54 protein-coding genes, 1 tRNA gene and 1 pseudogene (1 of these 56 running past the window's edge) are annotated in these 55,448 nt (G+C 66.3%); 28 read left to right on the top strand and 28 right to left on the bottom strand.

Annotation, left to right across the window (positions count from 1 at the left end; translation table 11 throughout):
• Positions 1-1,565, top strand: partial view of an FGGY-family carbohydrate kinase gene (locus tag ACU0DV_RS01310; protein WP_446242116.1) — the 3' portion only. It extends 4 nt beyond the left edge of the window; the window shows 1,565 of its 1,569 coding nt (coding positions 5-1,569); its start codon lies off the left edge, out of view; its stop codon occupies positions 1,563-1,565.
• Positions 1,566-1,615: 50 nt separating this feature from the next.
• Here the strand turns inward: ACU0DV_RS01310 and ACU0DV_RS01305 are convergent, their stop codons facing one another.
• From ACU0DV_RS01305 to ACU0DV_RS01280, 6 genes are all read right to left on the bottom strand, one after another.
• Entirely contained in the window at positions 1,616-2,473 is an 858-nt protein-coding gene (locus tag ACU0DV_RS01305) for a fumarylacetoacetate hydrolase family protein (protein WP_446242117.1), read from the bottom strand.
• 73 nt (positions 2,474-2,546) lie between these two features.
• On the bottom strand, positions 2,547-4,049 hold the full coding sequence (locus ACU0DV_RS01300) for a sugar ABC transporter ATP-binding protein (RefSeq protein WP_283982619.1): 1,503 nt from the start codon (positions 4,047-4,049) through the stop codon (positions 2,547-2,549).
• Positions 4,046-5,047: an ABC transporter permease gene (locus ACU0DV_RS01295; protein WP_100927427.1), complete on the bottom strand. Its 1,002-nt coding sequence runs from the start codon at positions 5,045-5,047 to the stop codon at positions 4,046-4,048. The genes ACU0DV_RS01300 and ACU0DV_RS01295 overlap by 4 nt, the downstream gene beginning before the upstream one ends.
• A gap of 13 nt (positions 5,048-5,060) precedes the next feature.
• A complete protein-coding gene (locus ACU0DV_RS01290; RefSeq protein ID WP_283982617.1) occupies positions 5,061-6,035 on the bottom strand; it encodes an ABC transporter permease in 975 nt (324 codons plus the stop codon).
• Positions 6,036-6,096: 61 nt separating this feature from the next.
• The gene (locus ACU0DV_RS01285) at positions 6,097-6,903 is read right to left on the bottom strand and encodes an SDR family oxidoreductase (protein WP_446242118.1); all 807 of its coding nucleotides are present in this window, start codon (positions 6,901-6,903) and stop codon (positions 6,097-6,099) included.
• A gap of 91 nt (positions 6,904-6,994) precedes the next feature.
• Positions 6,995-7,957 (bottom strand): sugar ABC transporter substrate-binding protein, encoded by a 963-nt coding sequence (locus tag ACU0DV_RS01280; RefSeq protein WP_100927430.1) that lies wholly within the window; start codon positions 7,955-7,957, stop codon positions 6,995-6,997.
• Between the two features lie 261 nt (positions 7,958-8,218).
• Between ACU0DV_RS01280 and ACU0DV_RS01275 the strand changes: the two genes are divergently transcribed.
• The 7 genes and pseudogenes from ACU0DV_RS01275 to ACU0DV_RS01245 all read left to right on the top strand — a co-directional run.
• Positions 8,219-10,024 (top strand): ABC transporter substrate-binding protein, encoded by a 1,806-nt coding sequence (locus ACU0DV_RS01275; RefSeq protein ID WP_446242142.1) that lies wholly within the window; start codon positions 8,219-8,221, stop codon positions 10,022-10,024.
• Between the two features lie 18 nt (positions 10,025-10,042).
• A complete protein-coding gene (locus ACU0DV_RS01270; RefSeq protein WP_100927432.1) occupies positions 10,043-10,852 on the top strand; it encodes an SDR family NAD(P)-dependent oxidoreductase in 810 nt (269 codons plus the stop codon).
• Between the two features lie 67 nt (positions 10,853-10,919).
• Positions 10,920-12,218, top strand: coding sequence for a M24 family metallopeptidase (locus ACU0DV_RS01265; protein ID WP_283982614.1), 1,299 nt, complete (start codon positions 10,920-10,922; stop codon positions 12,216-12,218).
• A 3-nt stretch (positions 12,219-12,221) separates the two neighbouring features.
• Entirely contained in the window at positions 12,222-12,986 is a 765-nt protein-coding gene (locus tag ACU0DV_RS01260; protein WP_446242119.1) for a glucose 1-dehydrogenase, read from the top strand.
• 11 nt (positions 12,987-12,997) lie between these two features.
• Complete coding sequence (locus tag ACU0DV_RS01255) at positions 12,998-13,741, top strand: SDR family oxidoreductase (RefSeq protein WP_446242120.1); 744 nt, start codon at positions 12,998-13,000, stop codon at positions 13,739-13,741.
• Positions 13,741-14,883: an alpha-hydroxy acid oxidase gene (locus ACU0DV_RS01250; RefSeq protein ID WP_446242121.1), complete on the top strand. Its 1,143-nt coding sequence runs from the start codon at positions 13,741-13,743 to the stop codon at positions 14,881-14,883. The genes ACU0DV_RS01255 and ACU0DV_RS01250 overlap by 1 nt, the downstream gene beginning before the upstream one ends.
• Before the next feature lie 13 nt (positions 14,884-14,896).
• Positions 14,897-15,465, top strand: a pseudogene (locus ACU0DV_RS01245) (IS481 family transposase); the annotation flags it as partial.
• A 151-nt stretch (positions 15,466-15,616) separates the two neighbouring features.
• Here ACU0DV_RS01245 and ACU0DV_RS01240 read toward each other — a convergent pair.
• The 6 genes from ACU0DV_RS01240 to ACU0DV_RS01215 form a co-directional block, all read right to left on the bottom strand.
• Positions 15,617-16,708 (bottom strand): TonB family protein, encoded by a 1,092-nt coding sequence (locus tag ACU0DV_RS01240; protein WP_446242122.1) that lies wholly within the window; start codon positions 16,706-16,708, stop codon positions 15,617-15,619.
• Positions 16,705-17,091 carry an ExbD/TolR family protein gene (locus ACU0DV_RS01235; protein ID WP_446242123.1) on the bottom strand — a complete coding sequence of 129 codons (387 nt, stop codon included), beginning with the start codon at positions 17,089-17,091 and terminating at the stop codon, positions 16,705-16,707. The genes ACU0DV_RS01240 and ACU0DV_RS01235 overlap by 4 nt, the downstream gene beginning before the upstream one ends.
• Positions 17,091-17,435 carry a biopolymer transporter ExbD gene (locus ACU0DV_RS01230; RefSeq protein WP_446242124.1) on the bottom strand — a complete coding sequence of 115 codons (345 nt, stop codon included), beginning with the start codon at positions 17,433-17,435 and terminating at the stop codon, positions 17,091-17,093. The genes ACU0DV_RS01235 and ACU0DV_RS01230 overlap by 1 nt, the downstream gene beginning before the upstream one ends.
• Before the next feature lie 25 nt (positions 17,436-17,460).
• Positions 17,461-18,138, bottom strand: coding sequence for a MotA/TolQ/ExbB proton channel family protein (locus ACU0DV_RS01225; RefSeq protein WP_446242125.1), 678 nt, complete (start codon positions 18,136-18,138; stop codon positions 17,461-17,463).
• A complete protein-coding gene (locus tag ACU0DV_RS01220) occupies positions 18,138-18,578 on the bottom strand; it encodes a hypothetical protein (protein ID WP_100927440.1) in 441 nt (146 codons plus the stop codon). The genes ACU0DV_RS01225 and ACU0DV_RS01220 overlap by 1 nt, the downstream gene beginning before the upstream one ends.
• Positions 18,579-18,752: 174 nt before the next feature.
• Complete coding sequence (locus tag ACU0DV_RS01215; protein ID WP_446242126.1) at positions 18,753-20,801, bottom strand: TonB-dependent receptor plug domain-containing protein; 2,049 nt, start codon at positions 20,799-20,801, stop codon at positions 18,753-18,755.
• 199 nt (positions 20,802-21,000) lie between these two features.
• Here ACU0DV_RS01215 and ACU0DV_RS01210 point away from each other — a divergent pair, with 199 nt between their 5' ends.
• From ACU0DV_RS01210 to ACU0DV_RS01185, 6 genes are all read left to right on the top strand, one after another.
• Positions 21,001-22,059, top strand: coding sequence for a hemin-degrading factor (locus ACU0DV_RS01210; protein WP_446242127.1), 1,059 nt, complete (start codon positions 21,001-21,003; stop codon positions 22,057-22,059).
• A 210-nt stretch (positions 22,060-22,269) separates the two neighbouring features.
• Positions 22,270-23,124: a heme/hemin ABC transporter substrate-binding protein gene (locus ACU0DV_RS01205; RefSeq protein WP_446242128.1), complete on the top strand. Its 855-nt coding sequence runs from the start codon at positions 22,270-22,272 to the stop codon at positions 23,122-23,124.
• A gap of 3 nt (positions 23,125-23,127) precedes the next feature.
• Complete coding sequence (locus tag ACU0DV_RS01200; protein ID WP_446242129.1) at positions 23,128-24,195, top strand: FecCD family ABC transporter permease; 1,068 nt, start codon at positions 23,128-23,130, stop codon at positions 24,193-24,195.
• Positions 24,192-24,974 carry a heme ABC transporter ATP-binding protein gene (locus ACU0DV_RS01195; RefSeq protein WP_446242130.1) on the top strand — a complete coding sequence of 261 codons (783 nt, stop codon included), beginning with the start codon at positions 24,192-24,194 and terminating at the stop codon, positions 24,972-24,974. The genes ACU0DV_RS01200 and ACU0DV_RS01195 overlap by 4 nt, the downstream gene beginning before the upstream one ends.
• A gap of 9 nt (positions 24,975-24,983) precedes the next feature.
• Positions 24,984-25,748, top strand: a complete 765-nt coding sequence (locus ACU0DV_RS01190) for a ChaN family lipoprotein (protein ID WP_446242131.1) — start codon at positions 24,984-24,986, stop codon at positions 25,746-25,748.
• Positions 25,749-25,758: 10 nt separating this feature from the next.
• Complete coding sequence (locus ACU0DV_RS01185; protein WP_446242132.1) at positions 25,759-26,085, top strand: antibiotic biosynthesis monooxygenase family protein; 327 nt, start codon at positions 25,759-25,761, stop codon at positions 26,083-26,085.
• A gap of 556 nt (positions 26,086-26,641) precedes the next feature.
• On the opposite strand, the gene ACU0DV_RS01180 is transcribed toward ACU0DV_RS01185, so the two are convergent.
• Together ACU0DV_RS01180 and ACU0DV_RS01175 are read right to left on the bottom strand one after the other, a co-directional pair.
• Positions 26,642-26,717, bottom strand: a tRNA-Thr gene (locus ACU0DV_RS01180).
• A gap of 343 nt (positions 26,718-27,060) precedes the next feature.
• Positions 27,061-28,707 carry an ABC transporter permease gene (locus tag ACU0DV_RS01175; RefSeq protein ID WP_446242133.1) on the bottom strand — a complete coding sequence of 549 codons (1,647 nt, stop codon included), beginning with the start codon at positions 28,705-28,707 and terminating at the stop codon, positions 27,061-27,063.
• An 80-nt stretch (positions 28,708-28,787) separates the two neighbouring features.
• Here ACU0DV_RS01175 and ACU0DV_RS01170 point away from each other — a divergent pair, with 80 nt between their 5' ends.
• Positions 28,788-29,669, top strand: coding sequence for a hypothetical protein (locus ACU0DV_RS01170; RefSeq protein WP_446242134.1), 882 nt, complete (start codon positions 28,788-28,790; stop codon positions 29,667-29,669).
• Between the two features lie 282 nt (positions 29,670-29,951).
• On the opposite strand, the gene ACU0DV_RS01165 is transcribed toward ACU0DV_RS01170, so the two are convergent.
• A complete protein-coding gene (locus tag ACU0DV_RS01165) occupies positions 29,952-30,395 on the bottom strand; it encodes an acyl-CoA thioesterase (protein WP_283982596.1) in 444 nt (147 codons plus the stop codon).
• 150 nt (positions 30,396-30,545) lie between these two features.
• Here ACU0DV_RS01165 and ACU0DV_RS01160 point away from each other — a divergent pair, with 150 nt between their 5' ends.
• Both ACU0DV_RS01160 and ACU0DV_RS01155 read left to right on the top strand, forming a co-directional pair.
• Positions 30,546-31,712, top strand: coding sequence for a winged helix-turn-helix domain-containing protein (locus ACU0DV_RS01160; protein WP_446242135.1), 1,167 nt, complete (start codon positions 30,546-30,548; stop codon positions 31,710-31,712).
• A 92-nt stretch (positions 31,713-31,804) separates the two neighbouring features.
• On the top strand, positions 31,805-32,701 hold the full coding sequence (locus ACU0DV_RS01155) for a cation diffusion facilitator family transporter (RefSeq protein WP_283982594.1): 897 nt from the start codon (positions 31,805-31,807) through the stop codon (positions 32,699-32,701).
• A gap of 10 nt (positions 32,702-32,711) precedes the next feature.
• Here ACU0DV_RS01155 and ACU0DV_RS01150 read toward each other — a convergent pair whose 3' ends face one another.
• The 5 genes from ACU0DV_RS01150 to ACU0DV_RS01130 all read right to left on the bottom strand — a co-directional run bounded on the left by ACU0DV_RS01150 (position 32,712) and on the right by ACU0DV_RS01130 (position 37,486).
• Positions 32,712-33,476: a proteasome-type protease gene (locus ACU0DV_RS01150; RefSeq protein WP_283982593.1), complete on the bottom strand. Its 765-nt coding sequence runs from the start codon at positions 33,474-33,476 to the stop codon at positions 32,712-32,714.
• Positions 33,477-33,838: 362 nt separating this feature from the next.
• Positions 33,839-34,636, bottom strand: a complete 798-nt coding sequence (locus ACU0DV_RS01145; RefSeq protein ID WP_100927502.1) for a transglutaminase family protein — start codon at positions 34,634-34,636, stop codon at positions 33,839-33,841.
• A 4-nt stretch (positions 34,637-34,640) separates the two neighbouring features.
• Positions 34,641-35,582, bottom strand: coding sequence for an alpha-E domain-containing protein (locus ACU0DV_RS01140; protein WP_100927503.1), 942 nt, complete (start codon positions 35,580-35,582; stop codon positions 34,641-34,643).
• Positions 35,582-37,006, bottom strand: a complete 1,425-nt coding sequence (locus tag ACU0DV_RS01135; protein WP_100927504.1) for a circularly permuted type 2 ATP-grasp protein — start codon at positions 37,004-37,006, stop codon at positions 35,582-35,584. The genes ACU0DV_RS01140 and ACU0DV_RS01135 overlap by 1 nt, the downstream gene beginning before the upstream one ends.
• Positions 37,007-37,228: 222 nt before the next feature.
• A complete protein-coding gene (locus tag ACU0DV_RS01130) occupies positions 37,229-37,486 on the bottom strand; it encodes a DUF2312 domain-containing protein (protein WP_370311986.1) in 258 nt (85 codons plus the stop codon).
• A 179-nt stretch (positions 37,487-37,665) separates the two neighbouring features.
• On the opposite strand from ACU0DV_RS01130, the gene ACU0DV_RS01125 reads away from it, so the two are divergent.
• On the top strand, positions 37,666-37,881 hold the full coding sequence (locus tag ACU0DV_RS01125; RefSeq protein ID WP_100927506.1) for a hypothetical protein: 216 nt from the start codon (positions 37,666-37,668) through the stop codon (positions 37,879-37,881).
• An 83-nt stretch (positions 37,882-37,964) separates the two neighbouring features.
• Here the strand turns inward: ACU0DV_RS01125 and ACU0DV_RS01120 are convergent, their stop codons facing one another.
• The 3 genes from ACU0DV_RS01120 to ACU0DV_RS01110 form a co-directional block, all read right to left on the bottom strand.
• Positions 37,965-39,941 (bottom strand): enoyl-CoA hydratase-related protein, encoded by a 1,977-nt coding sequence (locus ACU0DV_RS01120; protein WP_446242136.1) that lies wholly within the window; start codon positions 39,939-39,941, stop codon positions 37,965-37,967.
• Between the two features lie 246 nt (positions 39,942-40,187).
• Positions 40,188-40,400 carry a hypothetical protein gene (locus ACU0DV_RS01115; RefSeq protein ID WP_100927508.1) on the bottom strand — a complete coding sequence of 71 codons (213 nt, stop codon included), beginning with the start codon at positions 40,398-40,400 and terminating at the stop codon, positions 40,188-40,190.
• A 47-nt stretch (positions 40,401-40,447) separates the two neighbouring features.
• Entirely contained in the window at positions 40,448-40,765 is a 318-nt protein-coding gene (locus ACU0DV_RS01110) for a TraR/DksA family transcriptional regulator (RefSeq protein WP_283982588.1), read from the bottom strand.
• A 151-nt stretch (positions 40,766-40,916) separates the two neighbouring features.
• On the opposite strand from ACU0DV_RS01110, the gene ACU0DV_RS01105 reads away from it, so the two are divergent.
• From ACU0DV_RS01105 to ACU0DV_RS01090, 4 genes are all read left to right on the top strand, one after another.
• Positions 40,917-41,780, top strand: a complete 864-nt coding sequence (locus ACU0DV_RS01105; protein WP_100927510.1) for an MBL fold metallo-hydrolase — start codon at positions 40,917-40,919, stop codon at positions 41,778-41,780.
• A 122-nt stretch (positions 41,781-41,902) separates the two neighbouring features.
• Positions 41,903-42,328, top strand: a complete 426-nt coding sequence (locus ACU0DV_RS01100) for a YeeE/YedE family protein (protein WP_100927511.1) — start codon at positions 41,903-41,905, stop codon at positions 42,326-42,328.
• A gap of 1 nt (position 42,329) precedes the next feature.
• On the top strand, positions 42,330-42,767 hold the full coding sequence (locus ACU0DV_RS01095) for a DUF6691 family protein (RefSeq protein ID WP_100927512.1): 438 nt from the start codon (positions 42,330-42,332) through the stop codon (positions 42,765-42,767).
• A 9-nt stretch (positions 42,768-42,776) separates the two neighbouring features.
• Complete coding sequence (locus ACU0DV_RS01090) at positions 42,777-43,202, top strand: TIGR01244 family sulfur transferase (RefSeq protein WP_100927513.1); 426 nt, start codon at positions 42,777-42,779, stop codon at positions 43,200-43,202.
• 64 nt (positions 43,203-43,266) lie between these two features.
• Here ACU0DV_RS01090 and ACU0DV_RS01085 read toward each other — a convergent pair whose 3' ends face one another.
• The 5 genes from ACU0DV_RS01085 to ACU0DV_RS01065 all read right to left on the bottom strand — a co-directional run bounded on the left by ACU0DV_RS01085 (position 43,267) and on the right by ACU0DV_RS01065 (position 49,423).
• On the bottom strand, positions 43,267-44,436 hold the full coding sequence (locus tag ACU0DV_RS01085) for a FliM/FliN family flagellar motor switch protein (protein ID WP_100927514.1): 1,170 nt from the start codon (positions 44,434-44,436) through the stop codon (positions 43,267-43,269).
• 119 nt (positions 44,437-44,555) lie between these two features.
• Positions 44,556-47,237, bottom strand: coding sequence for an ATP-binding protein (locus tag ACU0DV_RS01080; RefSeq protein ID WP_446242137.1), 2,682 nt, complete (start codon positions 47,235-47,237; stop codon positions 44,556-44,558).
• Entirely contained in the window at positions 47,234-47,611 is a 378-nt protein-coding gene (locus ACU0DV_RS01075) for a hypothetical protein (protein WP_254698321.1), read from the bottom strand. Before ACU0DV_RS01075 ends, ACU0DV_RS01080 begins: the two co-directional genes overlap by 4 nt.
• Positions 47,608-47,976 (bottom strand): response regulator transcription factor, encoded by a 369-nt coding sequence (locus ACU0DV_RS01070; protein ID WP_100927516.1) that lies wholly within the window; start codon positions 47,974-47,976, stop codon positions 47,608-47,610. Before ACU0DV_RS01070 ends, ACU0DV_RS01075 begins: the two co-directional genes overlap by 4 nt.
• Positions 47,977-48,124: 148 nt before the next feature.
• Positions 48,125-49,423 carry a helix-turn-helix domain-containing protein gene (locus ACU0DV_RS01065; RefSeq protein WP_100927517.1) on the bottom strand — a complete coding sequence of 433 codons (1,299 nt, stop codon included), beginning with the start codon at positions 49,421-49,423 and terminating at the stop codon, positions 48,125-48,127.
• A gap of 218 nt (positions 49,424-49,641) precedes the next feature.
• Between ACU0DV_RS01065 and ACU0DV_RS01060 the strand changes: the two genes are divergently transcribed.
• The 6 genes from ACU0DV_RS01060 to ACU0DV_RS01035 all read left to right on the top strand — a co-directional run.
• On the top strand, positions 49,642-50,988 hold the full coding sequence (locus ACU0DV_RS01060; protein ID WP_100927518.1) for a substrate-binding protein: 1,347 nt from the start codon (positions 49,642-49,644) through the stop codon (positions 50,986-50,988).
• A gap of 148 nt (positions 50,989-51,136) precedes the next feature.
• Positions 51,137-52,144: a branched-chain amino acid ABC transporter permease gene (locus ACU0DV_RS01055; protein WP_100927519.1), complete on the top strand. Its 1,008-nt coding sequence runs from the start codon at positions 51,137-51,139 to the stop codon at positions 52,142-52,144.
• Between the two features lie 4 nt (positions 52,145-52,148).
• Positions 52,149-53,345, top strand: coding sequence for a branched-chain amino acid ABC transporter permease (locus tag ACU0DV_RS01050; RefSeq protein ID WP_446242138.1), 1,197 nt, complete (start codon positions 52,149-52,151; stop codon positions 53,343-53,345).
• A gap of 12 nt (positions 53,346-53,357) precedes the next feature.
• Positions 53,358-54,116: an ABC transporter ATP-binding protein gene (locus ACU0DV_RS01045; RefSeq protein WP_100927521.1), complete on the top strand. Its 759-nt coding sequence runs from the start codon at positions 53,358-53,360 to the stop codon at positions 54,114-54,116.
• Between the two features lie 101 nt (positions 54,117-54,217).
• Positions 54,218-54,973 carry an ABC transporter ATP-binding protein gene (locus ACU0DV_RS01040; protein ID WP_100927522.1) on the top strand — a complete coding sequence of 252 codons (756 nt, stop codon included), beginning with the start codon at positions 54,218-54,220 and terminating at the stop codon, positions 54,971-54,973.
• A 112-nt stretch (positions 54,974-55,085) separates the two neighbouring features.
• On the top strand, positions 55,086-55,448 hold a 363-nt coding region (locus ACU0DV_RS01035), incomplete at its 3' end, for an acetyl-coenzyme A synthetase N-terminal domain-containing protein (protein ID WP_446269804.1).

Raw genomic sequence — 55,448 nt, 5'->3', positions numbered from 1 at the left:
AACACCTGATCGGTATCGACGTGGGCACAGGATCGGCGCGGGCCGGGGTCTTTGAAGAGACGGGCGTCCTGAAAGGGTCCGCCATGCAGGACATCGCGATCTGGAAAGGCGACGGCAACCGGGTCGAACAATCCTCCGACGACATCTGGTCCGCCGTCTGCCAGGCCGTTCGCGGCGCGATCGCCGCCTCCGCCGTGGACCCGGCCAGCGTGGCGGGCATCGGCTTCGATGCCACCTGTTCGCTGGTGATCCTCGGCCAAGGCGGCGTGCCGCTGCCGGTCGGCGAAGATCGCAACATCATCGTCTGGATGGATCACCGCGCCACCGGACAGGCGGAGCGGATCAACGCGCTTGGCCATCCGGTGCTGGACTACGTGGGCGGCGTGATCTCGCCCGAGATGGAGACGCCCAAGCTCCTATGGCTGAAGGAGAACGCGCCCGACATCTACGACGCTGCTTGGCAGTTCATGGATCTCACCGACTTCCTGACGTGGAAGGCGTCGGGCGATCTGGCCCGGTCTGTCTGCACCGTTACCTGCAAATGGACCTACCTCGCCCACGAGAACCGCTGGGACGCGAGTTATTTCGAGAAGGTCGGGCTGGGCGATCTGAGCCGCGACGACTTCTTCCGGATCGGCAGCCGGGTGGTGCCCGCCGGGACAGCGCTTGGCCATGGTTTGACCGCCGAGGCCGCCGAAAGCATGGGCCTGCCGGAGGGCACACCGGTCAGCGCCGGGCTGATCGACGCGCATGCCGGGGGTCTGGGAACGGTCGGAACGGCGGGCGATCCGACGCGCGACCTTGGCTACGTCTTCGGCACGTCTTCCTGCACGATGACGACAACCGCAGAGCCTGCCTTCGTGCCGGGGGTCTGGGGGCCTTACCATTCGGCGATGGTCCCGGGCATGTGGCTGAACGAAGGCGGCCAATCGGCGGCGGGTGCTGCGGTGGACCAGCTGATCGACCATCACCCTTTCGCGCCGGAGGCCCACCGGCAGGCCAAGGCGGCAGGACAGTCCCTGCCCGCGTGGCTTGCGGATCGTGTGGGGGGCCGGGATGTGACCCAACTGGTCGCCGGTCTCCATGTTGTCCCCGAGGTGCTGGGCAACCGCGCGCCCCATGCCGACCCGCACCGGCGCGCCACCGTCATGGGGCTTGGCATGGATCGCGGGCCGGAGAGCCTGCTGGCGCTATACCTCGCCACGCTGTGCGGACTGGGCTACGGGTTGCGCCAGATCATCGCCGCGCAGGAAGCCGCCGGTGCCGGGGTGGACCGGATCGCGGTGAGTGGCGGCGCGGGACGGCATCCGCTGGTCAGACAGATCCTCGCCGATACGACGGGCAAACCCGTGGTGGCGCCCGAGACCGACGAACCCGTGCTGCTGGGGGCCGCGATGCTGGGGGCGCTGGCGTCTGGTCTGCGGACGGACGCGGGCGACGCGATGCGCACCATGTCGCGCGCCGGTGTCATCAACCATCCCGATGCGGAAGCAGTCCGGCGCCACGAAGGCAGATATGCCATCTTCGAGGCGCTTCAGGATGTGGCCGCACGGGCGAAGGCCTAGACACCTTGCGCCGGGGCGGCCGACAAACAGCCGCCCCCAAGCGCGTCGGGTCAGTTTGCGTGCAGGACCCTGCTTCTCTGCTCCCCCAGCCCCGCGATGCCGAGCGACACGGTCTCTCCGCCCTTCAGGTAGCGCGGCGGGGTCTTGCCCATGCCGACGCCCGGGGGCGTGCCGGTGGAGATCACGTCGCCGGGCTGGAGGCTCATGAAGCGGCTGCAATAGGCGACCAGATGGGGAACCTTGAAGATCAGCGTGGCAGTGCTGCCCGACTGCATCCGTTCGCCGTCGACGTCGAGCCACATGTCGAGCGCATCGACATCGCCCACCTCGTCGGGCGTGACGAGCCATGGGCCGGTCGGTCCGAAGGTGTCACAGCCCTTGCCCTTGTCCCAAGACCCCGCGCGATGCAGCTGGAAGTCACGCTCTGACACGTCGTTGATGACGCAGAACCCGGCGACATGATCCATCGCGTCGGCCTCCTCGATGTAGACGCCGGGCGCGCCGATCACCACGCCAAGCTCGACCTCCCAGTCGGTCTTTTCCGAGCCGCGCGGAACCTGGATCGGGTCGTTCGGCCCGCAGATGGCAGAGGTCCACTTGTTGAAGATGATCGGCTCTTCCGGGATGGGCATGCCGGATTCGGCAGCGTGATCGGCGTAGTTGAGGCCGATGCAGATGAACTTGCCGATGCCCCCGACACAAGGACCGAGGCGCAGGTCGTCCTGCGGCGTGCCCTCGACCCGCGGCAGACTGGACAGATCGAGATTGCGCAGCGCGGCAAGGCCTTCGGGGCGCAGCACGTCGCCGGAGATGTCCGCCACCACGCCGGAGAGGTCGCGCACATGGCCCTCACTGTCCAGAAGGCCGGGTTTCTCGGCCCCGGGCGGGCCGTAGCGCAGAAATTTCATGTCTGGTCCTTTCCTTGATGTCCGGCGAGGGCGCAGCCCGGGTTGCGGGCCTGCCGAGGCCGGAGCGTGCGGTTCACGCCACCTCCTGGCCAATGCCCGAAATTGCCTGGATCAGGCTATCCTCGGTCACTTCCTCGGAAGTGAAGGTGCGCATGATGCGGCCCGAGTACATGGCGACGATCCGGTCCGAGACGTGCAAGACCTCCGGCATTTCCGAACTGATGACCATGACGGCATAGCCCTGCGCCGCCAGTTCGCGCAGCAGCTTGTGGATCTCCGACTTGGAGCCGACGTCGATGCCGCGCGTGGGCTCGTCCACGATCAGCACCTCCGGGTGCATCGAGAGCCACTTGCCGATCACGATCTTCTGCTGGTTGCCGCCCGACAGGTTGCCGACCTTCTGTTTCCAGCCCGGCGTGCGGATGTCGAGCCGGTCGCGGTACTGGTCGAAAATCGCCACCTCGGCCCCTTCGGCCATGAACGGCCCGGTCCTCAGATCGTCGACCTGCGGCAGGGTCATGTTGTCCCGGCAGTTCATACCAAGCACCAGCCCCTGCCCCTTGCGGTCCTCGGGGACGAGGGAGATGCCCTTTGCGATGGCGTCCGTCGGGCTGTGGATGCTGACCTCCTTGCCCGCGAGCCGGATCTGCCCGGCAGAGGGGGTGCGCAGGCCGAAGAGCGTTTCCGCGATCTCGGTCCGCCCGGCGCCGACCAGGCCGTAGAAGCCCACGACCTCACCGCGCCGGATCTCGAACGACACATCCTTGTAGAGCTTGCCGCAGGACAGGCCCCGCACCTCCAGCGCGACCTCGCCCAGTTCGTGGTGCGCAGCGTTGCGGCTGAGGTCGAGCTTGCGTCCGATCATCATCTGCGTCACCGCCTCCTCCGTGGTCTCGGCGGTGTTGACCGTGCCCTGGTACTGGCCGTCGCGCAGGATAGAGATGCGGTCGGTGATGCGGAATATCTCTTCCATGCGGTGGGAGATGTAGATGACCCCCACCCCGTCGCGCTTCAGGTCGGCGATCACATCGAACAGGACGACCTTCTCCGCGTCGGTCAGAGAGGCGGTGGGCTCGTCGAAGATCACCGCCTTGGCGTCCACGGTCAGGGCGCGGGCGATCTCCACCATCTGCTGGTTGGCGATCGACAGGTCGCCAACCCGGGTGCGCGCGTCGAAGCCCACGTTCAGCTTGCCGAGGATCGCGTCGGTCTTCTTCGTGAGCGTCGCCCAGTCGACCCGGCCGAAGCTCTTTCGCGGCAGTTCTCCGAGGTAGATGTTCTCGGCCACGCTCAGTTCCTCGGCGAGGCTGAGCTCCTGGTGGATGAAGACGATGCCCTTGGCCTTCGCCTCAAGCGGGCCGGCCATGACGACCTTTTGGTCGCCCATGTAGATCGCGCCTTCGGTGGGCTGGTGGATGCCGCCCAGCACTTTCATCAGGGTCGACTTGCCGGCGCCGTTCTCGCCCATGAGGGCGTGGACCTCGCCGGGCATGACTGAGAGCGACACCCCGTCCAGCGCCCGGACGCCGGGGAAGGTCTTGACGATGTCTTCGAGACGCAGAACCGGTTGTGTCATACCCTCAGCTCCTCCTTGCCCTTGATGTTCAACTGCCGGTCGAGGAACAGAACCGCGATCAGGATCAGACCGATCACAAGGTTTACCGTTGAAGTATCTGCCCCGATGTGGCCCAGCCCCTTGCGCAGAAGCTGGATCGCGATGACCCCGCCGAAGGTGCCGATGACGTTGCCTGCCCCGCCGGTGATCTTGGTGCCGCCCAGCACGACCGCTGTGATGACCCAGAGCTCGTAGAGCTGCCCGTCGTTGGGGTTCACCGACCCGCTTTCCGAGTAGAAGACCACCGCCGACAGTGCGGCGAGGAAGCCGATGATGGCGAAGTTGATCATCATGTGCGGGCCGACGCGGATGCCCGCATTCACCGCCGCCTCGCGGTTGTCGCCGATGGCATATGCGTTGCGGCCATGCACCGTGCGGGCCATGAGGAACCACATCACGAGCGTGACGCCCAGCAGGAACCACGTCGCGGTCGCCAGCCCGAGGAACTCTGCCTCGGCGAAGTCCACCAGCGTCCAGTTGAGGTGGCTCGTCGGGTTCTCGCCGTTGAACATGAAGACGATGCCGCGGTAGCCCAGCATGGATCCCAGCGTGACGATGAAGGCATCGACGCCGGTCTTCCAGACGATCAGCCCGTTCAGCGCGCCAAGCAGGGTACCGACCGTCAGGGCCAGCAGCCACGCCACCGGGATCACCCAGTCGCCGAGGCCCGCGAAGATCGGCCAGGTCATGGAGTCGAGCAGGATGATCGCCGCGATGGCGAAGGTGGCGCCGACCGACAGGTCGATGTTGCCGTTCACCATGACAATGGTCATGCCCATGGCGATGATGCCGATGGGCGCCGACTGCTTGAACAGCAGCAGCATGTTCTCGAGGTCCATGAAGGCCTTGTCGGAGACCGAGAGGTATTCGCCCGCGATGCTGAAGAACAGCAGTTCCAGCAGGATGAAGCCCCAGATCGCGCCGCCCTTGAGCGCTGCGGAGAAATTGACCTTTTGCATTGCCGTGCCTCCCTTACGCGATCATGGACCAGAGCTTGCCGCGCTTGGCCGCAATATCCAGCCAGACCGCGAGAATGATGATGATCCAGGTGACGACGAACTGGACGTAGAACTGCAAGCCCACGAGCAGCAGCCCGTTCTGGATGAAGCCGAGGATCAGCACCCCGATCACGGTCTTGAAGATCGTTCCCGACCCGCCCAGCAACGACGCCCCGCCAAGGATCACCGCGGCCAGCACCTCGAGTTCCAGCCCCTGCCCCACGGTGTTCTGCGACCCGAGCGAGCGGCTGGCCTGGATCAGGCCGGCGGTCGCAACACAGCCCGCCGAGATCAGGTAGCAGGTGAAGACGGTGCGCGCCCTGCGGATGCCCGAGAAGGTCGCCGCCGTGCCGTTGCCGCCCACCGCGTAGACCTTGCGCCCGAAGGGCGTCCTCGCCAGCGCCAGCCCGAGGAACGCGGCCAACGCCACAAAGATCAGGATCGGGACGGGAATGCCAAGCGCCGTGCCCTGCCCGAAGACGGAGAACCATGTGCCCTCCTTGTCGGCGATGTCCATGTTCTGGCCGCCGGAATAGGTCAGCGTCAGACCGTGGATCGCGGACAGCATCCCCAGCGTCACGATCAGCGAGTTGAGCCTGAGATAGCCGACCAGGAACCCGATGAAGGCGCCCAAGCATAGAGTCATGGCGAACATCAGCGGAATGGCCAGCGCGGGGCCGACCTTGTCGTGCAGGTCGAGCACCACGATGGTCGAGAAGGACATCATCGATCCGACCGACAGGTCGAGGTTGCCGCTGATGACGACAAACGTCACGCCAAGCGCCATCACGCCCAGGATCGCGGACGACCGCACGACGCTGAAGACGTTGTCGACGGAAATGAACTTCGGATTGGCGATGGTGAAGGCGATCATGAACAGCGCGAAGGCGATCAGGATACCCTGTTTCGCCAGAACGCTGCCGATCTCCCTTTTGTCGAAAACTGCCATGATCCCCTCCCTGAAATCGCAGGCCTGCGTATGGTATCGAACGTGTGGTCGGTGGGCGATGTCAGACCAGCGTCATCCCCCCGTCGATCATCACGATCTGCCCGGTCATGTAGTCGCTCTCTCGCGACGCGAGGAAGGTGGTCGTTCCCGTGATGTCGGGCGGCGTCGCGACACGGCCCTTGAGGATCGAGGAGGAGAACTCCTCCATCGCCTGCCCCGGGCGGGCAGAAGCGCCGATCTCCATCAGGTCGCGGTCGACCTGTTCCCACATCTCGGTCTTCACGACACCGGGCGCGAAGCCGGTCACCGTGATCCCGTGCCTGGCAAGGTCGCGTGCGCCGGATTGCGTCAGCGACACCACAGCGAACTTCGACGCGCAGTAGGGGGCCACATTGTCGAAACCCTGACGGCTCGCGACAGAGGCGGTGTTGACGATCTTGCCCGCCATGCCATCCGGTCCCCGGCCCTGCGCCATCATCTGGCGGGCCGCCTCCTGCATGCCGATCATGCAGCCCAGACCGTTCACACCCATGATGAAATTCCAGTTGGCCTCGTCCACGTCCATGAAGTTCATCGGCTTGTTGACGCCCGCGTTGTTGAACTTCACGTCGAGCCGTCCGAAGGTCTCGACGGTGTGGTCGATCATCGCGCGGACGGCGGCGCGGTCCGTCACGTCCACCCGGGCCGAGGTCACGTTCTGCGCGTCGAAGCGTGCGCTGTTCTGTTCGGCGACCGCGGCGACACCGTCACCGTCGATGTCGGCAAAACAGACCTTCGCGCCCTCTTCCAGCAGCGCCTCGCCGATTGCGCGGCCGATGCCGCGCGCCGCGCCCGTCACGATGCAGGCGCGCCCCGTCACACGTCCCATGGCGTGTTTCCTCACATGTCTTGGGTTTGGTCCAACCGACAATGCGGGGCACGCAGGTATTTGCGCGCGCCCCGCACCGCGGGAGGATCGATCAGAACACCGGCTTGGAGAACTCTTCCATGTTGTCCTGGGTGATCTTCGGCGTGTCGAAGTAGTTCAGGAACGGCACCTCTTCACCGCTCAGCACGTCGACCGCTGTCTGCAGCGCAGCCTTCGCATCGTCGACCGGAGACTGGTAGATCGAACCCCAGTAGTCGCCCGCTGCCATGGCCTCGTAGCCCACCGCGAAGTTGGTCGCGCCGACAAAGATGATGCCGTCGCGGCCCGCGGCCTTGGCGGCGTTCAGCGCGCCCACGCCCATGTTGTCATCTCCGGCATAGACGCCGTCGATGTCATCGTACTTCACGAGGAAGGCTTCCATGACCTGCTGCGACTTCTCGCGGTTCCAGTCGCCCGGCTGGGTGTCGACGACGGTCACGTTCGGGCAGACCTCCGGCAGGCGGTCCTCGAAGCCCTTGGCGCGTTCGATAGCGGTGGTGTAGCCCGGCTGGCCGGTGATGTGGACGACCTGCGCCTCGTCCTCGATGCCCATTTCCTTGAACTTGTCGCACATGATCTCGGCCGAGCGGGCGCCCTGCGTGATGTTGTCCGGACCGGAGAAGGACTTCACGAAATCGAAGCCCTGCTCGGCGATGTTCGAATTGGTCACGATGACCGGGATACCGGCCTGGTGCGCCTTGCGAACCGCGGGGATCACCGCTTCGCCGTTGGTCGGCCAGATGATGATGGCGTCCACGTCCTGCTGGATGAGGTCCTCCATCTGCGCGATCTGGCGGGCCACGTCGCCGCCCGCGTCGAGCACGATGGTCTCGACCATGTCGTTGGCCTCTGCCGCCTCGATGAAGGCCTTCTCGTAGGTGGTCTGGTAGCTGTCGACGCCCACGTTGTTCTGCGTGATGCCGATCTTCATCGCGCCGCCGTGGCTTTCGGCAAAGGCGGCCCCGCCGAACGTGACCGCTGCGGTGGTGACCGCAAGAATCGTCCTGATCTTCATGTTATTCCTCCCATGGAATTGACTGAGCGGGTGCCGCACCTCTTGCGACCATCCCCGGGGCTCCTCCCGGGCCCCCTGAACCATCCGGCCTGGCCGAATGAACGTGACTCAGCGTGCCCGGTTTTGACGCAGAGGCATCCATCAAAAATATCCGAAATGAGATATGATTTATCCAGATTGGACAGATTCTCGATACGCACCGGGGATCACATTGGACATCCTGCAAGGAGACCCGCGGTGACACAACGCGATTCATCCAAGATGGATGCGGCGAATGGGCCGCACAGCCACCCGAACATCAAGAAGAAGACGCAGGCCATGAACGACATGGGAGGACATGACCGACAAAGCCCCGCCGCACCGCTGGCGAAGCCGGAGGCCGTGGAGATCCTGTCCTTCCTCGAAGCCTTCAGCGACGAGCTTGAGGGCGCGCTCGACCTCGTGGCCCCAAACGCGCACCTGCGCATGATGATGCACCTGCTGCAGGGACATCTGGACGGCAAGACGGTCACGCCCACCTCGCTGATCGGCGCCAGCCGCGTGCCCTATGCCACGGCGAACCGACGACTGAAGGAGATGGTCGATGCCGGCCTGATCGAACAGCGCCCGCGCACCGCTACCGGCAAGAGCTTCTCGATGCACCCCAGCGAGGCGATGATCGAGACGTGGATGCAGCTGTCGGGCCGCCTGCGCCGCTTGGGCGAGACCACCTTCGGCGGACCGGGCCGTGGGCAGGACACCCGCGACTATTACTTCGGCGGCAGCTACATCGCCGCGCAGTCCATCCCGCCGCTGCGGGTGCTGCACGAACCGCTAAAAGTCTCGGGCGGGCTGCGGGTGCTGGTGCATGGCGATCCGACCTTCATGGTCATGGACACGCTCAAGCGCCAGTTCGAACAGGTGATCGGCACGGAGATCAGCCAGCGCGCCTTTTCCATCGACCGCCTGCGCGAAGAGGCCCTGCGCAACGCCGCCCGCGACGCCAGCCGCTACGACATAATCGCGGTGGACCTTCCGTGGATCGGCGAGTTCGCCAGCAAGAACGTCCTCATGCCGCTGGACGATGCCATGGACCTTTCCCGGCTCGACCCGGCGGACTTTCACACCGCGGGCTGGCAAGGCGCGCATTGGGGCGGACGGGCCTACGGCGTACCGGCGCAGACCACGCCGGAACTCCTGTTCTACCGCCATGACTTGTTCGCCAAGGCCGGGCTTGAGCCGCCCTCCACCACCGAAACGCTGCTGGATGCGGCGCGTGCGCTGCATGACCCGCAGCGCGGCAAGTACGGCATCGCCTGGAACGCCGCGCGCGGGACTGCGCTGGGTCACACGGTGCTGATGACCTTTGCCGACTTCGGCCAGCCGATCCTCGACCTGCCGGAACAGGCGGGCGGTTTCGGGACCGAACACCTCGCCCGGGGCCATTACCGCGCGACGATCGACACCGATGCCGGTCTGGCCGCGGCCGAGTTCCTGCTGGAGCTGCTCAAGTATTCGCCCCCCGACATCCTGTCGATGTCCTGGTACGAGCGGGTCCGCCCCTATGCCGCCGGGAAGGTGGCCATGGCCTACGGCTATACGCTGCTGGCCCCCTACTTCGAACTGGACGAGACCTCGCCCGCCTGCGGCCAGACTACCTACCTGCCACATCCGCCGGCACCGGGCATGCGGCCCGTCGCCCCGGTCGGCGGCTACGTCATGGGCATCCCCGCCAACCTCGCGCCAGAACGGGTGCCCGCGGCGGTCGAAGCGCTGCGGGTCTTCACCTCGCCGGAGGCGCAGAAGCTGTACGTGCAGAACGGCAGCCGCACCAACCCGCGCTACTCGGTCGGGGCGGATCCGGACGTGCGCCGCCTCTCGACCATCTTCGAGGCGGTCGACGCGATGTCATGGCGCGACGAACTGCAATTCTGGCCGCGCCCGCCGGTGCCGGAGATCGGCGACATCTTCAAGATCTGCGGCGAGGAATTCCACGACATGCTCCGCGGGATTGTCTCCCCGCGCGAGGCTTTGCGCCGCGCACAGGACCGCGCCGACGCATTGATCGGACAAAACGGGACACCGTGATAGGAGGAGGAAATCACCATGGACCCCAATCGCTTGAAGGGAAAGAACATCCTGATCACCGGTGCCGCGCGCGGCATGGGTGCGGCCAGCGCCGAAAGCTTTGCCGCGCAGGGGGCGAACGTCTGCCTCGGCGACCTGGACGAGGCCGAGGCGCAGAAGGTCGCTGACCGGATCAACGCCGCCGGGAACGGCCGCGCCATCGCGGTGAAGATGGACGTGACCAAACGGGAGGATAACGCGGCCGCCGTCGCGGCCGTGGTGGACGCCTTCGGATCGATCAACGTCGCCCTGTTCAACGCGGGCCTGAACAAGCCCCGGTTCTTCATGGATATCGATGAGGACAACTGGGACATGATCATGAACGTCAACACCAAGGCCATGTGGCTTGGCATGCAGGAGACGGCGAAGCAGATGATCGCGCAGGGCCCGATGGAGGATCATCCCTACAAGCTGATCAACGTGGGCAGCATCGCCTCCCGCAAGCCGCTGGTAGACGTGACCGTCTATTGTACGTCGAAATACGGCTGTCTGGCGCTGACCGAATGCGGCGCGCTCGGACTGGCCGAACACAACATCACCGTCAACGGCTATGCGCCCGGCGTGGTCGTCACCCCGCTGTGGGAGCAGCTCGACAAGGACCTGGTCGAGATCGGCTTCAAGGAACGCGAGGGGCAGGCCTACGACGACATCGTCGCCAACAACCTCGTCATCAAGCGCGTCTCCTACCCCAAGGACATCACCGGGACCGCATCCTTCCTGGCGTCCGACGACAGCGACTACATGACCGGCCAGATGATCTCCATCGACGGCGGCTGGGTCACGAAGTAACCCACTGACTTTCCGAACAATTTCAACCCACGCAACGGGCCGCCCGCGCGACCCGGAGGAGCTTTCCATGTCCCGCGCACTGATGCCGAACCTGCTGACCCCGCAAGACCTCGAACCGAACTGGGAATGGCGCGAACGCCTTCCTGCATGGGGCCACACCTCGGTCGACTTCGAACGCCGCATCGACCATGACCGCCTGCGCCGCTACCGGCTGGCCCGGACGCGGCAGGCGCTGCAGAACTCGCCCGCAGGCACGCTCTTGCTGTTCGACGTGAACAACATCCGCTACGTCTCGGCCACCAAGATCGGCGAATGGGAGCGGGACAAGATGTGCCGCTTCTGCCTGCTGACCGGCGACGACAGCCCCTACGTCTGGGATTTCGGATCGGCCGCCGAGCACCACAAGCGCTACTCCGACTGGCTGGAACCGAGCCATTGCCTTGCCGGTGTGGTGGGGATGCGCGGGACGATCCCGCCGGAATTCGGCCTGATGAAGAAATACGCCAAGCAGATCGCCGGGCTGATCCGCGACGCAGGGATGGCCGACATGCCGGTGGGTGTCGATTATGCCGAGACGGCGATGTTCCACGCGCTGCAAGAGGAGGGGCTGCACGTCGTCGACGGCCAGCAGATCATGCTCGCCGCGCGCGAGATCAAGAACTGGGACGAGATCCAGCTTCTGACGCAGGCGGCCAGCATGGTCGATGGCGTCTACCACATGATCTACGAAGAGCTGAAACCCGGCATCCGCGAGAACGACATCGTCGCGCTGTCGAACAAGATGCTCTACGAGATGGGCTCGGACGACGTGGAAGCGATCAACGCCATTTCCGGCGAGCGCTGCAACCCGCACCCGCACAACTTCACTGACCGCTACTTCCGCCCCGGCGACCAGGCGTTCTTCGACATTCTCCAGTCCTACCAGGGCTACCGGACCTGCTACTACCGCACGTTCAACATCGGCCGCGCGACACCGTCGCAGAACGATGCCTACGTGAAGGCGCGTGAGTGGATCGACGCCTCGATTGCCGCGATCAAGCCGGGGGTGACGACCGATCAGGTGGCAAAGCTCTGGCCCAAGGCAGAGGAATTCGGGTTTCCTAACGAGGACGCCGCCTTTGGCCTGCAGTTCGGCCACGGTCTGGGTCTGGCGCTGCACGAACGCCCGATCATCTCGCGTGCCGTCAGCCTCGATCACCCGATGGAGATCCAGACCGGCATGGTCTTCGCGCTGGAAACCTATTGCCCGGCGACCGACGGCTATTCCGCCGCGCGGATCGAGGAAGAGGTCGTCGTGACCGAGAAGGGCTGCGAGGTCATCTCCCTCTTCCCCGCCGAAGACCTGCCCATCGCGAACCGGTACTGAGCGATGCGCAATCCGTTCGACCTGACAGGCCGCAAGGCCTTTGTCACCGGCGGGGCGACCGGCATCGGTGAGGGCATCGCTCTCGCCCTTGCAGCCGCCGGTGCCGACATCGCCCTCACCTACCGAAGCCACCAGCCCGAGGAAACGCTGGCCAGGATCGAGGCTGTGGGACGAAAGGCCGCCGCCGTGCGCGCCGATTTCGCCGGGATGGACGAGGCCGGCGCCCGGGAGGTTGTGACCTTCGCTGCCGACGCGCTTGGCGGGCTCGACATCCTCGTCAACAATGCGGGCATCATTCACCGCGAGGACTCGACCGACATGGCGCTGGACGACTGGCGCCGGGTGCTTTCCGTCAACCTCGATTCCGTGTGGCTGCTGTCACAGGCCGCCGGACAACGCATGGTCGCCCTAGGAAGCGGGAAGATCGTCATCGTGTCTTCGGTGCTCGGCTCGCAGGGGGGGCTGCGGGTGCCGGCCTATGCCTCCTCGAAACACGCGGTGTTGGGCCTGACAAAGGCGCTTTGCAACGAGTGGGCACCGCATGGCGTGAACGTCAACGCCATCGCCCCCGGCTACACCGCCACGGACAACACGCAGGCATTGCGCGACGATCCCGACCGCTCGAAGGCGCTGCTGGACCGCATACCGGCAGGCCGCTTCGCCGAGCCGTCGGAGATCGCGGGCGCCGCGGTGTTCCTCGCCTCCGACGCCGCCGCCTACTGCCACGGCAGTTGCGTGACGGTGGACGGCGGCTGGCTCGCCCGATGAAGGAGAAGACCATGGAACAGACACTTGCGGGCAAGACCGCTCTCGTCACCGCCGCCGCCAACGGCATCGGGCGCGCCTCTGCCGAGGCGCTGGCCGCGCGCGGCGCAACCGTCATCGCCACCGATATCGACGGCGACGGCGTGTCCCGGCTTGCCGAGGGGACGGACCGGATCGACGCGCACCGACTGGACGTGCTGGACGCAGACGCCGTCGCGGCGCTGATCGCCGATCTGCCGCCGGTCGACATCCTCGTGAACTGCGCCGGATGGGTGCATGACGGCAGCATCCTCGACTGCGACGATGCCGTCTGGGACCGGTCGTTCGACCTGAACGCAAAAGCCCTCTTCCGGCTGACGAAGGCCGTCCTGCCGGGAATGTTGAAAAGCGGCGGAGGCTCCATCGTCAACATCGCCTCCATCGTATCGAGTGAGAAAGGCGCGCCGCGCCGCTTTGCCTACGGCGCCTCCAAGGCCGCGATCATCGGCATGACCAAGTCGATCGCCGCCGATTTCGTGAAGGACGGCATCCGCTGCAACGCGATCTGCCCGGGCACCGTGCAAAGCCCCTCGCTCGAAGACCGGCTGCGCGCGACAGGCGACTTCGACAAGGCGCTGGCCAGTTTTACCGCCCGCCAGCCCATGGGCCGCCTCGGCAAGCCGGAGGAGATCGCCGCGATGGTCTGCTATCTTGCCGGCGATCTGGCGGGTTTCACCACGGGGCAGGCCTTTGCCGTGGACGGCGGGTGGTCGATCTGATGCGACTGGACCGTGCCGCTTCCATCGACGATCTGCGCGACATGGCGCGTCGCCGCATCCCGCGCTTTGCCTTCGATCTGGTTGATGGCGGCGCGGAGTCCGAACGCAACATGCGCCGCAACTGCACCGCCTTCGAGGAGGTGGAACTGGTGCCGCGCTACATGGTCGACGTCTCGAAAATCGACACGCGCACGGAGCTTTTCGGTCAGACCTACAATGCCCCCTTCGGCATGGCCCCCATCGGCATGCTCAACGCCTTCTGGCCGGCGGCGGACCTCGCGCTGGCGAGGCTTTGCAAGCAAGAGAACCTGCCGTATGTCGCCTCCTCCGCCGCCTCAACCACGCTGGAGGCGCTGGCCGAGGCCGCGGATGGCAACGGCTGGTTCCAGCTCTACGTCTCGGGCGACGACACGGTGACGGAGGGGCTCGTGTCCCGCGCCGAGGCTGCAGGCTACGACGTGATGCTCGTCACCGCCGATGTGCCCGCCGCCGGGAAGCGGGACCGCGACATCCGCAACCAGCTGGCCGTGCCGTTCCGGATCACGCCGGAGGTCGCGCTGGGGCTCCTGGCCCATCCCCGCTGGTCGCTGGAGACGCTCTTTCACGGAAAACCCAACATCGCCAACTATGCCGACTTACTGCAATCCGCGACGTCCTACGCCGAGGTTCAGAAGACCCTCATCACGCCGACCTTCGATTGGGAGGCCCTGCAGCGGCTTCGCGACCGCTGGGGCGGCAAGCTGCTGGTGAAGGGCATCCTCCACCCCGACGATGCCCTGCGCTGCGCCGAGACCGGGTGCGACGCCATCGTCGTCTCCAACCACGGCGGCCGCCAGGTTGCCTTCGGCCCAGCCACTGCGGACGTTCTGCCCGGCGTGGCAAAGGCGGTCGCGGGCCGGATGAAGGTCCTCGTGGACAGCGGCATCCGGCGGGGTGCAGACCTCATGCGCGCAAAGGCCCTGGGGGCAGACTTCGCCCTGACCGGACGGGCACTCGCCTTCGGCGTGGGCGCAGGCGGCGCGCATGGTGCAGCCCGGGCGGTGGAGATCCTCGAACTGGAACTGGTGCGCGCCCTGGGCCAACTCGGCGTCCCCCACTTCGGCGACGTCGGCCCCGAGCACCTGGCGCGGTCGCGAACGTAGGAGGCAGTCAGTTGAAGTGATCGTCGGCGCGTTCCGGCGGTATAAGCTGCTGCCGCTGGACGGCTCCCTCTATGCGCTACACCCCACGATCACGCACCTGACGCGGCCGGCGCTCCATCGGCGTCTTCAGCGGCACGGCAACTCGCGTTTGCCGGATATCGAGGGCGACAAGCCCAGACGTCCAAGGCTCAAACGCTACCCGATTAGGGTCTTCCACATCGACATTGCCGGGGTGCAGACCGCTGAGGGCAAGCTTTTTCTCCATGTGGCCATTCACCGGACCAGCAAATTCGCTGTGACCCGACTGATCGAGAAGGCGCACCGCAAGACGGCCTTGGGAGCTTCTGGAGCTTCTCCTCCAAGGCCTGCCCTAAGGGATCCACACGATCCTATCAGATAAGGGCATCCAGTTCGCCAAACTGCCGCGAAACCGCAAGACGATCCATTTTTCGTCCGATGTTTTTCGACATCACCTATGAGGAGGTTGGAATGGAGCATCACCTGACGAGGCCGAACCGTCCGTCGGCAAACGGCCAAATCCAGCGCATCAACCGCACGATCAAGGACGCAACCGTCAAGCGGAACGCGCCGTCTCACCCTTTCAAACGATGCATCGCGGCAAATACGCGCCGAGATAAGTGTCACACGTAGGCCAAAGCGGAAGAGGCCGAGACAGGGACCGAGAACAGACGCCTTCGAACCTCCCTGAACGAGGTCGAAAAAGGAACCGAAATCATCGGGCGGTGATGCTGATGGAAAAACTGCGCCGAGCGCCCGGTGGGGGCGGCGGACAGGAGCCAACACGGCGGATCAGTTGAACCGCCACGCGGTCGAGCGCAGCATTGCCCGACCGACCAGCCAGACCGACGCCCGTAACCCGGCCACTGGTGCTCACGCTGAATGACACGCGCGCCGTGCCGCCACCGGACACATTGGGTCTTCCCGCCCTCGACACGCAGGACATGACCACGCCGGGATAGTTGCTTGCGGCCGCATTGCCCGTCGCCTGCCGCTTGCTGTCGCCGGACCCGCTTTGGCGGTTGGTCGCCTGGCGCGACCCGTTGGTCGATCCGGCGCGGGCGTTCTGCTGAGCGTTGCCGCGTGGGGCTGTGGAGGCCGCCTTTGTCCTTGCAGTTTGGGCTGCGCGCTGCCTGGCTTCGAAGGCCTTGGCCTTGGGGGCGACGGTTTCCTCGAAGGCCGCGGTGCGCGCGGGCGGCGGTCGCAGCGACCGCGCCACGCTGGCATGGGTTGGGGTCTCACCGGATACGGACTCGGTCTCGGCCACCGGCGGCGTCGCCATCAAGGGACCGGTTGCGGAAGCCTCGGGCCGCATCGCCTGCAGGGGTTGCACGGGCAAAGCGGCAATGCGCTCCGGAAGAGACTCGGGTCGTGCCTTTTCAGACGGGGTGAGCGCAACGTTGCTCAAGGTATCAAGCGGCGCAGAAACTGCCGCCTCCGGCATGACCGTGGCACTTTCGCGCGGTGTCTCGCCTGGGATCGTTTGGGGGCGTTGGTGCGGCGCGGTCTCGGGGCGTTCGGCAGGGGCCAGCGGCTCAGTCTGCGCCCTGTCAGCGGGTTGCACCTCATCCTGTGCCGCGGCAAGGGGCTGCGCTGCTGTAGGGTCCAGTCGATCCTCCGTCTCCGCAGCATGCATCGTTCCGGCCACGAGATCCGCGAAGGACGCGCCCAACTGCACCTCGGACCTGCCCGCCGCACCTTCGGTCTGGACAGGCTCGCCGGTCAGGAGCACCAGCGCGACCGCCGCATGGGCGCTGGTGGCGACCAGCGCCGCGGCGAGTTTCACCGGATGGGAGTGCGCGATCATTCCAGCCCCCTTTCTGTCACCAGAACCACGCTTTCGGCCCCGGCAGTGCGAAGCGCGCGCCCCAGTTGCACCAGGTCCTGCGCCGGCAGGTCGCGGTCCGGCACGATCCGCACGCGAACGCGCTCTTCCTCTGTGAGACTGGCCAGATGTGCCTCGGCGGAGACGACTTCGGCACCGCGATACGTCATCCGCCCGTCCACATGTACGACCAACGCATTCGCCGGGCTCTGCCTGTCGAGGTCCGCGGTGCGCACGAGGTTGAGGCCCTTGTCCAGCGGTTGCGCGAGAGTGCCCGCGACGAGGAAGAAGATCAGCATCAGGAAGACGATATTGATGAGCGCGGTGGTGGGTTCGCGGTCGGATGTGCGGCGGCGGCGTTGCATCAGGACTGCTCCAGCACTGTAACTTTGGCCCCGGGCACCTGCCGCAGGGCCACCAACAGGTCCGTCAGTCGCTGCGCGCTGACCGCATCCCGCAGAGCGACGAGCACGACGGGGTCCTGCGTCTCTCCGAAACCGTCGCGGAGCGTGTCGAGCGCCACGGTGCGGCCATTGATATCCAGCGTCTCCGCACCCAGACGCAGAAAGAAGGGAGGCGCGTCGCTGGAGGCCGCCGGAGCGCCACCGGCTCCAGCAGCCGCAAGCTCGACCTCGGAGAAGCGGGTAAACGTCGAACTCAGCATGAAGAACAGGAGCAGCAGGAAGATGACGTCAATCAGAGAGGTCATCGAGAGCCTGCGACGGCGGGTGCGTTTACGCATGGGACGGCCTGCGCGGTTCGACCGGTTCGGGCATGCGCCCCTGCTGTGTGCCGAAGCCCTGATCCCTTCCGGCGGGCGACAGGATGGCGCGCAGAGATTGCCCCGCCAGCACGCGTTCCTTGTCCATACGCGCCTCGAACCAGCTGAGCACGACCGAGGTGGGCATGGCCACGGCCAGCCCCACCGCCGTCGTCAGCAGCGCCACCCAGATGCCGCCAGCCAGAATGGAGGGATCGACCTGACTGCCCGCCTCTTGCAGCGCCTGAAAAGCGGAGATCATACCGAGCACCGTGCCGAAAAGCCCCAGGAGCGGCGCCAGTTGCGCCACGGAATCGAGCAGTCGGAATCCACGCTCCAGGCTGGCAAAGCGCATCTCTGCCTCCGCCTCCAGCCGCGCGCCGTCCTCTTGCCCGGCCATGGCCATGGCGATCACGGGAGCAAGGTAGCTTGTCGATCTTTTGAGGTGCCGCCGCGCATCGGACCGATCCCCACCGTCCCATGCTGCCACCGCTTGCCCAAGCGCCCTGTGCCGCCCGACACCAGCCGAATGGAATTGCCACAGCTTGTAGAGCACCACCGAAAGCACCACGACCGACATGGCGCAGAGCAGCAGCACGACCGGCCCGCCAAGGTCATAGATCCGCTCGATCGCATTCCGCAACTCCATCATCAGCCGATCACCTCCACGTCGATCCGCGAGCGCAGGTTCAGCGCCTTGCCGCAGAAATCTTCCACGGCGGTCGTTTCGGTATCCGTTTCGCAGGTCTGCGCGCCGTTGATCAGTACCTGCCCGAGGGTGTCGCAGTTGAGTTGCGGCACGACGAATTGCCGGACACGGGTCCGCATCGCTGGCAGCGCCCCGAAGTCGAACAGGGTCATCCGGTCCACCGCACCGGATTTGTCGAAGAGCACCGCTTCGAAGACGGCGGATTTCAGGTCGGTTTCAAAGCCGTTCAAGACGACAAAGCTCATGCGGCAATTGCCGTCCTGCGCTTCGATGGAGTTCAGTTCGATGGTCAGCTTGTCGGACGCATCCTCCTGCGCCTGGGCGGGGAAGGCCAGCAGCGCGGTGGTGGTCACGGCAAGTAGCGAAGTCAATGCACGTGGCATTCTTGCGGTCTCCTGCATGAGGACGGGTATATAGCTGGCACCGTGATGAGGGGCGTTCCCACCGGGCTGGCTGAACATGAAAGCCCGAGGCGGGCTGCGCTTCTGGTCACGCCTTAACCCGATGAGATAGCTTGGTTAAGTGGACCGGAGGGGATGCCCCCGGTCCTGCGGGCCTCAGAAGGACTTGGTGAGTGCCACCTTGAAGGTACGCCCCGGCGCCTTGCGCGTGGCCGAGGACAGATGCCCGACGTAGTCGAGGTCCAGCGCGTTTTCGATGCCGAACCGCACTTCCGAACCCTCCAGCCATTTCACATCGGCGGGCCGCCATGTGGCGCGCAGGTTGTGGACCGTGGCGTCCGACAGGTCGGCACCGGCGGAATCACGGCGGTCAGTGGCATGAACGACTTCCCAGCTCAGGTCGAGACGGTCGTCCCACTTCCGGCCGATGGCCAGTTGCACACGGTCCGACGCGCTGTTGCGCCATACGGCGCTGGTGCCATCGGGGTCGAACTCGGTGCCTTCGCCGACGTGCCCGGCGAGGTCGAAGTAAAGACCCGAAGCCATGCCATAGGAGGCTTCCAGCTCGACCCCCTTGGTTTCCACCCGGTCGAGGTCCGTCGAGGTGTCGCCCGATGCGGTGTACGTGGTGATGTCCCAAAGCTCCGTCTTGTAGAGATTGCCGCGCAGGGTCAGGTTGTCGCCCCGCGCAAAGACATCCATCCCGGTGTAGGCCGCGCCCAATTCGAAGGTCTTGGATTTCTCCGTCATGTCCAGCCGGCGCTGGGACGTCGCGGAGGCGCCCAGGTCGTCGATCAGCGGCAGGCCCTCGGTATAGGCCGCCGAGCCAAAGACCGAGAAACCGTTGCCGAAGTCATATCCCAGCGCCAGCCCGCCCATGAGCGCATCTTTTTCGTAGTTCTGCGGCACTCCGACCAGCGTCTCGGAGCTTTCGAGCCGCGAGGATTCGTACCGCAGCGCGGGCGTGACGGTGACCTGACCGATGGTCATCTCGTCCACGACGAAGGCCGCCAGCCGCCGATCCGTGCCGCCCGGCGCCGATGAGGCGTTCAGCCGCTCCTTGCGGATGGCCTCGACCCCGGCCAGCATGTCGTGCTGCACCATCCCTGTGGCGAAGAGCGCGCGGTTGGAGATCGTCAGCTTCTTGGTCTGGTAACGGTTGTCGGCACAGACCACCCCGGTGAAGGAACTGGCGCAGAAGTCCTTCGCCGACCCGAACTGGTATTCCGAACTGCCGTCGATATAGGTCGTGTCGATCTGCTGGTCGGCATAGGAAAGCGTGGCGGTCAGATCGATCAGGTCATTCGCGGGATTGTAACGGTACTCCAGCGTGCTTTGCTCCGTATCCGTCAACCGGTCCACGCTTCCGAAAGAAGCGGCGGAGGTCTGGAACTGGTCGTAGGGCACGTTCTTGTCATCGGCCACGGTGCGGGAATGGCTGAAGGTCAGCGAATGAGAGTCGTCCGCGCCGAAGGTGAACTTCGCCTTGGCGAGGTAGGAAGGCGTGCGGAAGGCGCTGTTGCCGATGGTTTTCCCGTCTCCGGCGGTCAGGTCATCCTGGTCGCGCAGCGTATAGTTGAGGAGGAACTCTGCGCCCTCAGCCGGCATCCACGCGAGATTGGTCGAGGTGGCAAAACCATCGCCGTTCGAACTGTATTCCAGCGTTTGCGAGCCGCCGAACCCCGGCACACCGCCGGTGAAATCCGAAGCATCCTTGGTTTCCAGCTTCACCACGCCGCCAACGATACCTGATCCGTAGGCAAAACTGCCGATGGTCCCACGCAGCACCTCCGCCTGACGATAGAGGAGCGGATCGGTGAACAGCTGCGTGCCGATGCGGTAGATCTCTTCGGAACCGACCGTGGCGCCGTCGATCATGACGGCGATCTTCTGGTCGCTGCCGTAGGTCGTATTGGCGCCAAAGCCGCGGATGTTGATCCCCGAGCCCTGAGGCGTGGTGCCGTTCACCAGCGTGACACCGGGCACCGAATCGATAAGTTGCGCGACGGTGCTGGCTTGCCGGTCCTGGATTTCCTCCTCGTCAACGACCGTTCGCGACAGCGCTGTGCCAAAGCTGAGGTCGCGCTTGCCGCCGGTGAGAACCAGTGTTCCGAGAAAGCCGGGGTCGCTGTCCTGCGCCATGGCCGGCATGGCCAGTGAGAGGCAGACAAGCGCGGTCGTGCCGCGCATCAGGGAGGTGAGCATTCGCGCCATCCTTCGTGAGTTTTAGGCCATGGCTTGCGAAGGCTTGCGGGGCGGTTGTGATTATTTTGCGATACCCATTATCGCGATGGGTTGCAGCGTTAACCTTATCGCACTAAAACAGTCAAGTAATTTGAGACAGCCACGCACCGCTTCCCTCCGCGCGCAGCCATCGGACCACTTGAACCCTCCGAGGATGCCCATGACGCAGCAAGCCCTGTCTGACCCTTCCGCCATTCGTGCCTTTCTGGCTGACAATCCCAAGCTGCGCGCCCGCGATGCCGCAGATGCCATGGGTATTTCCGAAGCGCAGCTCGTCGCCGCCAGCATCGGTCAGGGCACAGCGCGGATCGCAGCCCATCCCGACCTGATCGTTCCCGCCGCCGAACGGCTGGGAGAGGTCATGGCTTTGACCCGTGTCAGCGCCTGCGTGCATGAAAAGGTCGGCACCTACGGGAATTACCATCCGGGCGAACACGCCGCGATGACCCTGACAGAGGAGATCGACCTGCGAATCTTCCCGTCGCACTGGGTCCATGCCTACGCGGTCGAAACACAGACAGACGCAGGGCAGCCCCCGCGCCGCTCGTTGCAGATCTTCGATGCAGCGGGCGACGCGGTTCACAAGATTCACCTTCGCGCCGGATCAAACCATGACCTGTGGGAAGGGATCGTGGCGGAGCTTGCGCTGGACGATCAGTCCGAAGGTCAGGAGGTCGCACCTCGCACGCCCACCGAGGCCGCGAAGGCCCGCCCCGACAAGGTCGACATGCTGCGCGCGGAATGGGCGAAGCTGACCGATACCCACCAGTTCCTCCGTCTGTGTTCCAGGCTCAAGATGAACCGTCTGGGCGCTTACCGCATCGCGGGCGCGCCTTTCGTGCGGGCGCTGGAGCCTTCCGCGGCCAATGCCATGCTGGAAGCGGTACAGGCGGCAGGCATCGAGGTGATGATCTTTGTCGGCAATCGCGGCTGCATCCAGATCCATTCCGGCAAGATCGGCACCCTCAAGCCCATGGGGCCATGGCAGAATATCATGGACCCGGGTTTCAACCTGCACTTGCGGCTCGACAAGGTGGCGGAGGTCTGGGCCGTCGAAAAGCCGACCCAGCGCGGCCCGGCGGTCTCGGTCGAAGCATTCGACGCCGAAGGCGGGATCATTTTCCAGGTCTTCGGCCTCGGCAAGGAAGGCCGCGATTCACGCGCCGACTGGGCGCGGATCGTGGAGGCGCTTCCCGCCGCTGAAAGCGTGGCTGCGTGACGACGTTTGGCGCAACGGCCTGCGCGGCATAGCCACGGCAGTCGTCGTCGTATTCGTGACCACGAAAAACGGACGCTGCCGTTTCTGGCCGGACAGTTCCAGATGCAGGGAAAACGGCAGCAGTAGCATGCCGACGATACAAAAAAAGGGTTCGAAGAGATGTTTTGCAAGGCAGGCAGGTCTGGTGATTTTGCGGCTTATACGGCGCTCATGGTGTCAATGTTTGTGGCTTTGCTCGCGCTGAACGTTGGCGCGCAACAAAGTTCGGGCGTGCCAAACCCCCATGCCGATGTCGTCTCCATCGGCGGCTCCGTAACGGAAATCGTCGTGGCGCTGGGTCAGCAGCACCGGCTGAAAGCGCGCGACACCTCCTCCAGCTATCCACCCGACGTCATGGCGCTCCCTGACGTGGGATACATGCGAGCGCTGTCGCCTGAAGGCGTGCTCTCTGTCGGCCCCTCGCTCATTCTCTCCGAGGAAGGCGCGGGTCCGGTCGAGGCTCTTGACGTGATCCGCGCGGCGGACGTGGCATTCGTCGAGGTGCCGAACGCGCTCGACGCCGAAGGGATCCTGCACAAGATCGAGGTGATCGGCGCGGCGCTCGACGTGCCCGAGAAAGCCGGTGAACTGAAGGACGAGGTCGACCAATCGCTCGCCGCGGCAATTGGCGACGCCGACCGGCCCGAGGCAGAGAAGAAGCGGGTGCTCTTCGTGCTCTCGACCGAGGGCGGCAAGATCAACGCAAGCGGCACCGGCACGGCGGCGGATGCAATCATCCGCATGGCGGGCGGCGTCAACGCGGTCACGGCGTACGAAGGCTACAAGCAGATCACCGACGAAGCAGTAGGCCTGGCCGCGCCCGATGTCATCCTGATGATGACGCGCGGCGGCAGCCACGGCGTTGACAACGATGCCCTCTTCGAGATGCCCGCGATCCGTCTGACCCCGGCGGCGCAGGCCCGTGCCGTCGTGCGCATGGACGGGCTGCTGTTGCTGGGCTTCGGCCCGCGCACGGCAGAGGCGGTGCGCAATCTCAACGCGGCGCTATATGGCGACGAGGCCTGAGCGGTGGCGATCATAACGGACAGTTTCACGCCGCCGCGAGACAGGCTGGCACGGGCCCGCGCGCTGCACGGGTTGCTGGCGGCCGCGCTGTTGGTGGCCTGTGCGCTGAGCCTGCAGACCGGAGCGACAGACGTGCGCCTGACCACCCTGCTGGCCAAGCTGGCGCAGGGCGAGGCGCTGAGCCGGATGGAGCGCGTCGTCCTGTTCGACATCCGTCTGCCCCGGCTGGCCATGGGGGCGCTCGTGGGGGCGGCGCTGGCCGTTTCCGGCGCGGTGATGCAGGGGCTTTTCCGCAACCCGCTGGCCGATCCCGGCATCGTCGGCGTTGGCGCCGGGGCGGGCCTCGGCGCGATCCTCGCTATCGTCCTGGGGGGCCTGCTGCCCTTGAGCCTCGCGCGGCTGGTCGGGCCGCACCTCGTACCGATCGCCGCCTTCCTTGGCGGCTGGGGTGGGACGCTCCTGCTCTACAAGGTCGCCACCCGCCACGGTCGCACCTCGGTAGCGACGATGCTGCTTGCGGGCATCGCGCTTGCGGCACTGGCGGGCGCGCTGTCGGGGGTGTTGGTCTATATCGCCGACGACAGCCAGCTGCGCGACCTGACCTTCTGGGGGCTGGGGTCGCTCGCCGGGGCAAGCTGGGCCAAGGTGCTGGCCGCCGGGCCGCTGGTCTTGCTGGCGCTTGCCGCGTCGCTCACCCTTGGGCACGGGTTGAACGGGCTGGCGCTGGGAGAGGCCACAGCCGCCCAAATCGGCATCGACGTGCAACGGATGAAATCCGTTGCGATACTGACGGTCGCCGGAGCCACCGGCGCCGCCGTCGCCGTCGCAGGCGGGATCGGCTTTATCGGCATCGTCGTGCCGCATCTGCTGCGCCTCGCCTCCGGCCCCGATCACCGCACGCTCTTGCCCAATGCGGCGCTGCTGGGCGCGACCATGCTTATTCTCGCCGATGTGATCGCCCGCGTGGTCATCGCCCCCGCCGAGCTGCCCATCGGCATCGTCACCGCCGTGCTTGGCGCGCCGGTCTTTCTCTGGATCCTGCTGAAGCGTCGCGGACTGGTGGACCTATGAGCCTGATTGCCGAGGATATCCGCGTGTTCTACGGGCGTCGCGAAGCGTTGCGCGGAGTGTCTTTGCGCGCAGAGCCAGGCGAATTTACCGCCATCGTCGGGCCGAATGGCTCGGGCAAGTCGACGCTGCTGGGGGCGCTGACGGCGTCACTGCCATACTCGGGCCGCGTCATGCTGAACGGGCGCGACATCGACGGGTTGAAACCCTGGGAACTTTCGTCCGAGCGCGCCGTGCTCCCGCAGGCCTCAAGGCTCGCCTTTCCCTTTACCGTGCTCGAAGTCGTGCGGCTGGGTGTGCAGGCGGGCACCGCCGGGGATCGACCAGAGGTGCCGATGCAGGCGCTGGCCCGGGTCGGCCTTGACCACTACGCCGAACGGACCTTTCAGGAACTCTCGGGTGGCGAGGCGCAGCGTGTGATGCTGGCCCGCGTGCTGGCGCAGGTCTGGTCCCCGGTCGAGGACGGTCGGCCGCGCTGGCTCTTGCTGGACGAGCCGGTCTCCAGCCTCGATATCGCGCATCAGTTGCAAGTCATGGAGATCGCGCGCACTTTCGCCCGCGCGGGCGGGGGTGTGATCGCCGTCATGCATGACCTGAACCTCACCGCGATGTTCGCCGACCGTGTCGCCGTTCTGGCGGAGGGTCAGCGTCTGGCCTTTGGCACGCCGCGCGAGGTCTTTTGCGATGGCATCTTGTCGCGCGCCTACGGCTGTGACCTGCGCGTTTCGGCGCCGCCACCGGTCGGAACACCCTATATCCTGCCGCATGCGGCCACTCCCTGAAAGAAAGCAATGCCCCTGAACGCCTCCATCCCTACTGCCCTGCTGCTCTTTCTCGCGATACCCGCGCTGGCCGATCCCGTGGCCGATATCGTCATTCTGGGCGAGGTCCATGACAATCCGGACGCACATCTGGGCCAGGCTGCCGTCCTGAGCGACCTGGAACCCACCGCTGTCGTCTTCGAGATGCTGACCGCAGAGGAGGCGCGCGTGGCCGACGCCAACCGCGACGCTATCGCCGACGCATGGGAGGCCAGCGGCTGGAGCGACTTCGAAATCTATGCGCCGATCTTCGACGGGTTGGGCGACGCGCGCATCGTGGGGGCCGCCGCCCCGCGCGAGGCGGTGCGCAGGGTCTATTCCGACGGTGCCGCCGCGCTCTTCGGGCCGGATGCCGGGCGTTTCGGGCTCGACACGGACTTGCCGGAGGACCAGCTGGAGGCGAGGAGGCAGCTTCAGTTCGAGGCGCATTGCGCGGCTATGCCTTTGGAAATGATGGACGGGATGGTCGCGGTCCAGCGCTATCGCGACGCGGTCTTCGCCCGGGCAGCGCTGGAGGCGCTGGAGACCTACGGTCCGCCCGTGGCAGTGATTGCCGGCAATGGCCATGCCCGTACCGACTGGGGAATCCCTGCGATGATCGCCCGCGCCGCGCCGGATGTAAGCACCTATGCCTTGGGCTTCGTTGAAGCAGACAGCGGCGTGCCCTTCGACGAAATCCGGATCGTGCCGCCCGCAGCGCGCGATGACCCCTGCAACACCCTGAAGACAAACTGAGGACGCCCCCATGTATCTTGCCATGAACCGTTTTACCGTGCCGCTGGAAAACGCCGCTGAGTTCGAGGAGCTTTGGCTGAGCCGCGAGAGCCGCCTTCAGGACATGGAGGGTTTCGTGTCCTTTCACATGCTGAAGGGCCCCGAGACGGACGGCCGCGTTCTTTATGCCTCGCACACGGTCTGGCAGACGGAGGCGCATTTCCGCGCCTGGACCACCAGCGGGGAATTCCGCGCCTCCCACGCCCGTGCGGGCCAGACACGCAAGCTGCACGAAGGTGCGCCGCGCTTCGAAGGGTTCACCGCGATCCAGCAGATCGACGCCAAGCTTCCCGCGTGACCCTGCCCCTGCGCGTCAGCCACAGCGCGCCGTTGTTCCGCACCTTCGATGCAGCACTGGCGCGCCTTATACGTTGACCGATTCGAGTTCGACTGTCGGGCGAGTACCGCTTCCACCCGGGCGCGACACGCTATGCCTCGGTGCGACTGGGTACTTTTCACCTGCAACTGAGCGAGCATCACGGCGACGCCACGCCGGATCCACTGGGCTGGTTAATGTTGAGGGACTGCGAAGGTTTCACGCGGCGCTATCGGCGCATCCCAACATGCACCCGTGGCTGGATTCAAAGCACTGGGGGCTGAGGCAGCGTCAGCCAGGACCGTGTTCGTACCGTGCGCCTCATCCGGACCGCCAAAACCTAGGGGGTTTGCCTCGCCCCAAGGCCGCGTCAACTGACCGCTTCCTGCGCTTCGCGGTCGCTCATGCGATGCGCAGCGAAGTTCTGCTCTCCGCCCATCTTGTCATCCAGTGCAGGCACGCCTGTGGTAAGCCAAAGCCGCGCATACACGGCGCCAACTGAATTGCGCCCCTAAACATCTGATATTTCTTTGAAATTTGGTGCCCCCACACGGACTCGAACCGCGGACCTACTGATTACAAATCAGTTGCTCTACCAGCTGAGCTATAGGGGCACTCGCTGGGTGGTGTGCGGACTACCACCATCCCAATTCCCTGTCGATAGGCAAAGTTCATCGCGGGGTCTTGCGGGGCGCCTTTGCCGGGTCGGGCGGCGGCGAATGGGGGGGCTTGAGTAATGCCGCGCTGCCTCGCGAGACCGTCAAGGGTTGTGGCGCGGCGAACCATCGCTACGGCGACAACGGCACGGCCAAGGTCTGTGCGCGTGGAACCGTGTCGATGGCGGGTCGGGCGATGACCGGGTCCTGGTTACGGCGGCGACCCACTGCTCCGGCACCGGATCGAGGATGACCGTCCTGCGCGTGGCGACCATCCTGCGTTTCAAACCTGAAGAAACCCTTACCGGTTCGCGCGCGCGAGCAGACCCACCGCTGCCAGTCCGAAGAGAATGACGAGGATCGCCGCCGGGGCGGCTTCACCCAGTGCTTCGAGGGAGGCTTTCTCGTGCACCCGTGTGGCCAGCGTTTCGTAGTTGAAGGGGCGCAGCAGAAGGGTTGCGGGCAGTTCCTTCACGCAGTCGACGAAGACCAGCAGCAGGGCCGAGGCGACAGAGGCGCGCATCAGCGGGTAGTAGACGGCGGTCAGCACCTGCCCCTCGCTCCGGCCAAGCGACCGGGCGGCCAGTGGCAGGTTCGGGGAGACGCGGCCCATGGCGGCGTCCGCTGCGCCCTGCGCGATGGCGAAGAAGCGCACGCAGTAGGCGAGGATCAGCGCGAAGGCGGTGCCGGTCAGCACGAGCCCCGGGTCCCAGCCCGTCGCCCCCCAGATCGCGTCGGCCATGGTGTTGTCGATGGCGGCAAGCGGGATCAGGATGCCCACCCCCAGCACGGCGCCGGGCGCGGCGTAACCGATGGTGGTTACGGGCATCAGGAGGCGCGGCAGCTTCTGCCCCGACAGGCGCACGCCGTAGACGAGGAAGATCGCGGCCAGCACGGTGATGATCGCGGCAGAGCCCCCGACGACGGCGGTGTTCAGCCCTGCCCGCCAGAGCGCCGTATCGGTCCAGAACTCCGCGTTATCAAGCGCATGGCTGAGGATCACGCCCGCGGGCAGCACGAAGCCCACGGCCAGCGGGAAGGCGCAGGCGGCGGTGGCGATCCATGCGGGCGCGCCGGTCAGCGGTTTGCGCATGGCGGGGCGGTGCCGGGTGGAGAGGTTGAAGAACCGCATCCGGCGGCGGGAGACCTTTTCGAGCACCACGAGCAGCACGACGAGCAGCAGCACGACAGACGCGATCTGCGCAGCGCCGCCCGCGTTGTTGGACTCCAGCCAGACGGAGAAGATGCCGGTGGTCAGGGTCTGCACGGCGAAGTAGTCCACCGTGCCGAAATCGTTGATGCTTTCCATCATAACGATGGCGACGCCGGCGGCGATGGCGGGCCGGGCCAGCGGCAGGCCGATGCGCCAGAACCGCCCGAAGGCGCCTGCGCCGAGCGAGCGGGCGACCTCTTCGGAGGAGGCCGACTGTTCGCGGAAGGCAGCGCGGGCCAGCAAGTAGACGTAGGGGTAAAGCGCTGCGGACAATACCAGAATCGCGGCGCCGAGGGATCGGATCTCGGGGAACCAGTAGTCGCGCGAGGTCTGCCAGCCGAAGAGGTTGCGCAGCCCGGTCTGCACCGGCCCCGCGTATTCGAGGAAGTCGACCAGCGCGTAGGCGCCCACATAGGCCGGGATCGCCAGGGGCAGCAGCAGAAGCCATTCCAGCCAGCGCCGTCCGGGGAAGTCGTAGCGCGCCACCATCCAGGCCGCGCCGGTGCCCACCATCGCGGCGATCAGGCCCACGCCGAACATCAGCCGCGCGGTGGTCCAGAGGTAGCGCGGCAGCGTCGTCGACAGCAGGTGCGGCCAGATGTTTTCCCTTGGAAACAGGGCGATGCCCAGAACCGCGACGATCGGTGCGACGACGATCACGGCGATCAGGACGGCGCCCACGGACCAGCGGCTGGGAAGACGCATGCGGCGGATCGGTGTCTCGGTCAGTGCCATCTGGGCCCCATTTGCGTGGTGTTCCTCCCGTGGTAAATCCCTATAGTGCCAACGTCGAGCAACCGAAAGACCAACCGCCCATGCAGGTGATCCTCCATACCGGCGTGCATTGCACGGACGAAGACCGCCTGCTGAAGTGTCTTTTGCGCAATGCGGAAGCCTGGCGGCACGAGGGCGTGGCCATCCCCGGCCCTTCCAAGTACCGGAAATTACTGGGCGATTCCATCAACATTCTGAAGGGCACCGAGCCGTCCGCGGAAACGCGCGAGATCCTGCTGGACGCGATCATCCAGGACGATCCGGGCAAGATCGACCGGCTGGTGCTGTCGAACGACAACTTCTTTTCCGTGCCGAAGCTGATGTTCCAGAACGGGCTTTTGTACCTCAAGGCAGAGGCGCGGCTGCAGACGCTGGTGAACATCTTCGACGGCGACGAGGTCGAGCTTTACATGGGCCTGCGCGACCCGGCGACCTTCCTTCCGGCGGCCTTTGCCGCCACCCCGCACGACAGTTTCGGGGCCTTCATGGCGGGGGTCGATCCGATGCATCTGCGCTGGTCCGACCTGATCCGGCGGATCCGGGACGCGCTGCCGCAGGTGCCCATAACCCTTTGGTGCAACGAGGATACTCCGCTGATCTGGGGGCAGATCATCCGCGAGATGGCGGGGATCGAGATGACCCGCAAGATCAGCGGCGCCTTCGATCTGTTCGCGCAGATCATCGACAAGGAAGGCATGAAGCGGTTCCGCGCCTTCCTGGCGGAGAACCCCGGCATCAACGAGCGGCAGAAGCGGCGGGTGATGGCGGCGTTCCTCGACAAGTATGCCATGGACGAGGAGATCGAGCAGGACGTGGACCTGCCCGGCTGGGATGCGGCCTATATCGACATGCTGACGGAGATCTACGAGGACGATCTGGAGACCATCGCGCGGATGCCGGGTGTGACGCTGATCACGCCCTGAACGCGCCTGAGACCATTAAACCTAACGCGTCTCGCCTTCGTGTGAACGGGGCGCTCGGGGGTCTAACGGGGCGCACGGTCGTTTGGCCACAGGATGTGGTGGGGCCCCTGCCCCGGACTCGCAACGGGTTAACGGATCTTAACGTCTGGTCCCCCAGCATTAAGGGCCGAACCGGCCGATTTGACCCCGATTCCCGGCCGGTTGTTAACCTTTGCCCCGAGTCGGGGGCCGGCAAACCGTTGCGCGGAAATCTTTTTCGTTAACCTGTTCCGCGGCCTGGTTTCACCCCCCCTGTCGGGCCTGTCCGGCAGGCTCCAACCAGTGCTCTGCCGCGGCGCGGACATCGTCGGGCACCTCGACCGCGCGGCGGGTTTCGAGGCTCAGCATCACGCATTTGAACACCGTCTCGAAGGCCAGCAGGTCGCCGTCCGAGCGGATCAGCCGGTGCCGGAAGGTCATCGACTTCGTGCCGACCGTGACGATGGAGGTTTCCAGCCGGATCGCATCGCCCGCCGTCAGCTCGGCGCGGAACTCGCTTTGCGCGTTGACCACGGCGAAGGACAGCCGCCGCCCGCTGCGCATGTCGCTGGCGGTCAGACCCATTTCAGACTGGATGGCAAAGACGCCGTCGGAACAGGCCGCGAAGTAGCGCGAGACGTTCATGTGGCCGAGGAAGTCGCAATGCGCGGGGTCGACCACGGATCGGAAGGAAACAAGGGCCGCCATCGCGCTCTCCTTTTTGCAGGTTCGGGTGGGAACGGTAGCAAACATCGCTGCGGGTCCATAGCGCGGGATGCGCGCACCGGACCCGCATAAAGCGGGTTGATCCCCTTTCGTTCTCATTGCACCTTGGCGCCAAAGACGTTCGGAGGCCCCGTGAACCCCCTGAAGATCCCCAACCGCGCGGCCCGGCATCTGTGGCTGGCCGCGCACGGGCTGGATGCCCCGACCGCAGGCAGGCCGGACCCCGCCGCCATGGTGCGCGAGCTGGGTTTCGTGCAGCTCGACAGCATCCAGGTGGTCAGCCGTGCCCATCACCACATCCTGTGGAGCCGCAACCGCAACTACCGCGAGCCGATGCTGGACCGCATGATGGCGCGGCGCGAGGTGTTCGAGCATTTCACCCACGATGCCTCGGTGCTGCCGATGGAGTTCCTGCCGATGTGGCAGCGCCAGTTCCGGCGCAAGCGGGAGATGGTGCGCCGGTCCGCATGGTACGGCGGGTTCGACCCGGCGCTGCTGGACGAGGTGAAGCGGCGCATCGCGGACGAGGGGCCGCTGTCGACCCGGCATTTCGACACGAAGGTGGAGGGCAAGCGCGAGATGTGGGTGCGCCCGCCGCACAAGAAGGCGCTGGATTACCTGTGGTATTCGGGCGAGCTGGCGACCTGCCACCGCGACGGGTTCACCAAGGTCTACGATCTGGCGGAGCGGGTCTTTCCGGAGGATCTGCGCCGCGCGGAGGTGTCCGACCGCGAACAGCTCGACTGGCTGTGCCGCGCGGCGCTGGAGCGGCTGGGCTTTGCCACCACCGGCGAGGTGCGCAAGTTCTGGGAGGCGGCGGAGGTGGCCGAGGTGGCGGACTGGGCCGAACGCGACGCCGCGTGGTGGGTCCCGGTGGAGGTCGAGTCGGCGGACGGCACATGGACGAAGGCGCTGGCCGCCCCGGACATCGAGGCCCGGCTGGAGGCGGTCCGCCCCCCGGGCGGCGGACTGCGCATCCTCAACCCCTTCGATCCGGCGATCCGCGACCGGGTGCGGCTGAAGCGGCTGTTCGGCTTCGATTACACGGTGGAGATGTTCGTGCCCGCCGCAAAGCGTCAGTGGGGATACTACGTCTTCCCGCTGCTGGAGGGCGACCGTTTCGTGGGGCGGCTGGAGGCCAAGGCCGACCGGGCGCGGGGCGTGCTGGACGTGACGCGCCTGTGGCAGGAACCGGGCGTGCGCGACAGCGCGGCGCGCATGGCGCGGCTTGAGGCGGAACTGGCGCGGCTGGCCCGGTTTGCCGGCGTGGCGGAGGTTCGCCTGCATTGGCGGCAATGACGGGTTGAGGCCCCCTGCCCGCCCCTGTAAGCGAAGCGCGGGCGGGCCCCTTCGGGGCGCGCGCGGGACTGGGTGAGCGGGGTGTCGGGCGCATGTCGAACAAGCTGAAACTGGCCATCGGCAGCCTCCTCCTCGGCCTCGTGGTGCTGGCGCTGAAACTGCTGGCCTGGGCGCTGACCGGATCGGTGGCGCTGCTGTCCGATGCGCTGGAAAGCACGGTGAACCTTGCCACGGCGCTGGCGGCGCTGATCGCGATCCGGGTCGCGGCGATGCCCGCCGACACCAACCACCCTTTCGGCCATCACAAGGCGGAATACTTCAGCGCGGTGCTGGAAGGCGTGCTGATCATCGTGGCGGCGCTCCTGATCCTGCGTGAGGCCTGGACGGGGTTCTGGGCGCCGCGCCCGCTGGACGCACCGCTGCTGGGCCTTGCGGTCAACATCGGGGCCACGGCGCTGAACGCGGCCTGGGCCTTTGTGCTGGTGCGGCAGGGGCGGAAGCTGCGCTCTCCGGCGCTGGTGGCGGATGGCAGGCACCTGTGGGCGGACGTTGTGACCTCGGGCGGGGTGGCGGTCGGCGTGCTGCTGGCGCTGTTCACCGGGTGGTGGGTGCTCGACCCGGTCATGGCGGCGCTGGTGGCGGTGAACATCCTGTGGTCCGGTTACACCGTGGTCATGGCCTCGCTGTCGGGCCTTATGGACGAGGCGGTGCCTGAGGACGTGCAGGAGAAGATCCGCACGGTGATCTCGGCGCAGGCGACCGGCGCGGTGGAGGCGCACGACCTGAAGACCCGCCACGCGGGCAGCGCGACCTTCGTGGAATTCCACCTTGTGGTGCCGGGGGAGATGACCGTCTTCGACGCCCACGAGATCTGCGACCGGGTGGAGCGGGAAATGGCCCGCACGGTGCCGGACGTGCGCACGACCATCCACGTGGAGCCGGACCACAAGTCGAAGGACAGCGGCGTGATCCCGGTGGACGAGGGCTGAGGCGCCCGGCCTAGCCCTTGTCTTCCGGGTTTCTCTGCGCGTCGTCGAAGGTCCACTTCGGCTGCTGTTCCAGCGCGTCCTTCAGGGCGTTGCCCCAGCCCTGGCTGACCGTCTGGAAGTAGGGATCGTCCTGCAGGACGCGGCCGGTGTGGCCGATCTTCAGGCTGTCCTTCTCGTAGCAGTGGTAGTCGAAGGGCAGGCCAACGGTCAGATTTGCCTTCACGGTGGAGTCGAAGCTGACCAGCAGGAGGGTCATCGCCTCTTCGAAGGTCATCTTCGGATCGTAGGCGCGCACGAGGATCGGACGACCGTACTTGATCTCGCCGGTCTGGAAGAAAGGCGTGTCGCCACCGGCCTCGATGAAGTTGCCTTCGGGGTAGATCAGGAACAGCCGCATCGGCCCGCCGGCGATCTGCCCGCCCAGAAGGAGCGTGGCGTTGAAGGCGGTGTCGGCGCGCTGGCCGACGTTGGCGTGGCGGTCGATGACCTCGCGCAGGGTGTCGGCGACTAGGCGCGCAGCCTGAAACATCGACGGCACGGCCAAGAGCGAGGGCGAGCGTTCGGACGGCGCCTTCAGCCGCTCATCGAGTTCGGAGACGACGGCCTGCGTGGTGGCGAGGTTGCCGGCGGAAAGGAGCGTGATGACCCGCTCTCCGGGGTTTTCCCAGATGGTCATCTTCTTGAAGGTGGAGATGTTGTCGAGCCCGGCATTTGTCCGGGTGTCCGACATGAACACCATGCCTCCATCGAGCATCATTCCCACGCAATAGGTCATCTTCTGCTTTCCGACTCACGACAAGGACCAAGCATTAGGGGTTGGTTGGCGGCGTTATCAAGTGTGATGTCCGGACAATCGCATATGTCGCGGGGTCACAGCGCCCTGCCGGGGCAGGAATGACACGGTTTGGGCTTTGGCGCCCGTCAGGTGACGCGAGACCCGGGCGCGTCAAGCCGTGGGGATGGGGCAGCCGGTTTCGGCGCGGGCCGGCATGCCGTAACGGAACATGCGCGGGACTGCGGGGTCAGGAGGCCGGGGGACAGCCGGTGATGACATCGCCGCGGCGACGGCACCACGCGCGCCGCCCGACCGAAAAGCCCGGCCGGACATGCGCTGCGAAAGGCCAATCCGGCCGGTGCCTACTGCTGCGCGACCTCTATGGCGACGTTCAGCGCCTCGGTCTCGCCGCCGACGCGGAGGCCGTTGACCGGCGCCGCGTCGCTGTAGTCGAGGCCGATGGCCACGCGGACATAGCGTTCGTCGGGGCTCATCTGGTTGGAGGCGTCGAAGCCGACCCAGCCTAGATCGGGCACGAAGACCTCTGCCCAGGCGTGCATCGCGTCCTGCGCCACCGTGTCGTCCAGCATCAGGTAGCCCGACACGTAGCGCGCGGGCCAGCCCGCTTCATGCGCGCAGGCGATGAAGACATGGGTGTGGTCCTGGCAGACGCCGCGGCCCTCGGTCACCGCCTCTTCGGCGGTCCACGTGCTTTCGGAGCTGCCGGTCTCGTATTTCACCGCCTCCCCCAGCGCCGCCATCAGCTTGTGGCAGCGGTCGAGCACGGTTTCGCCCTCGACCGAGCGCAGCAGCGCCTTGACGCCGGGGCCCGCCTTGGTGCGCGGGGTGTGGCGCTTGTAGAGCCAGAGCGGTACGGGGCCGACATGCTTGCCGACGACGCCGTGGTTCTCGCTTACCTCGACTTCCCCCTCGCAATGGACTGTGACCTCCGTCACGTCACGGTCGAAGCTGATGAGGTTCACCTTGTTGTGGTGGTGGTCGTCGTAGGAGAGTTCCTGCTTGCCGCCGGTGATGGTCATCTTCCAGTCGGTCACCGTCTGGTTGCGGCCGCTGCGCGGCGTCAGGCGGAGCTGTTGCAGCCCGGAGACCACGGGAGCGTCGAAGGCGTAGCGGGTCGTGTGGGAAATTTTCAGCCGCATGATCTCACTCGTAGAACCGGTAGTCGATCTCGATCTGGCGCCCGACGCGCGCGATCACCGACTGGATTTCCTGAAGGTACTCGTGCAGGCCGAATTCGAAGACCGCGTCGATGTCGAGCCTGAGGTACTTCTCTTCCATGGCGCGGAGCATGTCGCAAGAGGTTGTCACCTGCCCGTATTCCGACGTGAGGAATTCCATGTTCGACCGCATTGTCGAGATGCAGAACGCGAGGCTGCGGGGCATCCGGCGGTCGAGGATCAGGAACTGCGCGATGTCGCGGGAGTCGCGCGAGGCGCCGTAGGCCATGCGGAACCCGCCACGGGCGGAGACGGAGCGCAGCAGGATTTCCCACTGCACGTTGTCCATGGAGGACCCGACAGAGACCACAGCGGGCAAAAGCACGTAGTATTTCACGTCGACGATGCGCGCGGTGTTGTCGGCCCGTTCGATGAAGGTGCCCAGCCGCGAGAAATCGTAGATGTCGTTGCGCAGCATGGTGCCGTGGGTGGCGCCGCGCACCATGGAGGTCCGCTGGCGGATCAGCCGCAGCACCCCCGGCAGGTCGCGTTCGTTGACGCGGCGGGCCAGCCCTTCCTTCGCGGCCATGTAGGCGGCGTTGGTGGCTTCCCAGACCTCGGTGGTCAGCGCGGTGCGCACCATGCGGGCGTTCTGCCGCGCCGAGGCGATGGAGGACATGACCGAGGACGGGTTGTCCTTCGACCGCAGGAGCCAGTCGATGGTCGCTTCCTTCGTCACCTCGTCGTGGCTTTGCATGAAGAGTTCGTAGGAGCCGGAGGTCTGCAGGACCGACTTCCATTCTTCCTCGGTGGAGCCGAGCCGGGTGAGCGCGATGCGCTGGCCCGTCTCGATCAGCCGCCCGATGTTTTCCGCGCGCTCCAGCGAGCGGTACATCCAGAACAGGCCGTTTGCGGTTTTTCCCAGCATCAGTCTTGCAGCACCCAGGTGTCCTTCGTTCCGCCGCCCTGCGAGGAGTTCACCACGAGGGAGCCTTTCTTGAGCGCCACGCGGGTCAGGCCGCCGGGCGTGATCTTGATGCCTTTCGGGCTGACCAGCACGAAGGGGCGCAGGTCGACGTGCCGCGGGGCCAGCCCTGCGCGGGTGAAGATCGGCACCGTCGACAGCGACAGCGTGGGCTGCGCGATGTAGTTTGCGGGCCTTGCCTGCAGCTTCCTGCGGAACTCTGCCAGGTCCTTCTTGGTCGCGGTCGGGCCGATCAGCATGCCGTAGCCGCCGGAGCCGTGCACCTCCTTGACGACGAGGTCCTTCAGGTTGTCGAGCACGTAGGCCAGGCTGTCGGGATCGGCGCAGCGCCAGGTCGGCACGTTTTCCAGGAGCGCCTTCTCGCCGGTGTAGAACTCGACGATCTCGGGCATGTAGCTGTAGATCGCCTTGTCGTCGCAGATGCCGGTGCCCGGCGCGTTGGCGATGGTGAGCCTGCCCGCACGGTAGACATCCATGATCCCCGGCACACCCAGCGCGCTTTCGGGGTTGAAGTTCAGCGGGTCGAGGAAGGCATCGTCGATCCGGCGGTAGACCACGTCGATGGGCTTGTAGCCGCGGGTGGTGCGCATGGCGAGCCGCCCGTCCACGACACGCAGGTCGTTGCCCTCCACCAGCTCGACCGACATCTGGTCGGCGAGGAAGGCGTGTTCGAAATAGGCGGAGTTGTAGATGCCCGGCGTCATCACCGCGACGGTGGGCTTTTCGCCTGCACCCTCCGGCGCGCATTCCGACAGCGACTGCAGCAGGTCCATCGGGTAGGTCTGCACCGGCTGAACGCGGTTGTGGGCGAAGAGCTCCGGGAACATCTGGAGCATGGTCTCGCGGTTTTCCAGCATGTAGCTGACGCCCGAAGGCGTGCGGCCGTTGTCCTCCAGCACGTAGAACTGGTCGGGGCCGGTGCGCACCAGGTCGATGCCGACGATGTGGGTGTAAACCTTTCCCGGCGGCGTGATGCCGATCATCTGCGGCTCGAACGCCTCGTTGCGCGAGATCATGCGTTCGGGAATGCGGCCCGCCTTCACGATCTCCTGCCCGTGGTAGATGTCGTGCAGGAAGGCGTTGAGCGCGCGCACGCGCTGCTCGATCCCCTTGCTCAGCCGCTGCCATTCGTGGCCCGAGATGATGCGCGGGATGATGTCGAAGGGGATGAGCCGTTCCTCGGCCTCGGCGCGCCCGTAGACGTTGAAGGTAATGCCCGTCAGGCGGAAAAGCTCTTCCGCCTCGCGCTGTTTCGCGCGGAGGTCCTTCGGATCCTCCCCCTCGAACCAGCTGTTGAACGCTTGGTAAGGACCACGGACCTCGTCACCCGTGCCCGTCATCTCGTCAAAGACCGGCTTCTCGCCCATTCAACCCCCTGTGCCCCGTTTTCCGGTGTGCCGTATGAGTACAGCTTGGGGACAACGCTAGAGTGCGGCGGATGCGCAATCAACGGCTTGGAAGGCGTTTTGCGGAATTCCCGGCGTTTTGCCTCATATTTGGGCGTATCGCAAAGGCGGGCCGGAACGCGCCCCGACCGCGGGCGGAGCGGACCCGCGCGCCACCGCGCACGGGCCTTGGCCCCAGGGGGCTCAGGCCATACCCAGCGCGGCCTTGTACATCTCGAGGACCGCCTCTTCCTCGGCGATGTCGTCGGCGTCGCGCTTGCGGAGCGAGATCACCTTGCGCAGGATCTTGGTGTCGTAGCCGCGGCCCTTGGCCTCTGCCATGACTTCCTTGATCTGCTCGGCGATGTCCTTCTTCTCTTCTTCCAGCCGCTCCACGCGCTCGATGAATGCCTTGAGCTCTCCGGCGGCCACGCCGTAGCTGTCGGTCGGGGTGTCCTGCATGTCTTGCCTCCATGGGATGAGCCCTCCCGATACAGCCGTGCCGCGCGCCCATCAAGACCCATGCCGCGCCAGTCGCGCCGCCCTGCCGAAACGTCTTGCCTAACGGGCCTTCGTCCTTTAGGCGGCGGGCGGTCACGCAACATCCGCAATTCCCATCCGCAATCCTTGAGGAGGACGACATGGCCTGGCTGATCTGGAGCGGCGCACTGGTATCCCTCGCAGGGCTTGCCGGTCTCGTCTGGTGCATCGTCAAGGTCTGGTCCGCCCGCCGCAGGGGCCTGCCCGACGAAGAGCTGCGCGCGCTGGTGCGCAAGGTGGTCCCGCTGAACATGGGCGCGCTGATGCTTTCGACCATCGGGCTGATGATGGTCATCACCGGCATCTTCCTGAAGTGAGTTGAGCTGACGGCGCGGCCCCTGCCCCGTCATCTGCGCGGCGGTCCGTGTCCCGCCCGTCCCAAGGCAGAACACGCGCCAGCCTAGCGGCTGAGAAACGTCCGCCCGTATTTCACGTGTTCGCCCCAGGCGGGTACCGGCGTCCAGAAGTCACGGTCGGGATGGTCCAGCCGCTCCAGCCGCTTCATGATGCGCAGCATCCCCCAGAGACCGACGGCCATCATCGGCCCGCCGCGCAGGCGCGGGAAGTCCAGCGCCAGGATCGCGACCGCGTCGATGTCGGAGGGGCGGCGCACCATGCCCTCCGCCAGCATCCGCGCGCCTTCGTTCGCCATGGCACCGACCAGCAGCTCCACCATGTCGTCCGCCGCCCAGTCCCGCACCGTGCGCTGACCGTTCAGCAGCCGCCGGACAGAGGCCGCGCGTTCCGCGCCGCCATCGGCCCAGTCGTAGAACCCATTGCCGGAGATCCAGCCGCGCCGCCCGACCTCGATCATCAGGGCCGACCAGTTCTCCGCCCCTTCGGCGCGCGGGGCGCGGGCCAGGTCCTCGAGCCCGCTCATGTCGCGGGTCCGGAACGGCGGGCGGGCCCAGCCCCAGGCCTCCACCGCCGCGTCTAGGTCGTATGGGTCAGCGCCGAGGTCCACCAGCGCATCCGCCGCGCGGTGCATCGCCGCCGCGAGACGTCCCGCGATGCTGGCGCCCTGAGAGCGCACGTGCACCGCCACCTTGTTCATCCGTTCGGCCAGCGCGAGGCCCAGCGCCACCTCGGCGGGCGTGCCTTCCGGTCCCTGCACGACCTCAACCAGCCGTGTGGCAAAGACCGGCGGGGCAAATCGCAGGCCCAGCCGGTCGACCCGGCCCGACATCGCCACGGCACGCACCGTGCCTTCGGGCGCGGCCACGTCGCCCTGCCCGCGCGCCGCATGCAGGACGATATCCGTGCCGGGGATCATCTCGGCGCTTTCGCCCCAGTGCAGCAGGTCGAGGCGCGCGGCGGATTGCGAAGGGCTGAGCCCGCCGCCCTTCACCCCGGCCGAGAAGACGTCGCGCAGTTGCGCCACGCCCTCGGTCAGCTTCTCCGGCTCGCGCGCGCCCCAGTTCACGCCGATCCCGGCGTTCAGTGCCGAGACCGCGATCTGCATGGCCAGCGGCCCCGGCCCCAGCACGGCGATGCGGTTGACCTCGCCCGCGGGCGTGCCCTTCGGCAGGTTGAAGCGCCGCGCGAGGTGTTCGGCGGTAAAGGCGTGGCGCAGTGCACGGGCGGCGTCGGAGGCGAGACAGGCCGCGAAGGCGTCCTCCTCCATCGCCACGCCTGCGTCGAAAGGCAGAAGCGCCGAGGCCTCGATCAGGTCGATGACCCGGGCCGCGGCACTGTCGGGCGCAGCAGAGAGCGTGTCGCGCCGGGCCCTGATCGCCGTGGTGAAGGCCGCGTGGTCCGCCATGCCGTCGCGCAGGTCGCGGGTGCGGCGCGGCGGCGTTCCGTCATCGGCCAGCGCACGGGCAAGGTTGGCCGCGGTGCCCAGCAGGTTGTCGTCCACGAGGTCGTCGACAAGCTGCCGCCCCGGCCCGCGGTCCAGCGGCATGGTGCCCCCGGCCAGCGCCAGTTCCAGCGCCAGCTCCGCCCCTGCGAGGCGCGGCAGTCGCTGCGTCGCACCGGCAGAGGGCGTGAGGCCCATGCGCACCTCGGGCAGGCTGACGCGGGTTCCGGCGCGCGCCACCCGGTAGTGCGCCGCCAGCGCCAGTTCGAAGCCGCCGCCGTAGACCGTGCCGTGCAGCGCCGCCACGACGGGCTTGCTACAGGCCTCCACCCGGTTGCAGAGGTCGCGCAGGAAGGGCTTTGCCATGCCGGTTTCGTATTCCGCCAGATCGGCGCCCGCGGGAAAGGTGTTGCCGGTGCCCGCCAGAACGATGCCGCGGATCGCCGGGTCCGCCTCTGCCCGGTCCAGTCCCGCCGCCAGCCCGACCCGGGCCGCCCGCGACAGCGCGTTGACCGGCGGGTTGTCGACACTGAGCAAGGCAATGCCGTCCTCGACCGAATAATGGATACCGTCTGCCATCTGCCCGTTTTCCCGCCCGGGCCCCAAACGCCCGGATCTGCCCGTTTATCGCGCATTTCGCGCTCTTTTGCGGGGATTAGACGCGATCAGGCGAATCAAGGCAACGTCCTTGTGCCCCGGACATGCCTCCCGGGCGCGCGGAAACACGGCAAGCGAGTCCTTTCGGACACGGCCCTCGGGCGGTCCGGAGGCAATACGAACGCGGTGCCGGGCCGGCCGCGCGGATCCCGCGGCCGGCCGCCCGGGTCAGATCGGCATGTTGTCGAACTGGTCTTCGAGGTCTTCGTCGCGATGCGCCTCGACGCGGTCGCGCGCCCAGACCGGCGCGCGGGCGCCCCTGCCCTCGAGCTGGCGGACCGCCTGCTCCAGATGGTCGAGCGCCTCCGCACGGGCGGTGCCCTCGGTGTTGTCGATCTCGTCGCGCAGAGCTTCGATCCTGGCCTTGAGTGCCTCGGTCATGGTCGTCCTCCTCTCCTCTCCCACCCGGATCACCGGGAAACGCCGCCTCACCCCGCGGCGCACGCAGCGCAGAGGGGTGTCTCCGGGACCGCATCGAGGCGGGCCGGTTCGATCTCTTCGCCGCATTTCACGCACAGGCCGTATTCGCCGCGGGACATCCGCCCGAGCGCGGCCTGGATTCGTGCAATCTCAGATTGACCGCTGGCGCCGAGTCGCTCAAGCACCTCTTCGCCCTCACGCTCGATCGCTTGGTCGTCCCAGTCCCTGGAGTGCTCCGTCTCGAGCGCGTCCTCGATCCCTTCGAGGCGCACGCCCAGTTCGCGCAAACGGTTGACAAGACGTGTTCTTTTATCGTGATGAGACATGGTCAAGGGCCTCCTCGCCCGCGATGGAAGACTGCCCCGCGCGGACCGTGCCCGCCTTGATACAAATCAACAGGCAGATGGGACTTGAAACACATTCGTTTTTACGTATATGTTCTTCCAGACGCTAGGGAAGTCCTCAGGAGATGTACCCATGAAACCCGAAGTGACCGCCTTTTTCGACGAGGCCACCAATACGATTTCCTATGTCGTTCGCGATCCGAACGGCAAAGCCTGCGCCGTGATCGACAGCGTGCTGGACTTCGACTATTCCTCCGGCCGCACCGACACCCGGTCCGCCGACGCGATCATCGCCTTCGTGAAAGAGAAAGGCTATGACTGCCAGTGGCTGCTGGAAAGCCACGTGCACGCCGACCACCTCTCTGCCGCGCCCTACATCCAGCAGCAGCTGGGCGGCAAGATCGGCATCGGCGACCGGATCACCGTGGTCCAGGACACCTTCGGCAAGGTGTTCAACGAAGGCACGGAGTTCCAGCGCGACGGCTCGCAGTTCGACAAGCTCTTCGTGGAGGGCGACAGCTTCCACATCGGCCAGCTGCGCGGCGACGTGCTGCACACGCCGGGCCACACCCCCGCCTGCCTGACCTATGTCATCGGCGACGCGGCGTTTGTCGGCGACACGCTGTTCATGCCGGACTTCGGCACCGCGCGCTGCGACTTCCCGGGCGGTTCGTCCGAGACGCTGTACGACTCGGTCCAGAAGATCCTCGCCCTGCCGGACGAGACCCGCATCTTCGTGGGCCACGACTACAAGGCGCCCGGCCGCGACGACTACGCGTGGGAGACCACGGTGGGCGAGCAAAAGGCGCTGAACGTCCACGTCGGCGGCGGCAAGTCGAAGGAGGACTTCGTGTCCATGCGCGACAGCCGCGACGCCACGCTGGCCATGCCGAAGCTGATCATCCCGTCGCTGCAGGTGAACATGCGCGCGGGCCAGATGCCCCCGGCCGACGAGAAGGGCGACGTCTTTCTCAAGGTGCCGGTCAACAAGCTCTGACCGGCTGAGCCACCGCCTTCCCCGTCCGTGCGCATGCGCCGGGCGGGGACGACAGTTTTTCGAAGTTCACGCCCCGATGCGAACCGGGGCGGCCCCCTTACGCACGTCAAGGAAACGCACACATGCCCATCGACTGGATTTGGGGCCTGATCGGCGGATTGCTGATCGGCACCGGAGGCGCCGTCTACCTCCTTGGAAACGGCAAGATCATGGGAGCCAGCGGGATCATCGGCGGACTCGTCGATGGCTCGGGCCGCTCGACCGCCTGGGAACGCATCCTGTTCCTGGCCGGGGTCGCCGTGACCCCGATGCTGCTGATGCCGTTCTACCGCGAGGTGGACACGCACATCACCGACAACTTCCTCGTGCTGGCGATTGCCGGCCTGCTGGTCGGTGTCGGCACGCGGATCGCCAACGGCTGTACCTCCGGTCACGGGGTCTGCGGCATGTCCCGCCTGTCCATCCGCGGCTTCGTCGCCACGGCCTGCTACATCCTCGCCGGCGGTGTCGGCGTGATCGTCTTCCGCCACTTTCTTGGAGTGATCTGACATGCTCCGACACCTGATCGCCCTCATCGCAGGCAGCCTGTTCGGCGCGGGCCTGTTCATTTCCGGCATGACCGACACCGCGAAGGTGCAGGGTTGGCTGGACGTCTTCGGCGCATGGGACCCCACGCTCGCCTTCGTCATGGGCGGCGCGATGATCCCCATGGCGCTGGCCTGGATCGTGCGCAACCGCCGCACCACCGCCCTGACCGGCGCGCCGCTTCCGCCGCCGCCGTCGAAGGAGATCGACAGCAAGCTGATCCTCGGCTCCCTGCTGTTCGGGGTCGGCTGGGGCCTGGCCGGGCTTTGCCCGGGGCCGTCCATCGCGTCGCTGAGCTATGGCGGGGCGGGTCTGTACGTCTTTGTCGCGGCGATGCTGACCGGCATGGTCCTTGCCCCGGTGCTGCGGGCGCGGCTGGACAAGCCCGTTCCGGCGGAATAATGCTGCGTCATGACACCGCGCATTCTCACCGACAACTACCACGTGTCGCCGCAGATCTCCCCCGAGGATGCGGCGGCCATCCGCGACGCCGGCTACGTCATGGTGCTGGACAACCGGCCCGACGCAGAGGTGCCGCCGGAGTTTCAGACCGACGCCATGCGTGAGGCGATGGAAGCGGCCGGCCTCCGGTTCGAGGCCCTGCCCCTGACCCACCAGACCATGAACGCCGAGAACATCCTGGCGCAGGCCGATCTTGTGGCCAGCGCCAATGGTCCGGTCCTGGCCTACTGCGCCTCCGGCACCCGCTGCACGGTGATCTGGGCGCTCGCCAACGTCGAGAGCATGGGCACCGATGCCGTGCTGGAGACAGCGGCGCGGGCGGGCTACGACATCTCCGGCCTGCGTCCGACGCTGAACGCGCTGGCCGAAAAGTAGACACGACCTGCCGTCCGGGCATGTCCGGGCGGCGGTTTCATTTGGTCGCCTGACGGCCCCGGGATCACTCGTTGAAGTCGATCTCCATCGGGGCGGTGGCGAAACCGCCGAAATCCTCCTCCTCCCCTTCTCCGCCTTCGGACATGACGCTTTCGAAGTCGAAGTCGTTGCCGTCACCGAAATCCATCGGCGGGAGGTCGGGCAGATCCTCCGACATGCCGTCGCCCATCGCGGGAAAGTCGGGAAGATCCGAAGCTCCGTCCCCTGCCCCGGGCAGCGAGAGCTGGCCGCCCCCGAAATCGCCGCCGAAATCCGCGCCCGTGTCGGCGGCGGCGCCTGCCGGTGCGGCAAGTGCGGCGGGTCCCAGCACAGGCCATGTCAGCCGCACCGCGCGGGCGCCGTTCAGCTGGCCCATGCGCCCCTTGGCCACCATGTGACCGCGCCCGGCCAGGATCTCCACCCGGTCGAGCGCGTCCTTCGACAGCTTCAGCACGTCCCCGGGTTTCAGCGCCTGCGCGCGTGACAGGGGCAGCGTGATCCGCGAGAGGACCGCGTCCAGCCGGGCCGGGACGCGGTCGAGGATCGCGGCATGGGGGCCCGGCGCATCGGCCCCGTCCTGCGCGGAGCTCCGGGGGTTCGGCTTGCGTTCGGGCAGGATGAGGCTGAGGCTCCCCTTGCGGCGTCCGAGCGCAAGGTCGACCTGCGCCCGGAACGCACGGTAGCCCGCCGCGTCGAGCAGCAGGCCGGCGGAGCGGGCGTCCTCCAGCATGACGCCGAAGCGGAAGCCCTGAAGCATCTCGCCGATGGGGCTGTCGGTCAGCGCGCCTGCCATGCTGTGCAGCGTGCCGTCGATCAGCGGGGCGATCATGGCGGCATCGGTCTGGGTCAGGATGCGGTCCTCGTCCACCGGCATCTGCGTGACCTGAAGGATGGTCTGCACCTCCACCACGCCGGTCAGCACCTGCCGGTCGACGGAGGCAAGGCCGATCGCCCCGTCGGGCCCGTCGAGCAGCACGAGCAGGTCCTTGGGGGACAGCCCGGCGATCACCCCGTCCTGGTCGAGCGATTCGACGGTGACAGATTGCGTGACGAGCGCGAGATCCCACATGACGTCGGCGGTGCGCGACAGGGCGCGCCTGAGCGCCTTTGCAGGCGACATGCCGCGTGCCTCGAACGCACGCTGTGCCGCTTGCGCCTTCTGGCCCAATACGTCGTCTCGTGCCCCGTCAGCCATATAAGGTTGCGTCCGTCATCAACTGCCTCCGCCCCTCCTTATCTGCGGATTTGGTTACCAACCGCTTTAACGAAGTGTTTTTTGGCAAGTGCAGAAAGAAATCGCCGCGGGTGCTGCGGCTATTGCGCGGCCATCTGGCGGGACATCGGCAGATCGACGCGGAAGGCCGCGCCGCTGTGGTCCTGCAGGTAGGTGATCTCGCCCCCGAGCCGCGCGACGATCTGGCGGCAGATCGCAAGGCCCAGCCCCGCGCCGCCGGCCTTCTGGTCGCTGACCCGGGCGAATTTTTCGAAGATCACGTCGCGCGCCTCGGGCGCCACGCCGGAGCCGTTGTCGATGAAATCGACGTGCAGCCGGTCGCCCGATCCGTGCACCCGGATGCGGAGTTCCGGGGCTTCGGCGTCGCAGTACTTTCGGGCATTTGCGACAAGGTTGATGAACACCTGGCTCAGCCGTTCGAGGTCGGTGTTCAGCCAGACCTGTTCGTCCGGCGCGTGCCGGATGACCTTCAGCCGGGCGCCGTCGTCGGCAAGGGCTGCGGCCACGGCGCGGTCGATGACGTCCGACAGCCGCCCGCCGGTCACGTTCAGGCTGACCTGCCCGTTCTCCAGCACCGAGAGGTCGAGCAGGTCGTCCAGCAGGCGCGTCAGGCGGATCGCCTCCTCGTAGATGATCGAGGCGTAACGGTTCTGGTCGGCGCGGCTCAGGCCCTCGGCATCGCGCAGGATCTCGGAGAACGCGCGGATCGAGGTCATGGGCGTGCGCAGCTCGTGGCTGATCTGGCTGAGGAAGGCATCTTTCTGCACCGAAAGACGGGTCAGCTTGTCGTTGGCGGCGCGCAGCTCGGCTGCGGTGCGCGACAACTCGCGCGACTGGGTTTCAAGCCGGGCGGAGTACTCCATCATCTGCGCCGTCTCGTCGGCCACGGCCATCAGGTCCTCGACCGAGACGGCCATGCCGCCGACGATCTGCCCCACCATGGCGTGCGCCGTCGCTGCCCCCACGGACCCGGACAGCGTGCGTTCGAGCCGTTGCAGGAACTCCGGCGTGGGCGCCGGGAGCTGGCCTTCGGACCCCTGCCGCTCGGCCTCGCGCCGGAAAAGGTCGCGGGCGTCCTGCGCGCCGAGGATGCGCTGCGCCATGATCATCAGGTCCTCGGTCTGCGCGGTGCCGTGCAGCCAGCTGCGGGCGCCGCCCTGCGCCTGCTGGATGTTGACGAACTGCGCGCCCTGCAGCCGTTCGAGCGGCGAGGGAAAGGAGAAGACCGAGACCACGAAGAAGGCCACGCTGTTGAGCGTCAGCGACCAGAAGACCGCATGCAGCAGCGGGTCCATGCCGGTGATGCCGAAGAGCGCCTCGGGCCGCAGCCAGCCGATGCCCAGCGGTCCTTGCGCGAACCATGCCTCGGGGACCAGCGTCCCGGCACCCAGAGACGGCAGGTAGAGGGTGTAAAGCCAGGTGGCGAAGCCGAAGGTCAGCCCGGCCAGCGCGCCGCTGCGGGTCGCGCCCCGCCAGAAGATGCCGCCCAGCATGGCGGGCAGCACCTGCGCGACGCCGGTGAAGCTGACGAGGCCGATGGTTGCCAGCGCCGCGCCGCCGCCCGACAGCGCGTAGTAGAGGTAGCCCAGCAGCAGCACGCCGCCGATGGAGAGGCGCCGGGACAGGAGGACCACGTTGCGCACGTCGCCCGAGACGGAGGCGGTGCCGCGCCGGAGTTCCAGCCAGATCGGCATGACGATGTGGTTCGACACCATGGTCGACAGGGCGATGGCCGCGACGATCACCATGGAGGTCGCCGAGGAGAAGCCGCCAAGGAAGGTCAGCAGCGCCAGACCGTTCTGGCCCTGGCTCAGCGGCAGGGTCAGCACGAAAAGGTCGGGGTTGGCGCCCGCGGGCAGATGCGTCATGCCGATCACCGCGATGGGCATGACGAAGAAGCTCATGAGCATCATGTAGAGCGGAAACGCCCAGGCGGCGGTGCGCAGCTGTGCGTCGTTGTCGTTTTCGACCACCAGCACCTGGAACATGCGCGGCAGGCAGAGGAAGGCCGCCGCCGACAGCAGCATCAGCCCGGCCCAGCGTCCGCCGTCGACCTCCCACTGTCCGAGGTCGGAGGCGTCGATGCGGGCAAGCGTCTCGGACACGCCGCCCGCCATGCCCCAGACCACGAAGCTGCCGACGGCGAGGAGCGCGGTCAGCTTGACCACCGCCTCGACCGCGATGGCCATGACGACGCCGTGGTGGCGTTCGTTCGAGTCGAGGTTGCGGGTGCCGAAGATGACGGTGAAGACCGCAAGCCCCACGGCCACCCAGAAGGCGGTGGTGTCCGCCCGCCCGTCGCTGCCGGCGTCGAGGCGGGTGAAGACCTCCACCGACAAGGTAACGGACTGAAGCTGCAGCGCGATGTAGGGGGTCGTGCCGACGACGGCGAGGATGGTGACGCCCACACCAAGCAGGTTGGACTTGCCGTAGCGCGAAGAGATCAGGTCGGCGATGGAGGTGATACGCTGCGAGCGGGCGATGCGCACCAGCTTGCGCAGGATCCACCACCAGCCGATCATCACGAGGCTGGGGCCGAGGTAGATGGTCAGGTACTCGAGCCCGGTGCGCGCCGCCGATCCGACCGCGCCGTAGAAGGTCCAGCCGGTGCAGTAGATCGAGAGCGACAGCGTGTAGACGACCGGAGAGCGCAGCCACGCCCCCCGCCCCCGCGCCGCCGACCGTTCGGCAAAGAAGGCCACGCTGAACAGCAGCGCCACGTAGGCCAGCGAGATGGCCGCGAGCGCGTTGAGCGTATTCACCGGCGCGCCTCCGGGCGGTCCGGGGCGCTGTTGCGCCTGATGGCGAGGATCAAAAGGCCGGTGGCCGCGGGCAGCGCCACCCAGACCGAGAAGATGTAGATCAGCGCCTGCGAGGTGGGGACCGGCTCATCCGTGCCGCGCCACAGGAGCGGCAGCCACCACAGCACGAGGCCGAGGAAGGGCAGCCCGCAGGCGGCATCGACCATGCGGCGGCGGCGGAAGGTCTGGCGCTCGACGAACTGCGGCATCCGCCGGGGCATCGGCGCGGTGTAACGGTATTCGGGACTGTCGAGCGAGGTCGGAGGCCATGTCTCGGACGCGGAGCGCTGCCGCCCCTCGGGCGGTCCCTCCTCCGGCCCGCGTCCGGTGGTCATGTCCCCGAGAGCGACCGCACCGCGTCGAGCACCTCGGCGTTCGAGAACGGCTTGGTCATGAACCGGCTGGCGCCCGCGCGTTCGGCCATCTCGCGGTCCTTGGTCTGGCCCCGGGCGGTGAGCATCAGGATCGGCAGCGACGCGAAGGCCGCGTCCTCGCGCAGTTCGCGCAGGATCTCGTACCCCGACCGGCCGGGCAACATCGCATCGAGTATCACCACGTCGGGCGCACGGTCGCGCACGGTCTGCACCGCCGTCTCGCCATTCGAGTGGGAAAACACCTGCCACCCCTCACGCGCCAGAATGAACTTGATCGCCTCGATGATGTTCGGTTCGTCTTCGATCAGAAGAACCTGTCCGTTCATGCCTCACCCCTTACCTTGCCGGCCCCAGGGACTGGGTCCTCCCCCCGCAAGTGAGACGATTGTATGACTTTTACAAACCGGGTGTCAAAACGCCTTTGCCCCGCAAGAAAGAAAATTGCGCAGAGAGCAGGTCAGCCATGCGTTCGTTTCAACGGGAGGAGAGGATCGACGGCTCCCTCCGGCCCGGGCAGGCGCTGCGCGAACAGATGCGGCAGGAGGCGCCGACCTCTTCCGGGGCGGCGTGGTCGCGGTCCGGCGGGGCGAGGCGCACCATCATGTGCGACTCGTAAAGCGGATCGGCATTGACGGCGAGGCCGCCGGTCAGCGTGGCCTGCGCGTCGGCCCAGATCACCGCATTGGCGCGGCCCATCTGCACGAGCGGCGCGGTCAGCACGACATGCGGCCGGTTCAGCGCCTTGTACAGCGGCCAGAGCGGACAGGCGGCCCCGAAGCGCGGCATCGGGAAGTCGGGCAACGGCTTGCGGTACGACAGCACGCCCGAGCCGTCGCAGATCGCCAGCCCCACGGGATCGGGCAGGATCTCCTCCGGCATGGCGGCGAGGCGGCGCATGATGCGGGCGGGTTCGGCATGAAGATCGCGCGCGAGGGCCACCGGGTCGGGGCCGTGGCGGTCGATCGCGGGGCGCAGCACGTCGATGGGCAGGGCGCGGGCGTCCTCTGCGTAGCGTTCGAGCCAGGGGCGCAGCAGCGCACGTGCCGTTCCGGACATGCGCTTGCCCAGCCGCGCGAGGGCGGCGGCGGTGTCGGCGTCGCTTTCGAGTTCGGGAACGTGATGCCCCGCGGCCTCCAGCGCGGTGTCCAGCTCCTCCTGCGGGGTGCCGGTCTCGGTCGCCTGCGCGTTGTCGGCCTCCAGATAGGTGACGAGGCCGCGCGAGGTTTCGGCAAGGCGGCCCGAGTCCTCGTAGATGTTGCGGTGAAAGCGGGCCTGCCATTCCTGGTCGATGTCGCCCGGTTCGGCGAGGATCGAGGCGGCGGAGCGGATCGCGGTCACGGTGGAAAGCATCTCGTGCAGGGAAGCGGCAAGCTGCGGGTCGTGGGTCATGCGGTCGGTCAGCACCTCGACGGAGCGTTCGAGCTGCTGCACCCGGGCACGCGTGGCGACCAGCAGGTCGGCCCAGCCGGGAAAGCGCCCGGCGAATTCGTCGGTCCGGTCAAGCTCCGCACCGGCGTCGGGCAGGTCGGAGGCGGCCTCCCGCAGGCCGGCGATCAGCGCGGCCCCTGCCCCTTCGGTCAGATGCGTCGGTTCAACCGACAGCGCGTCGGCGATTTCAAGCAGCAACTTCCCGCCGATTCTTCGGCGATTGTGCTCGATCAGGTTGAGGTAGGAGGCAGAAATCCCGGCAATCTTTGCAAGCTCTGATTGTCTCATGCCCTGCGCGATCCGCTTTTCGCGAATCCGCGATCCTGTGAGCGTGTCCCTTGGCATGGCCGTTCCCTTGCGTAATCAAGCACTTTCTGCGCCGCGACATAAACGAGTTTACAGTATATCACGGTCCACTTTTCAATAATTGATAAAAAAAGCCTTAGGGAAAAGGGAGTTGTTGCGCGATTTTCCGCTGTCACCCCATAGTACCTTTGCACAATGGTGCGCGCCGCCGCGTTGAGGAGCGCAGGCGACGCATTTCAAAAAAATGGGAGGATTTAATGTCCAAAACCGATCTGACTCGCCGTGGCGTGCTCCGGTCCGGTGCCATCGGCGGCGCCGGTCTTGCGCTTCCGACGATCTTCACCGCGTCCTCGGCCTCCGCGTTCACCAACGAGCCGACCGGCGACACCGTCACCCTTGGTTTCAACGTTCCGCAGACCGGCCCCTATGCCGACGAGGGCGCGGACGAACTGCGCGCCTACGAACTGGCCGTCGAGCACCTGAACGGTGGCGGCGACGGCGGCATGATCAACACCTTCTCGTCCAAGGCGCTGGAAGGCACCGGCATCCTGGGCAAGAAGGTCGAATACGTGACCGGCGACACCCAGACGAAATCGGACGCCGCCCGCGCATCGGCCAAGTCGATGATCGAAAAGGACGGCGCCATCATGATCACCGGCGGTTCGTCGTCGGGCGTGGCGGTCGCGGTGCAGGGTCTCTGCCAGGAGGCGGGCGTCATCTTCATGGCGGGCCTGACCCACTCCAACGACACCACCGGCAAGGACAAGAAAGCCAACGGTTTCCGTCACTTCTTCAACGCCTACATGTCGGCCGCCGCGCTGGCGCCGGTGCTGAAGAACCTCTACGGCGAGGACCGCAAGGCCTACCACCTGACCGCCGACTACACCTGGGGCTGGACGCAGCAGGAATCGATCGCCGCGGCGACCGAGGCGATGGGCTGGGAAACCGTCGAGAACGTGCTGACGCCGCTGGCGGCGACGGACTTCTCCTCCTACATCGCGCCGGTCCTGAACTCGGGCGCCGACGTGCTGGTGCTGAACCACTACGGCGGGAACATGGTCAACTCGCTGACCAACGCCGTGCAGTTCGGCCTGCGCAACAAGGAAGTGAACGGCAAGAACTTCGAGATCGTCGTGCCGCTGTTCTCGCGCCTCATGGCACGCGGCGCGGGCGAGAACATCAAGGGCATCGTCGGCTCCACCAACTGGCACTGGTCGCTGCAGGACGAGGGTTCGAAAGCCTTCGTGAAGTCCTTCGGCACCAAGTACGGCTTCCCGCCGTCCCAGGCCGCGCACACCTGCTACGTGCAGACGCTGCTTTATGCGGATGCCGTTCAGCGCGCCGGTTCGTTCAACCCCTGTGACGTCGCAGCCGCGCTGGAAGGCTTCGAGTTCGACGGCATGGGCAACGGCCCGACGCTCTACCGTGCCGACGACCACCAGTGCTTCAAGGACGTGCTGGTCGTGAAGGGCAAGGAGAACCCGACCTCCGAGTTCGACCTCCTGGAAGTGGTCGAAGTCACCCCGGCCGCACAGGTCACCTACCCGCCGGACCACCCGATGTTCGCCGGCGGCCAGCTGGGTTCGTGCAACCCGGGCGCGTAACGAGTGCGAAAGGGGGCGTGGCGACACGCCCCCGACAGCATCGCGGCCCCTTCCCGGCTGCACCGGCACTCTGACTTTGTCGCTTTCTCTTTTCGCCCTCTGACCGCGCGTCGGAGGCTTCTCCACACTCAATGCAAAGGTGGGGTCCATGGACGCAATCCTGCTTCAAATTCTAAACGGGCTCGACAAGGGCTCGGCCTATGCGCTGATCGCGCTCGGCCTGACGCTGATCTTCGGCACGCTCGGCGTGGTGAACTTCGCGCACGGTGCGCTGTTCATGATCGGCGCCTTCTGCGCGGTCACCATGCAGCGGCTGTTCGGCCTGTCGTTCGAGACGGTCGATCCCGGCAAGACCGACTTCCTCGGCAACCCTATGAAGGTCAAGACGCCCTACCTGGAGGCCTGGTTCGGCCCGGACGTGGGCGGCGCGCTGATCGACTGGTCGGTGCCGCTGGCGATCCTGCTGGCCATCCCGGTCATGCTGATCATCGGCTACGTGATGGAGCGCGGGCTGATCAAACACTTCTACAAGCGTCCGCATGCCGACCAGATCCTCGTGACCTTCGGCCTTGCCATCGTGCTGCAGGAACTGATCAAGCACTACTACGGCGCCAACCCGATCCAGACACCCGCCCCCGAGGCGCTGGCCGGTGTCGCGCAGCTTCTGCCCGGCGTGGTCTACCCGATCTGGCGGATCGTCTACTTCTGCTTCGCCGTTCTGATCATCGGCGGTGTCTTTGCCTTCCTGCAGTTCACCACCTTCGGGATGGTCGTCCGTGCCGGCATGGCCGACCGCGAGACCGTGGGCCTTCTGGGCATCGACATCGACAAGCGGTTCACCCTGATGTTCGGCATGGCCGCCGCGGTGGCGGGCCTGGCGGGCGTGATGTACGGGCCGATCAACGCGCCGAACTATCACATGGGGATGGACTTCCTCGTGCTGTCCTTCGTCGTGGTCGTGGTCGGCGGCATGGGTTCGCTTCCGGGCGCCGTGGCCGCCGGGTTCCTTCTGGGCATCCTCGAGAGCTTTGCCTCGACGACCTGGGCCACCACCACGATCCCCGGCATCAACCAGATCATCATCTACCTGGTCGCCATCATCATCCTGCTGACCCGTCCGCGCGGTCTGATGGGACGCAAAGGCGTGATGGAGTAAACCTATGTTCGGACTAGACAAAAAAGACGGCACCCTGCTGATCATCGTCGCCATTCTGACGATGTGCGCACCCTTCATCCTGAACCCCTTCCCCGCCAACAGCGCCATGGCGCAGTTCAATGCGGGCTACCCGGACCTGATGCAGCGGTTCGTGATCTTCGGGATCTTCGCCATCGGCTTCAACATCCTGTTCGGCCTGACCGGCTACCTGTCCTTCGGGCATGCCGCCTTCCTCGGCGTGGGGTCCTATTCGGCGGTCTGGATGTTCAAGCTGCTCAGCATGAACATCCTTCCGGCAATCATCCTGTCGGTCATCATCGCGGGGCTCTTCGCGCTGGTCATCGGCTTCGTGTCGCTGCGGAGGTCGGGGATCTACTTCTCGATCCTGACGCTGGCCTTCGCGCAGATGTCCTTTGCGCTGGCCTACTCCGTGCTGACGCCCATAACCAACGGCGAGACCGGCCTGCAGGTGACGCTGGACGATCCGCGCATCCTCGGCGTGTCGGCGACGGCGGACGGGTCCATTCCGGTCACCAACCTCTTCGGGCTGGAGATGCGCGCCGCCTACGACATGGCGGTGGGTCCGTGGTCCTTCACCTTCTCGGCGGGCTACTACGTCTGTGCGGTGATCCTGCTGGTCGCCTTCTACCTGTCGATCCGGATCTTCCGCTCGCCCTTCGGCATGATGCTGCGGGCGATCAAGTCCAACCAGACGCGGATGAACTACACCGGACTGAACCCGAAGCCCTACACGCTGGCGGCCTTCGTCATCTCCGGCATGTACGCCGGTCTCGCGGGCGGGCTTCTGGCGGCGATGGACCCGCTGGCCGGGGCCGAGCGGATGCAGTGGACCGCCTCCGGCGAGGTGGTGCTGATGACCATCCTCGGCGGCGCGGGCACGCTGATCGGCCCGGTTCTGGGCGCCGGCATGATCAAGTACTTCGAGAACATCTTCTCGAAGATCAACGAGGCCACGCTGCACGGCTGGTTCGACTTCCTGCCCGAGCCGCTGGAAAACGCCACCGTCTGGGTGCTGGAGCACTTCGTGGGCGCGGGCTGGCACCTGACGCTGGGCGTGATCTTCATGCTCGTCGTGATCTTCCTGCCCGGCGGGCTGGTCGAGGGCGGACAGCGCATCGGACGCCTGTTCGGACGCAATAAGGCGGCCACCAAGGCCACCGAAACCAAGCCTGCCGAATAAGGAGAGCGGACCATGGGCATTCTTGAAGTCAAGGACGTGGGCAAGCGCTTCGGCGGTCTGAAGGCGCTGAGCGACGTCAACCTCAGCGTGGCAGAGAACACCTGCCACGCGATCATCGGGCCGAACGGCGCGGGCAAGTCGACGCTCCTGAACTGCCTCGTCGGCAAGCTGATCCCCGACACCGGGTCGGTGATGTTCGACGGCCAGTCCGTGCTGGGACGCTCCCCGCACGAGATCAACCAGATGGGCATCAGCCGCGTGTTCCAGACGCCGGAGATCTTCGGCGACCTGACGGTTATGGAGAACATGATGATCCCGCTGTTCGCCCGCCGCGACGGCTCCTACCGGCTGCACGCCATCGAGTCGGTGGCGAGCGAAAGGGACCTGACCGCGCAGGCTGAGCAGATGCTGGACGAGGTGAACATGCTGGACAAGCGCCACATGCACTCTGCCTCCATGTCGCGCGGCGACAAGCGCCGGCTCGAGATGGCGATGTGCCTGATCCAGCGGCCGAAGCTGCTGCTGCTCGACGAACCGACCGCCGGGATGGCGCGCGCCGACACCAACAACACCATCGACCTGCTCCGGCAGATCAAGGAAGAGCGCGACATCACCATCGCCATCATCGAGCACGACATGCACGTGGTGTTCTCCCTCGCCGACCGGATCACGGTGCTGGCGCAGGGCACGCCGCTGGTCGAGGACACGCCCGAGAAGATCAAGGGCCATCCGAAGGTGAAGGAAGCCTACCTGGGCGAAGCCGCCGCCTGACACCCCTCGGGCGGGGCGGCGCACAGCCCCGCCCTGTCCCATGTCGCGCCATATCGTAGGGCGGGGCTATGCGCCGCCTCCCTTTCCGAAAGGACCCACAGATGAACGTCCGTCCCGATTTTTCGAAACACGCCAACCACGCCGAAACGGCGCCTGCGTTCCTCTCCGTGTGGGACATGCACTCCTACTACGGCGAGAGCTACATCGTGCAGGGCATTTCCTTCAACGTGCACGAGGGCGAGATCCTCGCCCTGCTGGGCCGCAACGGCGCCGGCAAGACGACGACGCTGCGCTCCATCGCGCGGCTCGACAATCCGCAGGTGATGAAGGGCGAGATCTGGCTCGACCACCAGCCGCTGCACACCATGCGCTCGCACCAGGCGGCGGTGGCGGGACTGGGTCTCGTGCCCGAAGACCGGCGCATCATCCCCGGCCTGACGGTGGAGGAGAACCTGCAGCTGGCCCAGATCGCGCCGCCGATCGGCTGGTCGCTCGACCGCCTCTACGAGCTGTTCCCGCGCCTCGGCGAACGCCGCAAGCAGGAGGGCGTCACCCTTTCCGGTGGCGAGCAACAGATGCTGTCCATCGCCCGGGCGCTGGCGCGCGATATCAAGGTCCTGCTGCTGGACGAGCCCTACGAGGGTCTCGCCCCGGTCATCGTCGACGAGATCGAGAAGACCCTGCGCCACATCAAGGAACAGGGCATGACCACGATCATCGTCGAACAGAACGCCGTGCGCGCCCTGCAACTGGCCGACCGCGCCGTGATCCTCGACACCGGCAGCATCGTCTACGACGGTTCCGCGGCCGAGGTGCTCGAGAACGAATCCCTGCGCGCCGAATACCTGGCGATCTGATCCGGCTGCGCCCGCCGCGGCGCCGTCCGTCCCGGCCACACGACCAACGAACCACTTGATTTCAGGGGCGGGGAGGTTTTCCCTGCCCCTGACCGATTTAGGAGGAGAGACAATGTCCAAAACCTACCCGCCGTCGTCCGAGGTGGTGTCGCGCGCGCATGTGGATGCGTCGAAGTACGAGGCGATGTATGCGGCCTCCGTTTCCGATCCGGATGCGTTCTGGGCGGAGCAGGCAGAACGCCTGGAGTGGATGAAGCGGCCGACCGAGATCCGCAACGTCGACTTCACCCTGGGCCAGGTCTCGATCGAGTGGTTCCGGGACGGCACGCTGAACGTCGCGGCCAACTGCGTCGACCGCCATCTCGAGACCCGCGGCAACCAGACCGCCATCATCTTCGAGCCCGACGACCCGAACGAACAGGCGCAGTCGATCTCCTACAACGACCTGCACCGCCGCGTCTGCCGGATGGCCAAC

Source organism: Sagittula sp., assembly GCF_052825245.1.
The sequence above is the reverse complement of the archived record's forward strand: the minus strand, read 5'-3'. Positions and strand labels throughout refer to the sequence as shown.

Bases quoted from the DNA above. Each gene is read 5' to 3' on its own strand.
- ACU0DV_RS01305 (WP_446242117.1), bottom strand. From the start codon at position 2,473: ATGAAATTTCTGCGCTACGGCCCGCCCGGGGCCGAGAAACCCGGCCTT.
- ACU0DV_RS01300 (WP_283982619.1), bottom strand. From the start codon at position 4,049: ATGACACAACCGGTTCTGCGTCTCGAAGACATCGTCAAGACCTTCCCC.
- ACU0DV_RS01295 (WP_100927427.1), bottom strand. From the start codon at position 5,047: ATGCAAAAGGTCAATTTCTCCGCAGCGCTCAAGGGCGGCGCGATCTGG.
- ACU0DV_RS01290 (WP_283982617.1), bottom strand. From the start codon at position 6,035: ATGGCAGTTTTCGACAAAAGGGAGATCGGCAGCGTTCTGGCGAAACAG.
- ACU0DV_RS01285 (WP_446242118.1), bottom strand. From the start codon at position 6,903: ATGGGACGTGTGACGGGGCGCGCCTGCATCGTGACGGGCGCGGCGCGC.
- ACU0DV_RS01280 (WP_100927430.1), bottom strand. From the start codon at position 7,957: ATGAAGATCAGGACGATTCTTGCGGTCACCACCGCAGCGGTCACGTTC.
- ACU0DV_RS01275 (WP_446242142.1), top strand. From the start codon at position 8,219: ATGGATGCGGCGAATGGGCCGCACAGCCACCCGAACATCAAGAAGAAG.
- ACU0DV_RS01270 (WP_100927432.1), top strand. From the start codon at position 10,043: ATGGACCCCAATCGCTTGAAGGGAAAGAACATCCTGATCACCGGTGCC.
- ACU0DV_RS01265 (WP_283982614.1), top strand. From the start codon at position 10,920: ATGTCCCGCGCACTGATGCCGAACCTGCTGACCCCGCAAGACCTCGAA.
- ACU0DV_RS01260 (WP_446242119.1), top strand. From the start codon at position 12,222: ATGCGCAATCCGTTCGACCTGACAGGCCGCAAGGCCTTTGTCACCGGC.
- ACU0DV_RS01255 (WP_446242120.1), top strand. From the start codon at position 12,998: ATGGAACAGACACTTGCGGGCAAGACCGCTCTCGTCACCGCCGCCGCC.
- ACU0DV_RS01250 (WP_446242121.1), top strand. From the start codon at position 13,741: ATGCGACTGGACCGTGCCGCTTCCATCGACGATCTGCGCGACATGGCG.
- ACU0DV_RS01240 (WP_446242122.1), bottom strand. From the start codon at position 16,708: ATGATCGCGCACTCCCATCCGGTGAAACTCGCCGCGGCGCTGGTCGCC.
- ACU0DV_RS01235 (WP_446242123.1), bottom strand. From the start codon at position 17,091: ATGCAACGCCGCCGCCGCACATCCGACCGCGAACCCACCACCGCGCTC.
- ACU0DV_RS01230 (WP_446242124.1), bottom strand. From the start codon at position 17,435: ATGACCTCTCTGATTGACGTCATCTTCCTGCTGCTCCTGTTCTTCATG.
- ACU0DV_RS01225 (WP_446242125.1), bottom strand. From the start codon at position 18,138: ATGATGGAGTTGCGGAATGCGATCGAGCGGATCTATGACCTTGGCGGG.
- ACU0DV_RS01220 (WP_100927440.1), bottom strand. From the start codon at position 18,578: ATGCCACGTGCATTGACTTCGCTACTTGCCGTGACCACCACCGCGCTG.
- ACU0DV_RS01215 (WP_446242126.1), bottom strand. From the start codon at position 20,801: ATGCTCACCTCCCTGATGCGCGGCACGACCGCGCTTGTCTGCCTCTCA.
- ACU0DV_RS01210 (WP_446242127.1), top strand. From the start codon at position 21,001: ATGACGCAGCAAGCCCTGTCTGACCCTTCCGCCATTCGTGCCTTTCTG.
- ACU0DV_RS01205 (WP_446242128.1), top strand. From the start codon at position 22,270: ATGGTGTCAATGTTTGTGGCTTTGCTCGCGCTGAACGTTGGCGCGCAA.
- ACU0DV_RS01195 (WP_446242130.1), top strand. From the start codon at position 24,192: ATGAGCCTGATTGCCGAGGATATCCGCGTGTTCTACGGGCGTCGCGAA.
- ACU0DV_RS01190 (WP_446242131.1), top strand. From the start codon at position 24,984: ATGCCCCTGAACGCCTCCATCCCTACTGCCCTGCTGCTCTTTCTCGCG.
- ACU0DV_RS01185 (WP_446242132.1), top strand. From the start codon at position 25,759: ATGTATCTTGCCATGAACCGTTTTACCGTGCCGCTGGAAAACGCCGCT.
- ACU0DV_RS01175 (WP_446242133.1), bottom strand. From the start codon at position 28,707: ATGGCACTGACCGAGACACCGATCCGCCGCATGCGTCTTCCCAGCCGC.
- ACU0DV_RS01170 (WP_446242134.1), top strand. From the start codon at position 28,788: ATGCAGGTGATCCTCCATACCGGCGTGCATTGCACGGACGAAGACCGC.
- ACU0DV_RS01165 (WP_283982596.1), bottom strand. From the start codon at position 30,395: ATGGCGGCCCTTGTTTCCTTCCGATCCGTGGTCGACCCCGCGCATTGC.
- ACU0DV_RS01155 (WP_283982594.1), top strand. From the start codon at position 31,805: ATGTCGAACAAGCTGAAACTGGCCATCGGCAGCCTCCTCCTCGGCCTC.
- ACU0DV_RS01150 (WP_283982593.1), bottom strand. From the start codon at position 33,476: ATGACCTATTGCGTGGGAATGATGCTCGATGGAGGCATGGTGTTCATG.
- ACU0DV_RS01145 (WP_100927502.1), bottom strand. From the start codon at position 34,636: ATGCGGCTGAAAATTTCCCACACGACCCGCTACGCCTTCGACGCTCCC.
- ACU0DV_RS01140 (WP_100927503.1), bottom strand. From the start codon at position 35,582: ATGCTGGGAAAAACCGCAAACGGCCTGTTCTGGATGTACCGCTCGCTG.
- ACU0DV_RS01135 (WP_100927504.1), bottom strand. From the start codon at position 37,006: ATGGGCGAGAAGCCGGTCTTTGACGAGATGACGGGCACGGGTGACGAG.
- ACU0DV_RS01130 (WP_370311986.1), bottom strand. From the start codon at position 37,486: ATGCAGGACACCCCGACCGACAGCTACGGCGTGGCCGCCGGAGAGCTC.
- ACU0DV_RS01125 (WP_100927506.1), top strand. From the start codon at position 37,666: ATGGCCTGGCTGATCTGGAGCGGCGCACTGGTATCCCTCGCAGGGCTT.
- ACU0DV_RS01120 (WP_446242136.1), bottom strand. From the start codon at position 39,941: ATGGCAGACGGTATCCATTATTCGGTCGAGGACGGCATTGCCTTGCTC.
- ACU0DV_RS01115 (WP_100927508.1), bottom strand. From the start codon at position 40,400: ATGACCGAGGCACTCAAGGCCAGGATCGAAGCTCTGCGCGACGAGATC.
- ACU0DV_RS01110 (WP_283982588.1), bottom strand. From the start codon at position 40,765: ATGTCTCATCACGATAAAAGAACACGTCTTGTCAACCGTTTGCGCGAA.
- ACU0DV_RS01105 (WP_100927510.1), top strand. From the start codon at position 40,917: ATGAAACCCGAAGTGACCGCCTTTTTCGACGAGGCCACCAATACGATT.
- ACU0DV_RS01100 (WP_100927511.1), top strand. From the start codon at position 41,903: ATGCCCATCGACTGGATTTGGGGCCTGATCGGCGGATTGCTGATCGGC.
- ACU0DV_RS01095 (WP_100927512.1), top strand. From the start codon at position 42,330: ATGCTCCGACACCTGATCGCCCTCATCGCAGGCAGCCTGTTCGGCGCG.
- ACU0DV_RS01090 (WP_100927513.1), top strand. From the start codon at position 42,777: ATGACACCGCGCATTCTCACCGACAACTACCACGTGTCGCCGCAGATC.
- ACU0DV_RS01085 (WP_100927514.1), bottom strand. From the start codon at position 44,436: ATGGCTGACGGGGCACGAGACGACGTATTGGGCCAGAAGGCGCAAGCG.
- ACU0DV_RS01075 (WP_254698321.1), bottom strand. From the start codon at position 47,611: ATGACCACCGGACGCGGGCCGGAGGAGGGACCGCCCGAGGGGCGGCAG.
- ACU0DV_RS01070 (WP_100927516.1), bottom strand. From the start codon at position 47,976: ATGAACGGACAGGTTCTTCTGATCGAAGACGAACCGAACATCATCGAG.
- ACU0DV_RS01065 (WP_100927517.1), bottom strand. From the start codon at position 49,423: ATGCCAAGGGACACGCTCACAGGATCGCGGATTCGCGAAAAGCGGATC.
- ACU0DV_RS01060 (WP_100927518.1), top strand. From the start codon at position 49,642: ATGTCCAAAACCGATCTGACTCGCCGTGGCGTGCTCCGGTCCGGTGCC.
- ACU0DV_RS01055 (WP_100927519.1), top strand. From the start codon at position 51,137: ATGGACGCAATCCTGCTTCAAATTCTAAACGGGCTCGACAAGGGCTCG.
- ACU0DV_RS01050 (WP_446242138.1), top strand. From the start codon at position 52,149: ATGTTCGGACTAGACAAAAAAGACGGCACCCTGCTGATCATCGTCGCC.
- ACU0DV_RS01045 (WP_100927521.1), top strand. From the start codon at position 53,358: ATGGGCATTCTTGAAGTCAAGGACGTGGGCAAGCGCTTCGGCGGTCTG.
- ACU0DV_RS01040 (WP_100927522.1), top strand. From the start codon at position 54,218: ATGAACGTCCGTCCCGATTTTTCGAAACACGCCAACCACGCCGAAACG.